This is a genomic window from Coprobacter fastidiosus (genome assembly GCF_030296935.1).
In the GTDB taxonomy this organism is placed as follows: domain Bacteria; phylum Bacteroidota; class Bacteroidia; order Bacteroidales; family Coprobacteraceae; genus Coprobacter; species Coprobacter fastidiosus.
Genome location: NZ_AP028032.1, coordinates 2,941,243 through 2,998,913, shown reverse-complemented (window position 1 = coordinate 2,998,913; position 57,671 = coordinate 2,941,243). Strand labels below are relative to the sequence as shown.

Annotated in this window: 49 protein-coding genes, 3 tRNA genes and 3 rRNA genes (2 of these 55 only partly in view); 18 read left to right on the top strand and 37 right to left on the bottom strand. The window is 37.6% G+C overall.

Going from position 1 to position 57,671, the window contains the following annotated elements; all coding sequences use genetic code 11:
• The 3 genes in view from QUE35_RS11860 to QUE35_RS11850 are tightly spaced (at most 12 nt apart) and all read left to right on the top strand, a layout consistent with a single transcriptional unit that may run on beyond the window.
• Positions 1-1,482, top strand: partial view of a SusC/RagA family TonB-linked outer membrane protein gene (locus tag QUE35_RS11860; RefSeq protein ID WP_022600561.1) — the 3' end only. The gene continues 1,836 nt to the left of window position 1, outside the view; the window shows 1,482 of its 3,318 coding nt (coding positions 1,837-3,318); its start codon lies off the left edge, out of view; the stop codon is at positions 1,480-1,482.
• A 12-nt stretch (positions 1,483-1,494) separates the two neighbouring features.
• A complete protein-coding gene (locus QUE35_RS11855; RefSeq protein ID WP_022600560.1) occupies positions 1,495-3,444 on the top strand; it encodes a SusD/RagB family nutrient-binding outer membrane lipoprotein in 1,950 nt (649 codons plus the stop codon).
• Between the two features lie 11 nt (positions 3,445-3,455).
• Positions 3,456-4,742 (top strand): glycoside hydrolase family 99-like domain-containing protein, encoded by a 1,287-nt coding sequence (locus QUE35_RS11850; protein ID WP_022600559.1) that lies wholly within the window; start codon positions 3,456-3,458, stop codon positions 4,740-4,742.
• Positions 4,743-5,200: 458 nt separating this feature from the next.
• Here QUE35_RS11850 and QUE35_RS11845 read toward each other — a convergent pair whose 3' ends face one another.
• Positions 5,201-5,878, bottom strand: a complete 678-nt coding sequence (locus QUE35_RS11845) for a porin family protein (protein ID WP_009317883.1) — start codon at positions 5,876-5,878, stop codon at positions 5,201-5,203.
• A gap of 547 nt (positions 5,879-6,425) precedes the next feature.
• Here QUE35_RS11845 and QUE35_RS11840 point away from each other — a divergent pair.
• From QUE35_RS11840 to QUE35_RS11830, 3 genes are all read left to right on the top strand, one after another.
• Positions 6,426-6,499: transfer RNA gene (locus QUE35_RS11840), tRNA-Met, on the top strand.
• Between the two features lie 129 nt (positions 6,500-6,628).
• Positions 6,629-7,288 carry a lipocalin-like domain-containing protein gene (locus QUE35_RS11835; RefSeq protein WP_022600558.1) on the top strand — a complete coding sequence of 220 codons (660 nt, stop codon included), beginning with the start codon at positions 6,629-6,631 and terminating at the stop codon, positions 7,286-7,288.
• 400 nt (positions 7,289-7,688) lie between these two features.
• Positions 7,689-9,011, top strand: coding sequence for a DEAD/DEAH box helicase (locus QUE35_RS11830; protein ID WP_022600557.1), 1,323 nt, complete (start codon positions 7,689-7,691; stop codon positions 9,009-9,011).
• 28 nt (positions 9,012-9,039) lie between these two features.
• On the opposite strand, the gene QUE35_RS11825 is transcribed toward QUE35_RS11830, so the two are convergent.
• The 3 genes from QUE35_RS11825 to QUE35_RS11815 all read right to left on the bottom strand — a co-directional run bounded on the left by QUE35_RS11825 (position 9,040) and on the right by QUE35_RS11815 (position 11,285).
• The gene (locus tag QUE35_RS11825; RefSeq protein WP_009317897.1) at positions 9,040-9,993 is read right to left on the bottom strand and encodes a PCMD domain-containing protein; all 954 of its coding nucleotides are present in this window, start codon (positions 9,991-9,993) and stop codon (positions 9,040-9,042) included.
• A gap of 114 nt (positions 9,994-10,107) precedes the next feature.
• Positions 10,108-10,965, bottom strand: coding sequence for a twin-arginine translocase subunit TatC (gene tatC / locus QUE35_RS11820; protein WP_022389679.1), 858 nt, complete (start codon positions 10,963-10,965; stop codon positions 10,108-10,110).
• Between the two features lie 116 nt (positions 10,966-11,081).
• Positions 11,082-11,285: a Sec-independent protein translocase subunit TatA/TatB gene (locus QUE35_RS11815; RefSeq protein WP_009317901.1), complete on the bottom strand. Its 204-nt coding sequence runs from the start codon at positions 11,283-11,285 to the stop codon at positions 11,082-11,084.
• A 135-nt stretch (positions 11,286-11,420) separates the two neighbouring features.
• Here QUE35_RS11815 and fabD point away from each other — a divergent pair, with 135 nt between their 5' ends.
• Positions 11,421-12,302 carry an ACP S-malonyltransferase gene (fabD, locus tag QUE35_RS11810; RefSeq protein ID WP_009317903.1) on the top strand — a complete coding sequence of 294 codons (882 nt, stop codon included), beginning with the start codon at positions 11,421-11,423 and terminating at the stop codon, positions 12,300-12,302.
• Positions 12,303-12,396: 94 nt separating this feature from the next.
• The gene (locus QUE35_RS11805; protein WP_009317905.1) at positions 12,397-12,885 is read left to right on the top strand and encodes a hypothetical protein; all 489 of its coding nucleotides are present in this window, start codon (positions 12,397-12,399) and stop codon (positions 12,883-12,885) included.
• Between the two features lie 430 nt (positions 12,886-13,315).
• Here QUE35_RS11805 and rrf read toward each other — a convergent pair.
• From rrf to QUE35_RS11775, 6 genes are all read right to left on the bottom strand, one after another.
• A 5S ribosomal RNA gene (rrf, locus tag QUE35_RS11800) occupies positions 13,316-13,426 on the bottom strand.
• Between the two features lie 88 nt (positions 13,427-13,514).
• Positions 13,515-16,390: ribosomal RNA gene (locus tag QUE35_RS11795) — 23S ribosomal RNA — on the bottom strand.
• A 123-nt stretch (positions 16,391-16,513) separates the two neighbouring features.
• Positions 16,514-16,587: transfer RNA gene (locus QUE35_RS11790), tRNA-Ala, on the bottom strand.
• A gap of 16 nt (positions 16,588-16,603) precedes the next feature.
• A tRNA-Ile gene (locus tag QUE35_RS11785) sits at positions 16,604-16,677 on the bottom strand.
• Between the two features lie 116 nt (positions 16,678-16,793).
• Positions 16,794-18,322 (bottom strand): 16S ribosomal RNA (locus tag QUE35_RS11780).
• Together the 16S, 23S and 5S rRNA genes with 2 tRNA genes alongside form the textbook arrangement of a ribosomal RNA operon.
• 349 nt (positions 18,323-18,671) lie before the next feature.
• Positions 18,672-19,019 carry a DUF3127 domain-containing protein gene (locus tag QUE35_RS11775; RefSeq protein WP_009319639.1) on the bottom strand — a complete coding sequence of 116 codons (348 nt, stop codon included), beginning with the start codon at positions 19,017-19,019 and terminating at the stop codon, positions 18,672-18,674.
• 223 nt (positions 19,020-19,242) lie between these two features.
• On the opposite strand from QUE35_RS11775, the gene rsfS reads away from it, so the two are divergent.
• The 4 genes from rsfS to QUE35_RS11755 all read left to right on the top strand — a co-directional run bounded on the left by rsfS (position 19,243) and on the right by QUE35_RS11755 (position 23,191).
• Entirely contained in the window at positions 19,243-19,602 is a 360-nt protein-coding gene (rsfS, locus tag QUE35_RS11770) for a ribosome silencing factor (RefSeq protein WP_009319640.1), read from the top strand.
• 46 nt (positions 19,603-19,648) lie between these two features.
• A complete protein-coding gene (ftsH, locus tag QUE35_RS11765; RefSeq protein ID WP_022389926.1) occupies positions 19,649-21,706 on the top strand; it encodes an ATP-dependent zinc metalloprotease FtsH in 2,058 nt (685 codons plus the stop codon).
• 103 nt (positions 21,707-21,809) lie between these two features.
• Positions 21,810-22,274, top strand: coding sequence for a MaoC family dehydratase (locus tag QUE35_RS11760; RefSeq protein ID WP_009319642.1), 465 nt, complete (start codon positions 21,810-21,812; stop codon positions 22,272-22,274).
• Between the two features lie 71 nt (positions 22,275-22,345).
• Complete coding sequence (locus QUE35_RS11755) at positions 22,346-23,191, top strand: phosphatidate cytidylyltransferase (protein ID WP_009319643.1); 846 nt, start codon at positions 22,346-22,348, stop codon at positions 23,189-23,191.
• A gap of 50 nt (positions 23,192-23,241) precedes the next feature.
• Here QUE35_RS11755 and QUE35_RS11750 read toward each other — a convergent pair whose 3' ends face one another.
• From QUE35_RS11750 to QUE35_RS11650, 21 genes are all read right to left on the bottom strand, one after another.
• Positions 23,242-23,559, bottom strand: coding sequence for a DUF5056 domain-containing protein (locus QUE35_RS11750; protein WP_009319644.1), 318 nt, complete (start codon positions 23,557-23,559; stop codon positions 23,242-23,244).
• Positions 23,549-24,097, bottom strand: coding sequence for an RNA polymerase sigma factor (locus tag QUE35_RS11745; protein ID WP_009319645.1), 549 nt, complete (start codon positions 24,095-24,097; stop codon positions 23,549-23,551). The genes QUE35_RS11750 and QUE35_RS11745 overlap by 11 nt, the downstream gene beginning before the upstream one ends.
• Positions 24,084-24,692: a DUF6249 domain-containing protein gene (locus QUE35_RS11740; protein ID WP_022600725.1), complete on the bottom strand. Its 609-nt coding sequence runs from the start codon at positions 24,690-24,692 to the stop codon at positions 24,084-24,086. Before QUE35_RS11740 ends, QUE35_RS11745 begins: the two co-directional genes overlap by 14 nt.
• A gap of 464 nt (positions 24,693-25,156) precedes the next feature.
• The gene (gene ettA, locus QUE35_RS11735) at positions 25,157-26,842 is read right to left on the bottom strand and encodes an energy-dependent translational throttle protein EttA (RefSeq protein WP_022600726.1); all 1,686 of its coding nucleotides are present in this window, start codon (positions 26,840-26,842) and stop codon (positions 25,157-25,159) included.
• A gap of 320 nt (positions 26,843-27,162) precedes the next feature.
• A complete protein-coding gene (locus QUE35_RS11730; RefSeq protein WP_009319651.1) occupies positions 27,163-27,489 on the bottom strand; it encodes an acyl-CoA carboxylase biotin carboxyl carrier protein subunit in 327 nt (108 codons plus the stop codon).
• A gap of 20 nt (positions 27,490-27,509) precedes the next feature.
• Positions 27,510-29,057, bottom strand: coding sequence for an acyl-CoA carboxylase subunit beta (locus tag QUE35_RS11725; RefSeq protein ID WP_009319652.1), 1,548 nt, complete (start codon positions 29,055-29,057; stop codon positions 27,510-27,512).
• Positions 29,058-29,096: 39 nt separating this feature from the next.
• On the bottom strand, positions 29,097-29,654 hold the full coding sequence (gene def / locus QUE35_RS11720) for a peptide deformylase (protein WP_009319653.1): 558 nt from the start codon (positions 29,652-29,654) through the stop codon (positions 29,097-29,099).
• A 62-nt stretch (positions 29,655-29,716) separates the two neighbouring features.
• Complete coding sequence (gene ruvX / locus QUE35_RS11715; RefSeq protein ID WP_122304180.1) at positions 29,717-30,136, bottom strand: Holliday junction resolvase RuvX; 420 nt, start codon at positions 30,134-30,136, stop codon at positions 29,717-29,719.
• 169 nt (positions 30,137-30,305) lie between these two features.
• A complete protein-coding gene (locus QUE35_RS11710) occupies positions 30,306-31,559 on the bottom strand; it encodes an efflux RND transporter periplasmic adaptor subunit (RefSeq protein WP_009319655.1) in 1,254 nt (417 codons plus the stop codon).
• A gap of 11 nt (positions 31,560-31,570) precedes the next feature.
• The gene (locus QUE35_RS11705; protein WP_009319656.1) at positions 31,571-33,037 is read right to left on the bottom strand and encodes a TolC family protein; all 1,467 of its coding nucleotides are present in this window, start codon (positions 33,035-33,037) and stop codon (positions 31,571-31,573) included.
• An 18-nt stretch (positions 33,038-33,055) separates the two neighbouring features.
• Positions 33,056-34,222, bottom strand: coding sequence for an ABC transporter permease (locus QUE35_RS11700; protein ID WP_022600730.1), 1,167 nt, complete (start codon positions 34,220-34,222; stop codon positions 33,056-33,058).
• On the bottom strand, positions 34,222-35,454 hold the full coding sequence (locus QUE35_RS11695) for an ABC transporter permease (RefSeq protein WP_022390117.1): 1,233 nt from the start codon (positions 35,452-35,454) through the stop codon (positions 34,222-34,224). The genes QUE35_RS11700 and QUE35_RS11695 overlap by 1 nt, the downstream gene beginning before the upstream one ends.
• Positions 35,455-35,468: 14 nt before the next feature.
• The gene (locus QUE35_RS11690; protein ID WP_022390118.1) at positions 35,469-36,128 is read right to left on the bottom strand and encodes an ABC transporter ATP-binding protein; all 660 of its coding nucleotides are present in this window, start codon (positions 36,126-36,128) and stop codon (positions 35,469-35,471) included.
• Between the two features lie 32 nt (positions 36,129-36,160).
• Positions 36,161-36,499, bottom strand: coding sequence for a hypothetical protein (locus QUE35_RS11685; protein ID WP_286260878.1), 339 nt, complete (start codon positions 36,497-36,499; stop codon positions 36,161-36,163).
• A gap of 21 nt (positions 36,500-36,520) precedes the next feature.
• Positions 36,521-37,942, bottom strand: coding sequence for an O-antigen ligase family protein (locus tag QUE35_RS11680; protein WP_286260877.1), 1,422 nt, complete (start codon positions 37,940-37,942; stop codon positions 36,521-36,523).
• 415 nt (positions 37,943-38,357) lie between these two features.
• Positions 38,358-39,578: a zinc metalloprotease gene (locus QUE35_RS11675; RefSeq protein ID WP_022600732.1), complete on the bottom strand. Its 1,221-nt coding sequence runs from the start codon at positions 39,576-39,578 to the stop codon at positions 38,358-38,360.
• Positions 39,579-39,645: 67 nt separating this feature from the next.
• Positions 39,646-39,906 (bottom strand): hypothetical protein, encoded by a 261-nt coding sequence (locus QUE35_RS11670; RefSeq protein ID WP_022600733.1) that lies wholly within the window; start codon positions 39,904-39,906, stop codon positions 39,646-39,648.
• A 29-nt stretch (positions 39,907-39,935) separates the two neighbouring features.
• Positions 39,936-40,922: a radical SAM protein gene (locus QUE35_RS11665; protein WP_286260876.1), complete on the bottom strand. Its 987-nt coding sequence runs from the start codon at positions 40,920-40,922 to the stop codon at positions 39,936-39,938.
• Between the two features lie 12 nt (positions 40,923-40,934).
• Positions 40,935-41,354, bottom strand: a complete 420-nt coding sequence (locus QUE35_RS11660; protein WP_286260875.1) for a hypothetical protein — start codon at positions 41,352-41,354, stop codon at positions 40,935-40,937.
• 31 nt (positions 41,355-41,385) lie between these two features.
• Complete coding sequence (locus QUE35_RS11655; RefSeq protein WP_022600735.1) at positions 41,386-43,335, bottom strand: discoidin domain-containing protein; 1,950 nt, start codon at positions 43,333-43,335, stop codon at positions 41,386-41,388.
• Between the two features lie 257 nt (positions 43,336-43,592).
• Entirely contained in the window at positions 43,593-44,408 is an 816-nt protein-coding gene (locus QUE35_RS11650; RefSeq protein WP_022600736.1) for a head GIN domain-containing protein, read from the bottom strand.
• 870 nt (positions 44,409-45,278) lie between these two features.
• On the opposite strand from QUE35_RS11650, the gene QUE35_RS11645 reads away from it, so the two are divergent.
• Positions 45,279-45,752 carry a Dps family protein gene (locus QUE35_RS11645; protein ID WP_022390120.1) on the top strand — a complete coding sequence of 158 codons (474 nt, stop codon included), beginning with the start codon at positions 45,279-45,281 and terminating at the stop codon, positions 45,750-45,752.
• A gap of 456 nt (positions 45,753-46,208) precedes the next feature.
• A complete protein-coding gene (locus QUE35_RS11640) occupies positions 46,209-48,515 on the top strand; it encodes a glycoside hydrolase family 2 protein (RefSeq protein ID WP_022600738.1) in 2,307 nt (768 codons plus the stop codon).
• Positions 48,516-48,582: 67 nt separating this feature from the next.
• Here QUE35_RS11640 and QUE35_RS11635 read toward each other — a convergent pair whose 3' ends face one another.
• From QUE35_RS11635 to QUE35_RS11620, 5 genes are all read right to left on the bottom strand, one after another.
• The gene (locus tag QUE35_RS11635) at positions 48,583-49,797 is read right to left on the bottom strand and encodes a sodium ion-translocating decarboxylase subunit beta (RefSeq protein WP_009319670.1); all 1,215 of its coding nucleotides are present in this window, start codon (positions 49,795-49,797) and stop codon (positions 48,583-48,585) included.
• Between the two features lie 6 nt (positions 49,798-49,803).
• Positions 49,804-50,256 (bottom strand): hypothetical protein, encoded by a 453-nt coding sequence (locus QUE35_RS11630; RefSeq protein WP_031258397.1) that lies wholly within the window; start codon positions 50,254-50,256, stop codon positions 49,804-49,806.
• 354 nt (positions 50,257-50,610) lie between these two features.
• Entirely contained in the window at positions 50,611-51,027 is a 417-nt protein-coding gene (locus QUE35_RS13765) for a DUF8440 family protein (protein ID WP_506419449.1), read from the bottom strand.
• 174 nt (positions 51,028-51,201) lie between these two features.
• Entirely contained in the window at positions 51,202-51,561 is a 360-nt protein-coding gene (gene trxA, locus QUE35_RS11625) for a thioredoxin (RefSeq protein ID WP_022600745.1), read from the bottom strand.
• 20 nt (positions 51,562-51,581) lie between these two features.
• Complete coding sequence (locus tag QUE35_RS11620) at positions 51,582-52,286, bottom strand: peroxiredoxin (protein ID WP_031258399.1); 705 nt, start codon at positions 52,284-52,286, stop codon at positions 51,582-51,584.
• A gap of 115 nt (positions 52,287-52,401) precedes the next feature.
• Here QUE35_RS11620 and QUE35_RS11615 point away from each other — a divergent pair, with 115 nt between their 5' ends.
• The gene (locus tag QUE35_RS11615; protein WP_009319675.1) at positions 52,402-53,325 is read left to right on the top strand and encodes a hydrogen peroxide-inducible genes activator; all 924 of its coding nucleotides are present in this window, start codon (positions 52,402-52,404) and stop codon (positions 53,323-53,325) included.
• On the opposite strand, the gene QUE35_RS11610 is transcribed toward QUE35_RS11615, so the two are convergent.
• Positions 53,320-53,925 carry a recombinase family protein gene (locus tag QUE35_RS11610; RefSeq protein WP_229088685.1) on the bottom strand — a complete coding sequence of 202 codons (606 nt, stop codon included), beginning with the start codon at positions 53,923-53,925 and terminating at the stop codon, positions 53,320-53,322. The two genes, QUE35_RS11615 and QUE35_RS11610, sit on opposite strands and share 6 nt — an antisense overlap.
• A gap of 821 nt (positions 53,926-54,746) precedes the next feature.
• On the opposite strand from QUE35_RS11610, the gene QUE35_RS11605 reads away from it, so the two are divergent.
• From QUE35_RS11605 to QUE35_RS11595, 3 genes are all read left to right on the top strand, one after another.
• Positions 54,747-55,133 carry an START-like domain-containing protein gene (locus QUE35_RS11605; RefSeq protein WP_009319680.1) on the top strand — a complete coding sequence of 129 codons (387 nt, stop codon included), beginning with the start codon at positions 54,747-54,749 and terminating at the stop codon, positions 55,131-55,133.
• A 198-nt stretch (positions 55,134-55,331) separates the two neighbouring features.
• Entirely contained in the window at positions 55,332-57,242 is a 1,911-nt protein-coding gene (locus QUE35_RS11600) for an LptF/LptG family permease (protein ID WP_031258403.1), read from the top strand.
• Between the two features lie 71 nt (positions 57,243-57,313).
• Positions 57,314-57,671 carry the 5' end (the start) of a bifunctional 3,4-dihydroxy-2-butanone-4-phosphate synthase/GTP cyclohydrolase II gene (locus QUE35_RS11595; RefSeq protein WP_122329731.1) on the top strand. 860 nt of this gene lie beyond the right edge of the window, so 358 of the gene's 1,218 nt are visible here — the first part of the coding sequence; its start codon is at positions 57,314-57,316; its stop codon lies off the right edge, out of view.

Sequence of the window (57,671 nt, the reverse complement as noted above, 5' to 3'; positions counted from 1 at the left end):
AAAACAAAAGAATCGGTATTCGCTACTGCCAGCTTCGGATATGGAGACTTTATCTATTTGGACGTAACCGGACGCAACGACTGGTCCTCCGCTTTAGGTCGCGGCAATTGGTCTTATTTTTATCCCTCCGGAAGTATCAGCTTTGTATTCAGTGAATTACTAAAAAACACAGCTATCAACAAAGTGTTATCATTCGGTAAAATCCGAGGTTCTATTGCAAAAGTGGGTAATGATACCGGATTCGACATGTTATATAGCAGTTACAGCTATAAAGGTTCTTATCTGGACATGTCTTGGTTCGAACGCGATAATCTGGAAAAAAATCCGAATATAAAGCCGGAAACGACTCGTTCATGGGAAGTCGGAGCTGACCTCCGTTTCTTCAAAAATCGTTTGAATATAGATGTTACTTATTATGATAAATCTACTTTCGACCAAATCGTACGGGCAGATGTTACTGCAGCACGTGGAGCTAATCAACTGATGTTCAATGCCGGAGAAATACGGAACTGGGGAACAGAACTCACAGTGACCGGAACACCGGTAAGAACAAAAGATTTCGAATGGACAACATCTCTTAACTGGTCGAAAAATAATTCGGAAGTCGTATCGCTCATCGACGGAGTAAGCCGTTATATGTTGACCTCATGGAACGGACTGAACGGCGTACAGGTATATGCCGAAGTCGGTAAACCTTACGGACAAATGTATGGTACCGATCCGGTAAGAAATGAGCAAGGCCAGTTCCTTGTAAATGCAGAAGGCCGTTATGCTCAAGAGGTCGATCACTATTTCGGCTCGGTATCTCCCGACTGGATCGGAGGATGGAGTAATAAATTCAGATGGAGAGACTTAGACTTCGGATTCCACTTCGACTTCAAAAAAGGCGGTAAAGTTTGGTCTTATTCGGGATATGAAGGATCTCGTAACGGACTCACGGTACAATCTTTGGACGGTCGTGAAGAATATCTTTACAGTAATCTGATTGTCGGAGAAAATACAGAAGAACGCCGGGGCTTTTTGCAACCGCAATACACAAACAAGGCCAATACCGACTACGCAGCCAACTATGTCCCATATATAGATGCATCACGTCCCAAAGGCGTATATGCTCCCAATCGGGTGTACAATGAAAGTGTAGCATTCTGGGCCGGCCAACCGTGCAATATAGCCTACGAACCGCAAAACTACTGGCAAGGAGAATCTTCCAGACAACTAAGCAGATATGTATATGACGCTTCTTACATCAAATTGCGTGAAGTAAGTATCGGATATAATCTGCCGAAAAAATTCTTGAGAAAAACCCCGTTCAAATCGGCACGTATAGCAGCAGTCGGGCGTAACCTGGCAATCATACTCCAAAATACGCCGAGAGGACTCGACCCGGAAGCTACAAGTACGACAAGCAACGGACAAGGTCTTGAAATGGGTTTTGCCCTGCCTTCGGCAAATTATGGTTTTGACCTGAAAGTATCATTCTAAACAAACACATTTATGAAAAAAACAATAATATCTATCTGTACAGCCATCGCATTGGGCACTGCGGTTTCCTGCACCGATAACTTCGAAGATATAAATATCAATCCCAATAAAATATACGAAGCGAATATGGAAAGTATCTTTCCGGGATCGGTATATAAGACAATCAATGCCATGGCAGAGCTCAATTATAACCAAATGTGCTGGTGGGCACGTTATTCCGGACATTTCGGAGGCTCTGTCGATATGAATGAAAGTACATCGGATTCTTTTTACAAAAAATTTTATGTCGAAATCATCCGTGATCTTGAATTGAGCGAACGTCAATATGACGGCATTCCGGGCTATGAAAACCGAGTCGCTATAGTCAGGACATGGAAAGCTTACATTTACTCGATCGTCGTATCTATGTACGGAGGCATGCCCTTGTCGGATGCCATGATTTTCGATCCGAACAAATTCCTCGTAAAACATGATACAGAAGAAGATATGTACCGGCAAATTCTGGATATGCTGAAAAAAGCATCCGAAAGTTTTAATCCCGATGCAAGTTCTGATGTTCTGAAAAAAGATCCGATATTCAGATCCGGCTCTGGAACAACCAGTGACATCATCAAATGGCGTAAGTTTGCCAATACTCTTCGTCTGGAAGTAGCTATGCGTGCAACCAATATTGCACCCGATCTGGCAGAACAACACGCTCGGGAATGTATGGAACATGAAGACTGGATTATTGCTTCTTTAGACGATATGGTTGCTCCGGCATGGGGTAGTGACGTTTCGAATGACGTGTCTTACTACTACAACCGTTTTTTGAAAAAAATACCGACAGAAGGATTCCGTGAAAGCGACTACCCTCGTATAAACGAATATTTTTTCATTTATTTGAGATCATATAACGATCCTCGGTTAGAAGCATTCGTAGATCCGACAGAAACACTGAATCAATATACCGTAAGCGATACAATAAGCCGTCCCAATCCATACGAACCGGGATTTAGGGATTCTATCGCCGTAACTTATCGTATTCCACACCTGCCGAGTCCCGAACGGAGCGGAATTTTACCTCGCGGGTGGGAAGTTGCAATCGATCCGAACTCACCGAACGGTACGACAAAATATGAATCGCCTTATACCGGAATATTGGCAACTCAATGGTCCTTGATAAACTACGATTTTATCAAACCGGATGCAAAGCACATTATTATGAACTGGGCAGATGCCTGTTTTCTGAAAGCAGAAGCTGCTTTACGGTACGGAATAGGATCTAAATCGGCAGAAGGTTATTATTACGAAGGAATAGAAGCCTCTTTTGCTCAATACGGATTAACAAGTGCGGTAAAAGAATATAAAGAACAAAACGGTATCAAATGGAACACGAACGGAAAAGGATTGACCGACTTCCGCTGTCTCTATCATGCAGATATTAACGGAGAAGGAGATTTTGATAATCACTTGGAACAAATTATCAAACAACGTTATATAGCCGATTATTTCAACGGATACTCGGCTTGGTGTCTCGAACGTCGTACCCGAGTATTGAAATTTCCTCCGTTTTTCTGTAACAGCACGACAGAAGGAAGTAACGGAACATACGACTTTATCCCTGAAAGATATGTGTATCCTTTGTCCGAAATAACAAATAACACTGCCGCCTATTGGAATGCCGTTTCAGACCTATTGACACAAAGTCCGTATCCGATAAACAACATACGCAAAGGAGACAACCTTCAAACTCATTTGAAAATGTCTTTGGTTAATCCTTTACTGGAAAATGCTGATGCCAACTATATGAACCGGACTATTGCCTACAGTAGCCGGCATTTACAAAAATGGTACGGCAATACAGAAGAAGAATTTATCAAAAACGTCCAAAAAATATATCCAGATGTAACCAGTAGCAAATTATTGCGCAAATATATCGGTTACAAAGCGACAGTTATCAGTACTTACGAACCTAAATAATAGACTTTGTTATGAGAACTTACATAAATCATACTTTAAAATTGGTAATGGGATTAGGGTTAATAGCCGGATTGTCCGGTTGTGACAAAGACCGAGGACCTTCGGTCGAAGATCATTTCCTGAACTATGAGATCCCGAATGTCGAACTAACGGCAGATTGCCCGGTAGGTGCATTTTATTATCAAAAGGGGAACTTGGATGACGGTAAATTAGCCCGTTTAGCCCAACCTTGGGATCAATCGAAAGGGCAACTCGGTGCAAACGTGAGACCGATATTGACAGAACAAATGAATTTCGATGTCAAAAATCCCGAATCGGTAGAACTATACCAACAACAAGTAGATTGGGCGATACAAGGTAGAATCGACTTCTTTATATTGCCGGCTATACAAATCGACCTTAAAACATTTCTGAATAGCGGAAATGTGACAATGACCGATGTTCTCGGAGGTAAAAAAGGCGCAGAATATACCGATGACGATACAGGAGAGACAATCACCGGAAATCCGGTACAATTACAGCGTGAAAACGGAAGATTGAGATATGCAATTTCCATCAACCCCAATAATATTACCAATGGATTGAGTAATAGCAAACTGATCGAAGATATGCCGGATGAAACAATCAGTACGGGAGAAAAAATGTCACGGACAGACATTATGTGTAAAGCTTTTGAACAAATAGCCGTAAATTATTTTGGAGATGACAACTACTATCATATAAACGGGAGACCTCTGGTAGTCATCTTTAATCCGCACAAAATTTATACGAAAGATTCGAAAGCTCTTTATGATAAATTGCGTACAGCAGTTCGTGAAGCTTGTGGAAAAGAAATATTTATAGTAGCACAGCAAGATGCTTGGGCGCCTACCGGACGCTTCGAGGTTTTCCATTGTACCGGCAAAGTCGATGCGATTACCACAAAGAGCATGTATGATCAGGGAAACTTTAACCGTGCTTACATGTATCCTCAAATGATCGATCAGAATTGGAAATATAACCAAGAGTTTGCTGCGTCACATTTCCAGATCGATTTTATACCGACGATCAGCCCGTCCCGTAATGCTTACATAAATATGGGTAACCAATATAACCAACCGATAGTAGATAAAAATCCCGACACCTTCCGAACGATGTGTAACGTTGCAAAAAGACATTTGGGCGGTACTCGGATCGTATTCCTCGAATCTTTCAATGATTGGGCGTACTATTCAGCAATAGAACCTACCGATCCGGAATACGGAAATGGTTATGGAATGACCTATCTCGATATATTAAGAGAACAATTTAAACTCTGATCCTAAATTAAATATCATCATTTCGAATAGTTTATTGTATTTCTTAAAATGAAAAAAACAGGAAGGTAAAATGAAATTACTTTCCTGTTTTTTTATTAATTAAAATCTTTTTCTTTTAGAGTCGGTCGCTCGAAGCATATTCGAAAGTTTCTTTCGAGAACGTTTTTCTGCCTTTACGAAAAGGATAGCGGGCTACCTGACAGATGAAATCGGGAAAATAGATTGAAAAAAACGCAAAAATGACCTGATAATATTCTCTGCATCGGAAAATGCAGATAGATTTCTATATCGCAAGATATCTTCTATAAAAATAAAATATTCTCTCAAATCCTGGCCATAACCGACAGCTCACAAAGAGAGATAAAATTCTGTATATAAAAAAGCGTGCTACCAAAGCCGAATATAAACTTTTGGTAGCACACTTTTTTAATTATTTAATTCACACAAAATCGCAATTCTCAGAATAAATATGCAACGGAAATCTGCCATTTCTTATTTTTCGTGTCAAAAGTGTCTCCATCAAAAAGAGTCCCTATCGCATTCGCCACATTTCCGTCTTTTATGTCTTCACGAGCAGAACTTGTCAAAGGAAGATTATAATTAAACCCTACTTGTAAATGTTTCACAAGAATAATACCTGCTCCGAAATTCAAACCGACATTTGCAGCTTTTCTCTTAATACTGGCTTTATCTCCTTGAACCGTACTCACTGCAATATCGGCCAAATCAGAACCAATATTATCGCTTTTCAGATTAAATGAAAAATCCGGACCTGCAGCAAGATAAATCCCGATAAGTTTAAGCAGACTATGCGACCATTTCAAATTTACCGGAATATCCAACTCATGTTGTTTATTGGTAACTCCGATGTTTGTTGTTTCATTGATAAATTTCATTTTAGTTTGAGAATAAAGCAAAGAGCCATCTACTCCTAAACCAAAAACAGGAAATTTAAATTCAATCATCGGCCCGACAAAGAAACCTGAAAGATTATCGACTTTCACGTCTTTTAACCCCTTAAAGCTTGCATCTGAGAGATTCGCTCCAATTTTCAATCCCCAATTCAATTGGGCTTGAGCTTGTGATACCATACAAAAACATACTATCACAAAAAACATTTTAATAAGATTCTTCATTGCTCAATCTTTTTTATCGATTATTATGTTTACAAAGATATAATTTTAATTAAGAACCTGTTGAAATTTTCCAATAAAGCAATCTTATCAAACATTTTCTAAGTTTTCGTTCAAGGTGTTTTTCCATTTTCATTCGCCAGATAACCCACTATCCTCCTTATAAAAATAGACAAACACCTTCAAAAGGAATTTTCAAAACAGACTCTCCCATCAAATAAGCTCCCTGCAATATCAATAAAACAATTTAAAAGAACAATCCGATTTCAACAGAAAACAGCTTTTCTATTTATTTAACAAGAATAACCATGTCAGGAATCTCAATGGCAAGCACAAATCCTTTCCATATAAGCTCCCGATTTTCCTCTTTTTATAGACATACAACTACTTACTACTAAAGACTTCCCTATCCGCTTTTTTTCAACTTTTATTATTATACTTATTATCAAACACTTGTATAAAATACAAAAAATAGGAACTTGAAAATAAAGAAAAACTATTGCGAATTCAAAAAAAACATCTTATCTTTGCACCGCAATCAAAAAAAGATGGCGAGATAGCTCAGTTGGTTAGAGCGCATGATTCATAATCATGAGGTCCCGGGATCATGCCCCGGTCTCGCTACGAAAAGCAATGAAAAAATTTTCATTGCTTTTTTTATTTTCGTCTGATATCTCTCTATCTATTCATTGACAATATAAAATATTGTACTTATCTTTACAAAAGATAAAATTCTACTAAAGCTAAAAAACGATGAAACATCTTTTAAATTTCATGGTTGTTTTAAGTACAATTATTTTAACAGCGTGTAATAATACCAATATCGAAGGATCTTGGGTAGAACTTGTTCCCGGAATGCCTGACATAAAACAGGTTTTTACTCTTAGAGCAAACGGGAATGCATCTTCTATCAATATGAAATCATTACTATATGAGAAATGGGAACATAAGAATAACCTATTAATTCTTTCTGGAAAGAGCATCGGTAACCATCAGACATTATCTTTTACCGATACTTTAACTATCGAAAAACTAACCCAAGATAGTCTGATTCTCAAAAAAGGAAAACTTATTTTAAGATATGCCAAAACAGAAGAAGCAGATACTGAAAAAATCATTCCGGCTTCAATAATCACCCCAGCTAAAAAAACGTTTCCCGTAAAAGGGCAATTAATTATTGGGCATGAAGTACGCTCCTTTACGGCAGAAGGAGATTCTTGCTCTTATTGGATTATTGACCAAACAAAAGAACTCATACAAAAATACGACGAAATAACAAAAGGCACTAAAAACGGGACTCCGGTATATGTAGAATTAGACGTAATAGATATGGGTAAAACTGATGAAGGTTTTGCCGCTGACTACGAAGGGGTTTATTCCGTAACTAAAATAAAAAAAATCACCAATTATTAATTGGATCAATACCGATATTACAAACACGGAAAGGAAAAAAACGATCTCTTTTTTTATTAACTTTACTAAAAACAATAATAACAAATAAACCGAATATCTTCTCCCAATCTCATTTGATAACTATTCTAGTCCAAACGTCCATGTTCTCCATAGTCTGTAGAACATAAATCATTGTTAGGAAATTTTCCATAAAAATCGAAATCTCAGAATTTTCGACATACAGATATTACTTTCAATCCGATACAGAAATAAATTGGGAAAGAAATACTACCTTTCACGAACAAGAGCATTTATAAGTCCATATATACAAATCCTTTATCGGGAAATTTAAACAGTTTTTTTTAATTCAATCACAACATTTTTTCAATCCGAACCGGTATAATTTATCTATCTTTACAGCATGACTTCAAAAAATATATTATTCGAGCGCTTGAACAACAAGTTGGGAATAACGACACTCAACGAAATGCAATTGGCAACTCTAAGATATAGTGAAAAAGAAAAAGATATTATTCTTATTTCACCTACCGGATCAGGCAAAACAATAGCTTTTCTTCTACCCGTTTTACAAGGATTAGATCCGCTATGTAAAGAAATACAAGCGTTAATCCTTGTCCCCTCACGGGAATTAGCAATGCAAATAAATTCGATAAGCCATTCCATTTCATCCGGATATAAAATAAATTGCTGTTATGGTGGACAACCGATAAAATCTGAAATAAAATCACTACAACAAAATCCGGCTATACTTATAGGTACTCCGGGAAGAATCTTAGATCATATCGATCACGGCAGAATAAACGTGAGTTCAGTAAAAGTACTTGTCTTAGACGAATTCGATAAATGTCTTGAATTAGGATTTCAAGAACAGATGGAAGCAATTATCAAACACATCTCCGGTATTTGTAAACGCATCCTCACATCCGCAACAGAAGGGGAAATCCCTGAGTTTACAGGATTAAAAACTCCTGAAAAGATATATTTCGAGAAAAAAGAGTCTGATAAAAGATTAAGCCTGTATTCGGTCATATCTCCCGAACCGGATAAATTAAAAAGTCTCGAAACGTTACTTCGAAACTTGTCTCCCGGTCCGGTACTTATATTCTGCAATCACAGGGAAAGTACCGAAAGGATCGGTAGTTTTTTATCAGAGCAACATATCTTTAACGAAGTTTTTCACGGCGGAATGGAACAAACCCGAAGAGAAAAAGCCCTATGTCGATTCAAAAACGGCAGTTCAAACATATTCATATCGACAGATCTGGCTTCGCGAGGACTGGATATTCCGGAAATAAAGCACGTTATACATTATCATCTACCGATTAACGAAGAAACGTTTATACACCGAAATGGTAGAACTGCCCGTATGTTTGCCGAAGGAAATGCTTACTTACTAATAAACTCCGCTGAGAATATCCCAGAATATATTCAGAAAAAACAACCAGAAAGATTTAATCTATCCGTTAATATAAACCGATTGGAATTACCACCCATGAATACCCTTTATATCGGAAAAGGGAAAAAAGAAAAATTAAATAAAGTCGACATTGTCGGTTTCTTAATACAGAAAGGAGAATTATATAAAGAAGATATAGGCATGATCGATATAAAAGATCATTATTCTTACGTCGCCATCAATAGAAAAAAAATAAACCGTACTCTTAGACTAATTCGAAAAGAAAAAATAAAAAATATGAAGTCAAAATATGAGATAGCCCGATAGACTTTACCGGGCTATCCGTATTACCGTTTTAATAAACAAATGCTACATTATCAACCCAAAATTTACTTCCTACCGAACCGATATATGCCCCTTGATCATTTGCAGAGAAACGCAGCATGACATGTGTGACTTCTTCATCAGCCTTTCCCCAGCCCAATTCTTGAATAGGAACAATTTTCCCTTTACTATTCCGAGTATAACGGGGATCATCCGAAGGTACCAATCCCATATAACTCTGATAGTCGCTTCTCTTAGTAATATCTCCATACCATACCGGGATCTGGTAATTATTTACCCAATCCTGTGTATTCCCTGATAATTTTCGATAAGCCGTACCTACACGACGAGCATAAATATTTCCATCTTCATCTTCCCACTGATGCAATAGATAAAGGCAAACTTCAGCCTTATCTCGTCCCGGGACATTCACCGCCTTACCAAATCCCGTAGCTTTTACCATCTGAGGCTCCATATGTAATTTATAGTCAAATTGTAAAGCTTTAGGTTTCTTTGTAAAAGGAATCCCCTGATCAAGTTTACTCTGAGGATTACTCGTATTTTTTATAGGTTCATCCATTCCTCCTAAGAAAATAGAGCCGGGAGCCACGACCACAATATTCACCAATCCGATTACTTTACAAGTTTCTTTCCGTATTTCAAGACGAGCACAATACCCGTTTCCTCGCTTTTCGGGAAACACGCTCGTACTGGTTTTGACAATTCCGGCAGGACTAGCCATGACACTCGATGTAGCCCAAGGAGATTGTGCATGACGCCGATAAGGCTTATTCCCTTCAATCGTCATTGTCGGAGCTATTTCATAAATATAACGAGTATGTCCACCTAATAATGCAGACTCTTTAAGTACTCTCGTTGTCCAATGATCCATATCTCCAAAAGGAATCATCTCAACCTTCTGAGCGTTACAAATCCACCCGGCAAAAATGAAATATATTCCGATCAATAAAAATACTTTTTTCATAATTCACTTTTAATCCATATCATTTAAAAACGCAAATATATCAAGAATTAAAATAACGAATTCAACATTCATATATTTTAGATTTATCTTAATAAGAATAGAACACATTTACCGTTATTTAGACCAATCGTTCGATTCGATTTCATCTGAAATCGCTGTTCCATCCATTTTAGAAACATCCTTTTTTACAAAGAAAGCGCTGACCTCATACAACATATAAATAGGAAGAAATACGACCATTAATGTAAACGGATCTCCCGAAGGGGTAATAACAGCAGCAAGCACCAATAGACCTACAACTGCATAACGACGATATTTAGAAAAAAAAGATCGCGTCAGTAATCCTATTCCTGAAAGCATCCAACACAATAACGGCAATTCAAAAACAATCCCCATAATAAAAATCATCATCAGAAAATTATTCATATAAGAGTCGAGAGAAATTTGATTGGGGACTATCTCACTAACCTGATAACCTGCTAAGAAACGTAATGTCAGCGGAAAAACAAGCAAATATCCGACTGCAACACCGATAAAGAACATCAAATTGCCTATAATAAAAGCAAACCTCGCATTCTTTTTTTCTCGTTCATACAGCCCCGGACTGACAAAACTCCACAACTGATATATAATATACGGAAAGGCAAATACAATCGCAAGCCAAAATGAAGTACTCATATGGATAAAAAACTGCGAAGCCAACTGTATATTGATTAGATTTACATGAAAATCATCTCCGCAAAAATCAGGTAATACCGACAGATATTCGCTTATAGAAGAAAGATATGTACTCAGATTACATATAGAGCGATACAAAACAAAATCAGAAAAACAAGGAGCCAAAATAATAGAATCAAAAATATCGGTCATAAAAACAAAAAAAACAACGGCCAATACAACGACTGCTCCGAGCGATCGAAATATAACGCCGCGCAATGCCTCTAAATGATCCCAAAAGCTCATTTCTTCCATAAATAACTAAAAAAGCAAATTATAAATCAGATAAGCAAAAATAAAACGGATACAAAAAAGCGAGTAAAATATTAACTCTATGCCTGCTCTCAGAAAAAGAAAAATCTTCACATAAACTATTTTTTATCAGAATTAGAGTCTGCCGCATCTGAATTAATCTGATCTTCAACATCTTTCAAACCGTCTTTAAAATTACGGACACCTTTCCCCAAACCTTTCATCAATTCCGGTATTTTCTTACCACCAAATAATAATAAAACGACTAAAGCAATAAGAACAATCTCTCCTGCACCCAAATTTAAAAACAAAAGCGTATTCATATTTATATCATTTTTTAATTTCAGCTAAAGACAAATGTATGAAATATATTTATTATATAACAGAATAGGATTAAAAAATGATTACCTTTGCATCTGTTTTTTAGATTAATAACCATCAGAAAATAAAAAATAGAAATGAAAGCATTTGTATTTCCTGGACAAGGCGCCCAATTCGTAGGAATGGGTAAAGAGTTGTATGAAACTAACTCCGAAGCTAAAGCCTTGTTTGAAAAAGCTAATGAAATTTTAGGATTCAGAATTACCGACTTGATGTTTAACGGAACTGACGAAGATCTTCGTCAAACCAAAGTTACACAGCCGGCAATTTTTTTACACTCGGTAATTCTTGCAAAAACGATGGGTAACAAATTCTGTCCCGATATGGTGGCAGGACATTCTCTTGGAGAATTTTCAGCGTTAGTATCTGCCGGAGCTTTATCTTTCGAAGACGGTGTACGTCTTGTTTCCGCTCGTGCTCAGGCTATGCAAAAAGCATGTGAAAAAACGCCTTCTACCATGGCTGCAGTATTAGCTTTGCCTGACGAAAAAGTAGAAGAAATATGTGCCTCCGTAACAGAAGGAGTCGTTGTTCCAGCTAATTACAATTGTCCTGGGCAAATCGTTATCTCAGGTGATGAGGCCGGTATCGACGCTGCATGCGAGAAAATGCTTGCTGCCGGAGCAAAACGTGCTTTAAAATTGAAAGTCGGAGGAGCTTTCCACTCTCCGATTATGGAGCCTGCTCGTGCAGAATTAGCTGAAGCTATCCATAAAACACAATTCTTTGCACCCAAATGTCCGGTTTATCAAAATGTAAATGCAAAAGCAGAAACCAATCCTGAAACAATAAAAGAAAACCTGATTGCACAATTAACAGCACCTGTACGCTGGACGCAAACAGTAATTAATATGATTGCCGACGGAGCAACAGATTTTACCGAAGTCGGACCTGGTAGCGTATTACAAGGTTTGGTAAAGAAAATAAATAAAGAAGTAACGACTCAAGGCATACAATAAAAATTACGTCATTACATCATAAAACCTCTTTTATTATCCAAGTGATAAAAAAGAGGTTTATTTTATATTTCAATATCATAAAAACTTTCTCAAAATGAAAAAAACAATACTTTTAATAATAGCTTTAATTACAGGTATTTATTCTGCAAACGCTCAATACAAAAAAGGCGATATAGAACTGGGAGGTGAAATATCCTACAAAGTAACCGACGGATTTCATCAATTTGCCATATCTCCAGAGGCAGAATTCTTTCTAAATGAGCATTGGGCTATCAATACCGGTATAAGTTTATTTGGGAATAATCATAAAACACGTTTCGGAATTTCTGCAGGAGTAAACTATTATCTACCGATAACTCAAAAATTATATTTTGCTCCCCGAGGAGGTTTCGATGTTGAATTTACTGAATCAAACTGGGCGATTTGTATAAAACCGAATTTAGTATATGAACTGACAGAGCATATAGCCATGAGCTTAGGAATCGGTTACATCGGCGTTGGTCAATTTGACGACAATAACAATACCTCATTCAGGATCGGAATATGTGATAATTTAGCATGGGGAATTGCTTATAAATTCTAAAAAGTAACAAGTCCCAAAGAGTAGCATAAAAAGACAAAAAAATGCTTTTCATGCTACTTTTTTTACACCACAAAATTTATTTACACAATCATAAAAATAATAAACAAAAAGATAATCTGTCAAATTCTATCATTTACTCTTTAATAAACTCATTAATAGAGAGACAATAATAATAATTAATCGTTTTTGTTTATTTAGCCTGAACAGCCGTTTGCTTTACAAACGGCTCTTTTTTATTTTACAGGACAATAGGGAAAGCATACCGTCATTTCTCACTGCCGAAGGGCCTGCTCTCCGGAGTGCATATCATTCATCAACATCAAACTTATATTCATTTTATCTTCGTATCCTCGGTCCGGGCAAGAAGCATCGGGAGGGGGGGATAAAAAAAGGGGAGACGATCTTTTCTCGTCTCCCCCTTCCTATCTAAAATCGGCGGCTACCTACTCTCCCACTTTTACGCAGTACCATCGGCGTGGTCAGGCTTAACTTCTCTGTTCGGTATGGGTAGAGGTGGATCCCTGACGCTATAACCACCTGAATTTCCTTTGACATGTCGATTCGTCCGTAAATCTTTTCACTAAACTGCATCCCGTATAACGCCATCGTACATAATATACCGCTCTCGCAGCGGAAAGTCTCGGGTGATTAGTATTGCTCGACTTTGACGTTACCGCCTTTACATCTGCAACCTATCTACGTCGTCGTCTGCAACGACCCTTCAGGGAAATCTCATCTTGAAGTTGGCTTCGTACTTAGATGCTTTCAGCACTTATCCTTTCCAGACTTAGATACTCAGCTATGCCCCTGGCGGAACAACTGATAAACCAGCGGTCTGTCCAACACGGTCCTCTCGTACTAGTGTCAGGTCTCCTCAAATTTCCTGCGCCCACAACAGATAGGGACCGAACTGTCTCACGACGTTCTGAACCCAGCTCGCGTGCCACTTTAATGGGCGAACAGCCCAACCCTTGGGACCTTCTCCAGCCCCAGGATGTGACGAGCCGACATCGAGGTGCCAAACCGCTCCGTCGATATGAGCTCTTGGGAGCGATCAGCCTGTTATCCCCGGAGTACCTTTTATCCTTTGAGCGATGGCCCTTCCATGCGGAACCACCGGATCACTATGCTCTAGTTTCCTACCTGATCGACTTGTCGGTCTCTCAGTCAAGCACCCTTATGCCATTACACTCTCCGGCCGGTTACCAATCGGCCTGAGGGTACCTTTAGAAGCCTCCGTTACGCTTTTGGAGGCGACCACCCCAGTCAAACTACCCACCAAACAGTGTCCCCATATCCTACGGGTTAGAACTCAAATAACCAAAGGTCCGTATTTCAAGGGTGACTCCATGAATACTGGCGTATCCACTTCTTTGTCTCCGGACTATCCTACACATCAGTTACCCAAATTCAATGTTAAGTTGCAGTAAAGGTTCACGGGGTCTTTCCGTCCCGTTGCGGGTAATCGGCATCTTCACCGATACTACAATTTCACCGAGTTCACGGTTGAGACAGTGTCCAGATCATTACACCATTCGTGCAGGTCGGAACTTACCCGACAAGGAATTTCGCTACCTTAGGACCGTTATAGTTACGGCCGCCGTTTACTGGGGCTTCAATTCAACGCTTCTCTTGCGATGACATCTCCTCTTAACCTTCCAGCACCGGGCAGGTGTCAGGCTGTATACTTCATCTTTCAATTTCGCACAGCCCTGTGTTTTTGTTAAACAGTTGCCTGGACCTATTCTCTGCGCCCTCCCACCAGGGAGGGACCCTTTGTCCCGAAGTTACAGGGTCAATTTGCCTAGTTCCTTAACCGTGAGTCGCTCGAGCGCCTTAGTATTTTCTACTCAACCACGTGTGTCCGTTTCGGGTACGGGTATGATACGCATATGTTTAGGGGATTTTCTCGGGAGCCTGATTACCTCTACTATCTGGTTGCCCGGGGGCGCCCAGTACTATCCGGTTCGACTGCCACGGCGGATTTGCCTACCATGTCATTATCTACTCCGTTCAACCTGCTATTCCGTCAGCAGGCGAGAGTGTCACTTCTCCGTCTCCTCGTCACTCCGTATCATAGTAACGGAATATTAACCGTTTCTGCCATCGGCTGCGCCGTTCGGCTGCGCCTTAGGGCCCGACTTACCCTGATCCGATTAGCGTTGATCAGGAACCCTTGGTCTTTCGGCGAGAGGGGTTCTCGCCCTCTTTATCGTTACTTATACCTACATTTGCTTTTCCATTACCTCCAGCATTCCTCAAGGAAAACCTTCTGCGGCTCATGGAATGCTCCCCTACCAATTGTTGCCAATTCCACAGCTTCGGTAAACGGCTTATGCCCGATTATTATCCACGCAGAACTCCTCGACTAGTGAGCTGTTACGCACTCTTTAAATGAATGGCTGCTTCCAAGCCAACATCCTAGCTGTCTTTGCAATTCTACTTCGTTAATTCAACTTAGCCGTTATTTCGGGACCTTAGCCGGTGGTCTGGGTTATTTCCCTCTCGGACATGGACCTTAGCACCCATGCCCTCACTCCTCTGATTCATATTTAAGCATTCGGAGTTTATCAAGACTTGATAGGCGGTGAAGCCCTCGCATCTTATCAGTCGCTCTACCTCTTAAATATATTCAGAAGGCTGCACCTAAATGCATTTCGGGGAGTACGAGCTATCTCCAAGTTTGATTAGCCTTTCACCCCTACCCACAAGTCATCCGAAAACTTTTCAACGTTTACCGGTGCGGTCCTCCAGTTAGTGTTACCTAACCTTCAACCTGCTCATGGGTAGATCACTTGGTTTCGCGTCTACTCCTGCCAACTTATACCGCCCTATTAAGACTCGCTTTCGCTTCGGCTCCTCGACTGAATCGATTAACCTGGCTGGCAAAAGTAACTCGTAGGTTCATTATGCAAAAGGCACGCCGTCACCCCACGTAGGGGCTCCGACCGCTTGTAGGCGTATGGTTTCAGGGTCTTTTTCACTCCTCTGTTCGAGGTTCTTTTCACCTTTCCTTCACAGTACTGGTTCGCTATCGGTCTCTCGGGAGTATTTAGCCTTACGGGATGGTCCCCGCTGATTCATACAGGATTTCTCGTGTCCCGCACTACTCAGGATACTGCTGTCGCTGTCGCTGGTTTCGCCTACCGGGTTATCACCGTCTTTGACCGGCCTTTCCAGACCGTTCGGCTACCTGCTTCTTTGTCTTATGCAGTCCTTCTACCCCGACTCTGCCGAAACAGAGTCGGTTTGGGCTCTTCCGCTTTCGCTCGCCACTACTGACGGAATCATTGTTATTTTCTTTTCCTGTGGGTAATGAGATGTTTCAGTTCCCCACGTTTGCTTCCCGTTATTCGGGATGACAGGTTATCCTGCCGGGTTGCCCCATTCGGAAATCTGCGGGTCACAGGATATTTGCTCCTCGCCGCAGCTTTTCGCAGCTTATCACGTCCTTCTTCGCCTCCGAGAGCCTAGGCATCCGCCATACGCCCTTCTTTACTTTCTTCGCCGTGCTCGTGAAATCTTTTCTGACGATCTCACGTGCGGTATCGTATATACCGGCGTTATACTCGTTCGTTTTTTTTATTCGATTTACTTTCGTTTCAACATGTCAATGATCTCTTCTTCGTGGAGAATAACGGATTCGAACCGTTGACCCCCTGCTTGCAAAGCAGGTGCTCTAGCCAGCTGAGCTAATCCCCCCTAACCTTCTGTCAGGTAGTCCCAGGCAGATTTGAACTGCCGACCTCTACATTATCAGTGTAGCGCTCTAACCTACTGAGCTATAGGACTGGCAAATCGCCTGCCGGAACGGTGGCTGTCTCTTATTTATTGTATCTCTTTCAATAGACCTTCGTAGTACGAGAACATAATCTCCTCTTTTAGCCCTTTTTTGCAGGTCGCTCCAGAAAGGAGGTGTTCCAGCCGCACCTTCCGGTACGGCTACCTTGTTACGACTTAGCCCCAGTCACCAGTATTACCCTAGGACGCTCCTTGCGGTTGCATACTTCAGGTACTCCCGGCTCCCATGGCTTGACGGGCGGTGTGTACAAGGCCCGGGAACGTATTCACCGCGCCATGGCTGATGCGCGATTACTAGCGAATCCAGCTTCACGGAGTCGAGTTGCAGACTCCGATCCGAACTGAGACAGGTTTTTGGGATTGGCTACGTATTGCTACGTCGCGACTCTTTGTACCTGCCATTGTAACACGTGTGTCGCCCCGGACGTAAGGGCCGTGCTGATTTGACGTCATCCCCACCTTCCTCACAGCTTGCGCTGGCAGTCCCGGTAGAGTCCTCAGCTTGACCTGTTAGTAACTACCGGTAAGGGTTGCGCTCGTTATGGCACTTAAGCCGACACCTCACGGCACGAGCTGACGACAACCATGCAGCACCTCGACAGCGACCATTGCTGGCTAATCCTTTTCGGGATTATTCCCCTGTCGTTTGAGCCCGGGTAAGGTTCCTCGCGTATCATCGAATTAAACCACATGTTCCTCCGCTTGTGCGGGCCCCCGTCAATTCCTTTGAGTTTCACCGTTGCCGGCGTACTCCCCAGGTGGAATACTTAACGCTTTCGCTGTACCGCTTACATTATATCGCAAACAGTTAGTATTCATCGTTTACGGCGTGGACTACCAGGGTATCTAATCCTGTTCGATACCCACGCTTTCGTGCTTCAGCGTCAGTTATAGCCCAGTATGCTGCCTTCGCAATCGGGGTTCTGCGTGATATCTATGCATTTCACCGCTACACCACGCATTCCGCATACCTCTTTTATACTCTAGAAAAACAGTTTCATCGGCAATTCTCCAGTTGAGCTGAAGCATTTCACCGCTGACTTATTCTTCCGCCTACGCACCCTTTAAACCCAATAAATCCGGATAACGCTCGCATCTTCCGTATTACCGCGGCTGCTGGCACGGAATTAGCCGATGCTTATTCTCCCGGTACATGCACAGCGCTACACGTAGCGCCCGTTATTCCCAGGTAAAAGGAGTTTACAACCCGTAGGGCCGTCTTCCTCCACGCGACTTGGCTGGTTCAGGCTTCCGCCCATTGACCAATATTCCTCACTGCTGCCTCCCGTAGGAGTCTGGTCCGTGTCTCAGTACCAGTGTGGGGGACCTTCCTCTCAGAACCCCTATCCATCGTTGCCTTGGTGGGCCGTGACCCCGCCAACTAGCTAATGGAACGCATGTTCATCTGTAACCGAGTCTCTTTAACATAAAATTCATGCGAATAATATGTGCTATGAGGTATTAGTCCGGATTTCTCCGGGTTATCCCTCTGTTACAGGTAGATTACATACGCGTTACTCACCCGTGCGCCGGTCGCCATCGGTATCAGCAAGCTGATACCATGTTGCCCCTCGACTTGCATGTGTTAGGCCTGTCGCTAGCGTTCATCCTGAGCCAGGATCAAACTCTTCGTTGTATGATTTCTTTTTACTTCTTTTTCACAACCTGCTGGCTCGTGACGGAGACTTTTACTCGTCTCGTACTACTTTTTTTGTCTATTGTAATTTCTTCAAGGATCGCTTGCTTTTCTCATTCAGAAACGGACTGCAAATCTAAGGGTTTCATTCTTATTCTCCAAAAAAAATCCCTCTTTTTTCTATTACTGCCCCTCTCTCCCGAAAAGCGTGTGCAAAAGTAAGAACTTTAACTCTTACCTCCAAATTTTTTTTGGCCTTTTTTTATATACCTACAATAAATATTTCTATAACTGCCTGTAAATAACTCAATTATATACAAAAACTTTTTTTTTAAATAAACACCTTCTTTTAAAACGGTAGATCATCTTCTGTCGGTTCTGGCTCAAACGGAGGAGGAGGAATCGCACCTTCCATCGGTGCGGATACGGCAACTTTATCGATTTTCCAAGCACTGACATTTGTGTACCATCGTCCGTTATACTCCCGACTTTCAATATCACAACTAACTACAACTTCTTCACCGACCGCCATCGGAAACTGATCTACCCGATCTCCAAAAAGCTGAAAACAAACTTTTCGAGGATATTGGTCTCCAGTCTCCAGTATATATTCCTGTTTTTTCCATTCTCTACCACTTGCCTGACTTACTCCGCTTTGCAAAGGCAAAATCTGAACGATGTGTCCTCTTATCTCCATATTATTGTACTAAATTTATATCATAAGGCAACAAAGATAATCATTTAGCCGTTAATATAAACGAAGAAATATAAGAATAAATCAAAACCTTATATAGTAAAAATGATAATTTGCCCCCCTTTTTTACAAAAAATAAATATAAATCACAAGTATAAAGCAGGAAGTTAGGGAATTCGATTTATATTTGCACCTTATTAAATTAGTTAGCAATATTAAAGATTAAATGGAAGACCAAAAAATTTTATTACAAAAAATAGTAGAAGGAATTCAAGAAAAAAAAGGAAAGAAAATCATAACAGCAGATCTTTCTGCCATAGATTCAGCTTCGGCAGAATATTTTATCATTTGCGAAGGTGGATCAACAATGCAGGTTTCTGCTATTGCAGACAACATTCGTGAATATACTCAACAAGAAACAGGAATTAAACCGTTCGGATATGATGGATATCAAAATTCACAATGGATCGTTTTGGATTACGGAAATATTTATGTTCACGTTTTTCTTCCTGAATATCGGGAATATTATAAATTAGAACAATTATGGAGTGATGCCAAATTGACAGCACTGCCTGATGTGGAATAGTTATTGTTGTTTTTATAAAACAATATTCATTACTTATTATTACTGTATGGAGAATAAATCAAAACCTCAAGGTCCTAACAATAAAAAGCCTAAAATGATCCGATTCAATTTATATTGGATGTATTCATTAATTGCTTTTGTATTGATAGGCCTTTATTATATGAATGACGGTTCGAACTCAAAAGAAGTAACTTGGTCTGAGTTTGAAAAAATTGCCCGTGATAACGGAATAAAGCAAATTGTCGTTTACACGAATAAAGACTATTTAGAAGCCTATATCAAAGATAGTACAGCACAAAATGTTTTTAAGACTACAGCCGATAAGATAGGTAAAAATCCTAAAATATATACGAATATTCCATCGGCAGATGCTTTTGACAAAAATGTAGAGACATGGCGAAAAGAAAATGGTTTCAATGCTGCTGTCAAGTATGACAAAAGCAGTGATTTTTCGGATATGTTTTTCTCATTTTTGCCGATTATCTTATTATTTGCATTTTGGTTTTTCATGATGCGAAGAATGTCCGGTCAAAGCGGAGGAAGCGGAGGAGTATTCAATGTTGGGAAAGCGAAAGCACAACTTTTCGACAAAGAAGGTCCGGTGCAGGTATCTTTTAAAGATGTGGCAGGATTGTCTGAAGCTAAGCAAGAGGTCGAAGAAATTGTTGAATTTTTAAAGAATCCGGGACGTTATACTGATCTTGGAGGTAAAATTCCTAAAGGGGCTTTACTCGTAGGACCTCCGGGAACAGGAAAAACTTTACTTGCCAAAGCGGTAGCGGGAGAAGCTAATGTGCCGTTCTTTTCTCTCTCAGGATCAGATTTCGTCGAAATGTTCGTCGGAGTCGGTGCTTCTCGTGTAAGAGATTTGTTCCGTCAAGCCAAGGAGAAAGCTCCTTGTATTGTTTTCATTGACGAAATTGATGCTGTCGGGCGTGCTCGAGGGAAAAATCCGAATATGGGTTCGAATGACGAGAGAGAAAATACATTGAACCAGTTATTGACAGAAATGGACGGTTTCGGTTCTAATAGCGGAGTTATTATCTTGGCTGCAACAAACCGTGCTGATATTCTGGATAAAGCATTGTTGCGTGCCGGAAGATTTGACCGCCAAATATATGTGGAATTACCCGACCTAAACGATAGGAAAGAAATCTTCCGGGTTCATTTACGGAATGTGAAAATAGATGATTCGGTTGATGTCGATTTATTAGCTCGACAAACTCCCGGATTTTCCGGTGCAGATATTGCCAATGTCTGCAACGAAGCAGCTCTCATCGCCGCACGTAAAGGGAAAAACTCCGTTCAGAAACAAGATTTTATGGACGCTGTAGATCGTATTGTCGGAGGGCTTGAAAAACGGACAAAAATAACAACGGCAGAAGAAAAAAGGTCTATTGCAATCCACGAGGCCGGACACGCATCTCTAAGCTGGTTTTTACAATATGCCAACCCGCTGGTCAAAGTAACAATCGTACCTCGAGGTAAAGCTTTAGGTGCAGCATGGTATCTACCGGAAGAACGTCAGATCACGACAAAAGAACAGATGCTGGATGAGATGTGTGCAACATTAGGCGGACGAGCCGCGGAAGAGCTCTTTATCGGACGTATTTCTACCGGTGCTGCAAATGATTTGGAACGGGTGACCAAACAAGCCTATGCTATTGTCGCATATTTTGGAATGAGTGCAGAATTACCGAATCTTTCTTATTATGATTCTACCGGACAAGAGTATGGCTTTACCAAACCTTACAGTGAAGAAACCGCCCGTATGATAGACAAGGAAGTAAGTCGTATTGTGAATGAACAATATGAACGCGCTAAATCTATATTGTCAGAGAAAGCAGAAGGACACCAGCAACTTACACAGGTTTTACTTGAACGTGAAGTTATCTACACAGAAGATGTAGAAAGAATTTTCGGAAAGCGACAATGGACTTCTCGTTCGGATGAAATTTTAAATGAAAACGAAGCTAAGAAATCTCAATCAGAGCCTGACAAACCAAATAGTGAACAGACGGACGATGAGCTTTTGACGAAGAAAGAGCAAATGCCGCCTATAAATGAAACAAAAAACAATGCTGAAATTCCTGAAAAAGCATAATCAGTAGTAACTATTATAAGAGTTGCTGTATTTATTACAGCAACTCTATTTCTTTATATAAACACATAGAACGACAAAATAGACAAAATAAACAAAACATACTATGAACAAATTAGTAATCAACAATTTCGAAGAATTCGAACAATATGTAGGTAAAGAATTGGGAGTATCGGATTATATGCAAATCACCCAAGAACAAATCAACAAATTTGCAGATGCGACTTTCGATCATCAGTGGATACATGTAGATGTAGAAAAAGCTAAAGCGGAAAGTCCTTATAAATCAACTATTTCACATGGATATTTAAACTTATCGATACTGCCTTACCTTTGGAATCAAATTATAGAGGTAAACAATGTAAAGATGCTTGTAAATTACGGTATTGAGAAACTACGTTTCAATCAAGCTGTATTAGTCGGAAACGAGGTGCGATTAAGAGCAAAACTACTGTCTTTAGTCAATTTGAGAGGGATAGCAAAAGCTGAAATAAAAGTGTCTTTGGAAATTAAAGATTGTAAAAAAACGGCATTAGATGCAACAGTAATTTTTCTATATCATTTTATGTAATCTTATATTGAAAAGTACTTTATATTACCTAAAACCTTAATTACGAATTTATTTATTAAAACTTATTTGTTTTGAAAAATCTAATTATCAGAGCTATTACAGGTATATTGTTTATCGGTATTATTATCGGTGCTATATTATACAGCAAATATACACTATTGGCATTGTTGCTTGTTATCACAACATTGACACTTACCGAGTTTTACAGGTTAATAGAGGGAAGCAATTCACCAAAGATCACTTTATTTGTCAATATATTGGGAGGAAACTATTTAACCCTATCACTTTATTTATATGCAAGCGATATATTGCCTGCTTTTTCTAAAGGAATTGTTTTTATTCCCTATTTGATCTACTTTCTTTGTTGTTTTATCATTCAACTATATATGAAAGATAAAGACCCGATAACTCGATGGTCTCATTCTTTTATGGGACAAGTTTACATTGCTCTTCCTATAGGATTATTGAGCTTTCTGGCTTTTGAACCTTCCTCAACTTTTTTATTTTATAATCCATGGCTGCTTTTATCATTTTTTGCTTTTATATGGATCAATGATACAGGAGCTTTTCTTGTCGGATCGGCAATCGGAAAAAAACGATTATTCGAACGCATTTCACCTAAAAAATCATGGGAAGGTTTTTGGGGCGGCATTGCATTCAATTTAGTATTAGCATACATCTTATCGACACAATTCAACGTTCTAAGTCAACTTGAATGGTATGGATTAGCCATAACCGTTTCGATATTCGCAACATTAGGAGATTTATGTGAATCTCTTTTAAAAAGGACTTTACAAATTAAAGATTCCGGCTCTATCTTACCGGGACACGGAGGAATGCTCGATCGGTTTGACAGTGTATTATTGGCAGCACCGGCAGCAGTAATCTATCTCTTTTTATGTCATCAATTCTATTAATTAAAAAGATAAACAAAAAAACGCAGGATAAATTTCCTGCGTTTTTTTGTTTATCGTATGCGAAATAGCTTAATAAGCTGATTCGCCAAAATTAACAGGACAGAAATAAAGGCCAAAAACGTAAACAAGTTCATCACAGAAAAAAGCTCTTTATAGTCACTGATTGCGGTGATCGATTTTCCGAACATAAAACAAAGTGACAGTCCGAATATTGCAGAAATAAACCACACCGTCATCTCAATAATTCGTATTTTCCGTCTGGTTTCTCCGGGTAATCGATTCATCACTCTACGAGAAAACCACACCTCTCTGCGTAAAGGTTGTGCATGCTCCTTAAAGAATGCTTTCAACTTATCATCATTCTCCATATTTATAATCCTCTTTATCTAAATATACATTCAATCTCTGACGAGCCCGAGAGAGATGAGATTTGACTGTTCCCGAAGGCATATTCATAATTTCCGAAACTTTATTCAAAGACAGATCTTCCAAATAAAACAGTTGTATTATAGCTCTTTCTTCCGGTTTAAGAATCTGCATCGCTCTGTATATATCTATATTACGAGTCAGTGTTTCAGAAGGAAGTTCATAATCCTGAACCGAAACATCCGGACTATACTCTTCCGAACATTTCCGACTCCGCATAAAATCATAAAAAACATTATAGGCTATTCTAAAAATCCATGTAGAGAACGATGACAGACCTTTAAATGAGCGCAAACTGGTATATGCCTTAATAAATGTCTCTTGCGCCAAATCATCACTCAACATAGCATCTCCTAAAGTTTGATTTAAAAAAAAGCGCTTTATCTGAGGATGATATTTATCAACCAAACGAGTATATGCCCTTCTGTCATCGTTCAAAAGACACTTCGCAATCAATAAAATATCTTCATTCTTGCTCATTTATATTCTGCTCTTCTTTAGACAGCTCTTCAATCCGGGATTTTTCTTCTATTCTATAAACCAATAATTGCCCCAAACCTATCAATATTGGTATTACAGAAAAAGCCCAAACATATTTATTCTCTGCAACAAGTCCGAAAAACAGGATACCGATACCTAAAGCTATTAGCGTAAGTGCTGTACTCAAGCGTTTCTTACTATATAACGGCTTTTTTGAGGAAGATTCTTCAAAAAAACTGTCAGGCAATTCTCTTCCGCATTCTATTGCTTTTTCGACAACGGCATATCGCTCTTTTTGCAATTTTAATTTATATCTCAATGCAAAAAATAAGATCAAAAATAAAACGATGGCCGGAACTCCGAATACAAAAACAATTGCAACTATCGGAAGAAGCACATCTTCCTTATCATCACTTACCGCCCGCATCATAAGCTCATGATTTTGTTTCATCTTCAATAATGCCAATTCAGTTTTTTCCTGACTGTTTATCGAATCGGGGACAGCAGGATTATTTTCTGCGACACATATTCCATTCGATAAAATCGAAATAAAAACCACCACAAATAACAAAATAGCCTTTTTCATCATCTTCATTTTTTAAGTTTATAAATCTATAAAAATTCTCCGGAAAACTTATTGATTAGACGTAACAAGAGATGCGTATGGTTGCAAGAAAACAAAAAAATTAAAGATTCCACGAAATTTTCAGGAGTTATTTTAACCTCCCAAATAAAACAGTTAACTATCATTTAGTATTAGAATCGCCTTATACACGTAGAGCATGAGCATACGGTCAAACAACTAAATATTGAGAAATTTAATTTTTTATTTAGAGCTTATCTAAATTCTCCAATAAAAAGAAAAAACTCTCAAAACTGACCCGGACAAAATTCTGACAGGCTCTCAGATTTTCCGGAAGTACATTTTTATTTTTATCTGTTTACACAAAAACAGTTTACTTTAGCATTCCTAATTATAGGAATAAAGCTAAAGTAAACTGACATATATCTGTGTAATCGATAATTTATATTTATAGAACTATATCTATAAAATCTATCTTATTCCATAAGCTTACGATAACGCACCCGACGAGGTTCTATATCCCCCAAACGTTTTTTCTTATTTTCTTCATATTCAGAATAAGAACCCTCAAAGTAAAACACCTGAGAATCTCCTTCAAAAGCCAAAATATGTGTACAAATACGGTCTAAGAACCAACGATCATGAGAAATAACCACTGCGCATCCGGCAAAATTCACAAGACCTTCTTCTAACGCCCGCAAAGTATTAACATCTATATCATTAGTAGGTTCGTCTAATAAAAGGACATTTCCTTCTTCTTTCAGAGCCATAGCTAAATGTAAGCGATTCCGTTCTCCACCAGAAAGAACTCCGCACAGTTTTTCTTGATCTGCTCCGGTAAAATTAAATCTTGAAAGATAAGCTCTGGCATTTACATCCTTATTTCCCATACGAATCAGATCTTGTCCTCCCGAAATAACCTGATATACGCTCTTCTGGGGATCTATATCTTTGTGAGTCTGATCTACATAAGCGATTTTTACCGTTTCTCCGACATCAAACTCGCCTTTATCGACACTCTCCTGTCCCATTATCAACTTAAAAAGAGTCGTTTTACCAGCCCCATTCGGACCTATCACTCCGACAATACCATTCGGAGGCAATACAAAATTAAGATCATCGAAAAGCAGTTTATCCCCATAGGCTTTTGCAACCCCCTTCGCCTCAATCACTTTATTTCCCAAACGAGGTCCGTTCGGAATGAAAATCTCCAGTTTTTCTTCCCTCTCTTTTTGATCCTCATTCAATAGTTTATCATACGAATTCAAACGAGCCTTTCCTTTCGCATGCCGTGCAGAAGGAGCCATGCGAACCCATTCCAACTCCCGTTCAAGAGTCTTGCGGCGCTTACTCGCTTGTTTCTCTTCTTGTTCCATTCGTTTTGTTTTTTGCTCAAGCCATGAAGAATAGTTTCCTTTCCAAGGAATACCTTCGCCTCTGTCAAGCTCCAATATCCATCCGGCTACATGATCAAGGAAATAACGGTCGTGCGTAATAGCAATAACCGTTCCGGCATATTGCTGCAAATGCTGTTCAAGCCAATCTATCGATTCGGCATCCAAATGGTTGGTAGGTTCGTCCAGCAAAAGAATATCCGGCTGTTGCAACAACAAACGGCATAAAGCGACACGCCGCCGTTCTCCTCCTGAAAGATACTTTACCAACTGATCTTCCGGAGGACACCGCAAAGCATCCATAGCTCGTTCGAGCTTATTATCAAGGTTCCAAGCGTCCGTAGCATCGATTTTGTCCTGTAGTTCAGCTTGACGATTCATCAAAGCATCCATCTTATCCGGATCTTCTAAAATCTCAGGATCGCCAAATTTTAAATTTACAGCTTCATACTCAGCCAATAAGTCCAAAATCGGTTGTACTCCTTCCTGCACAATTTCCTTGACCGTTTTTTCAGGATCGAGTTTCGGTTCTTGTTCCAAGTAACCGACAGTATAACCGGGAGAAAAAACGACATCTCCCTGATAAGATTTTTCAATACCGGCTATTATCTTCAACAACGTAGATTTACCAGAACCGTTAAGACCTATAATCCCGATCTTCGCTCCATAAAAAAACGATAAATAGATATTCTTCAAAACTTGTTTCTGCGGTGGAAAAGTTTTACTGACTCCCACCATCGAAAAAATAATTTTTTTGTCGTCTGCCATTATATTATATATTTATAATTCGTCTTTTAATAGCCTGTCTAAATTTTCCAACAAAAAAATATTATCAGGTCATTTCTGTGTTTTCTTCCGGTCTGTTTTCCCGTTTTCCCTCGTCAGATAGCTTATCCTCCTCGTAAAAACAGAAAAATATCCTCGAAAGAAACTCTCAAACCTGACCTGAGCAAAATTGAGACAGGCTCTAAGAAATACAAATATAACGAATAAATCATGTTTTCCAAAGAAGCCGAGTACGTCTCAAAATAGAGAAAGCGTCACGGAAGTATCCGCAACGCTTTCTTTTCTATACTTGGTAACAATACCTATTCGGTTTTTATTGTCAACATCAAGGCCCCCTTCACCAAATGTTCTCCGGGAGTAGCATTTAATTCTGTTACAACTCCTGCAACCGGAGACAATATGCGATTTTGCATTTTCATCGACTCTTGAACGAGTAACAAATCTCCGACTTTCACCGACTGTCCTACTTCTACCGCATACGAAACGATCGTTCCCGGAAGAATGGAGCGGATCTCGCCAGGCACAGGTTTCACCCATAACGGACGATTGATAAACTTCTTTGTCAATGTCGTTTTATATTTACGGGCTGTAACTGCAAAATCTACTAATTTCACTTTTTCATTTTCCATCTTCAATCTCGATTTATGGATTAGAACGGAGGAATTCCATGTTTCTTCGACGGGCGGGATTCTTCTTTACTTCTTGCCAAAACCAAAGCATGCTTCAAGCTGACACGAGTTTCTCTCGGTTCGATTACAGCATCGATATATCCCTTAGCCGCAGCAACATACGGATTAGCAAATTTCTCGATATATTCTTTTACTTTTTCCTGACGCATTGCGTTCTGGTCTTCAGCCTCCATAATTTCTTTTCTGAAAATAATATTGGCTGCACCTTCCGGTCCCATCACTGCAATTTCTGCACTCGGCCAAGCAAATACGAAGTCTGCTCCTAAATGCCGCGAGTTCATTGCAATATATCCGCCTCCGTACGCTTTACGCAGGATAATAGTGATTTTAGGTACTGTCGCTTCGGAATATGCGTAGAGAACTTTCGCGCCGTGACGAATAACGCCGGCATGCTCCTGATCTACTCCAGGCAAATAACCCGGCATATCCTCGAATGTAACAATAGGAATATTAAAGGCATCGCAATAGCGGATAAAACGGGCAGCCTTATCAGAGCTGTCACAGTCGAGCACTCCGGCCATTACCATAGGCTGATTAGCTACGAACCCGATTGTATCGCCATGAATACGACCAAATCCGATTACGATATTTGCTGCCCAAAGCTGTTGTATTTCAAAGAAATCAGAATCATCTACGACACATTTTATAATATCACGTACGTCGTACGGTTGTTTCGGATCGGCCGGAATGATATCATTGATCGATTTGTCAAAAATCGGTTCTTTAGGTTCCCATGCACGGGCACGTTGCTTATTGTTCCAAGGAATAAACGTCACCAATTTCTTGATTTGTTCAAAACACTCTTGTTCACTTTGGGCATAGAAATGAGCATTACCTGTAATTTCAGCGTGAACGCGAGCTCCTCCTAAATCTTCCATAGAAATCTCTTCGCCTAAAACGGTCTTGATGACATTCGGTCCTGTAATGAACATTTTCGAAATGTTTTCAACAACGAAAACAAAATCGGTCAATGCCGGAGAATATACCGCACCACCGGCACAGGGACCTAAGATTACCGAAATTTGAGGAATTACCCCTGAAGCAATCGTATTGCGATAGAAAATTTCTCCATATCCGGCCAATGCACCTACACCTTCCTGAATACGTGCACCACCGGAATCATTAATCCCGATAATAGGCACTTTCATCTTTAGTGCATGATCCATTATCTTGGTTATCTTACGAGCGTGCATCAAACCGAGAGATCCACCTGCTACGGTAAAATCTTGAGCATAGATACATACAGGAGCGCCAAAGATAGTTCCTGTTCCGGTAATTACTCCGTCTCCGGGTAAAACCTTTTTTTCCATGCCGAAGCCTCTGGCTTCATGCTCTACAAAGAGATCATACTCCTGAAATGAATTTTCATCCAGCAAAGCCAGAATACGATTGCGGGCAGTCAACTTACCCATCGCCTCCTGCTTTTCAATGGCGGCTTCTCCTCCACCCATCTGCACCAGCGCTTTTTTTTCGCGCAATGCTAAAATGTCTTTCTGTAATGAAGTCATAAATTTAGATTCTTAAAATTAAGTGTGTCAATATAAGTATTATTTCTTTACTGCTTTTACCCTATAACCGCAATTTACTTTACCCTTCAGAATACTGTTCAGCTTCGATTTTATAAGCTGTTTGCGAATAGGGGAAAGATGATCGATAAACATTTTTCCTTCAAGATGATCATATTCGTGTTGAATGACACGAGCGACATAACCTTCAAATACTTCGGTATGCTCTACAAAATCCTGATCCCGATACGTTATCTTTATTTTTTCCTGACGAGTCACAGGCTCATGAATTCCGGGCAAACTCAAACATCCCTCTTCCCGGGTTATCTTATCACCGGATACTTCTTCTATATGGGCATTTATCATTGCCTTCCGGTAATCTTTATATTCAGGAAATGTCTCTGAAAGAGCATCCAGATTGATTACAAGCACCCGAATATCCAAACCTATCTGAGGAGCAGCCAGTCCGACCCCGTCCGATTTATCCATCGTTTCGAACATATCTTCAATCAACTTCTTCAAATCAGGATAATCGGCAGTTATGTCCGTTGCGACTTTCCTCAGCACAGGCTGTCCATATAAATAAATTGGTAACAACATATATATATTTTTATCATAATCACCGGTACTCCCGGCATATAAATCTTTATTCCGATCAACAATCAAGCATGCAGCACGCTTTCCATATATCCCTGTAATATGATTACTGCGCTGATCTCATCCACCAGTTCTTTATTCCGACGATCTTTCTTCTTCAACCCACCTTCCAACATAGACCGGTGCGCTAAAGTAGAAGTAAACCGTTCATCAAAATATTCTATCGGAATATCAGGGAACAACTTCTTGAACTGTGCTACAAACGGCTCGATATATCGCATATTTTCCGAAGGTTGATTATTCATCTGTTTCGGCAATCCTATGATTACTTTCTCCACAGCTTCCTTTTGAAAATAATTTTTCAGAAAACCGACCAATTCATGCGTAGGAACGGTTGTCAATCCATTCGCTATTATTTTCAAAGGATCGGTCACCGCAATTCCTGTACGTTTTTTTCCGTAATCTATCGATAAAATACGAGCCATAATGTTGGCAAAGATAATCAAAATGAAACAGAAAAATAAGCTGTTCGTCTTTTTTATACATAAGACAAACAGCTACAACTAAAAATATACCCTATTAATAAAGGATTCGGGAATGTTATGGTAAAAAAACAGAAATTAAAAATATATTCTTATCTATCAGCATCATATCTTATTTCCTTATCCTCAAATTCTCTTTATCTCTATATTTATTCATATCCGATACCACCACCTTATCACCGATATTCAAACCGTCTAATACTTCTACATAATCATAACTTCCCTCTCCCAACTTAACTGTTCTCTTCACAATATGATCTCCATCCATCACCCAAAGATTATAGTCTCCCGGACCATTATAAAAAGAACGTCTTTCTATACGAAGAGCATCATCTCTTACCGCATTAATAACAAAGACGTCAACTTTCAAGCCGGAACGCAGACGATCATGGTCATTATCATCTAAAAATATAAGAAATTGTATCATTCCATCTTTTACCGATGGGACGACATTCCCCACTGTTCCAGAGAGTTCTTCTTTTCCGATTTTTACAATTGCTTTATTTCCCGGTAAAACCTTATCAGCATATCCATCCGTAATTTCGGCTTCTACCTTAAAGCTACCGAGATCGGCAACAATTGCCAATTGTGAACCTGCAGGCACAGTTGCTCCAACCTGATCATTTACCCATATCAATGTCGCATCTTGAGGAGAACGCACTTGTGCCTCTTTCATCATCTTAGTCCGCAACGAAATATTTTTCAAGGCTATATTGTAATCCAATTCCTGTACTCGAATATCCGCAGCAGAAGTCCGTTTCTGATTATTATATTTCAATTTTAATTGGTCCAGATTCATTTTCTGAACTTTATATTCCAATTCAGCTTGTTTTATTTTATCAGATGTACTTGCTCCTATACTATCTAAATATTTCTCATTTTGCAATAGCACTTTCATTCTCTCCAATCTCATTTCATCTATATCAATACTCATCTTCATCTCCGACAACTGGCTTTCCGCCACGATCTTCATCTGTTCTAATTTAAACCGTTTCATCTCCAGCTCATCCCGCTGATTCTCCATACCTACATTGGCTTCCGCTAAATCAAGTTTTAAAATAGAATCATTTTTGGATAGTTTCTCTCCGGATTTTTTATATACTTCCAATATTTTCGAAGAAATCGGCGAGGTTATTATCTCTTCCGACAGAGGAGCTACTTTTCCCGTTGCAGAAACAGAAATTCCGATTTCACCTTTTGTCACCGTTCCAAAATCAATATCTTCTAAAGGAATTCCGGCACTGAATACTTTTACCAAAACAATAAAAAAACAAACTAAAGCACATGCTACAAACGCAAATTTAATAATCAATATCTTTTTTCTACGACGTTTCACCTCCGGTGAAATTTCTTTATCCATGCCCATGTTTATATTTTTTAATTTTTTATCATTTCATATATAATATCCTCATCTCGAACAAAATCATAAAGGGATAGCTGTCGAATATTGTAATAATATAACCAAGAGGTATATAACTGAGAAATATATTCTCTACGGGCATTATCCCGTTCTACTTGAGCCGAATTTATATCCAAGACATTAATATTTCCCATAACAAAGATATTGTATGCTGTTTTATACCGACATTGTGCAACAGAATCTGCAAGAACAGCAATATCTAACAATCGTGTCTGATCTTGAAATTGATTGACAGATAACGTTACATCTCGTTCAAAATTCATCTGGCTTTGCTCAATTTGCGCCTTTATGAGCTCTTGCTGCGACTTCGCCAACCGCACTCGTCCCCGACCTTTTCCCCAATCTAAAATAGGAATACGTATTCCTAAACTCACAACCTGACGATTCTGTAAATTCTGATATGTTCCGGATAAACTATTATCACTTCCCGTAAATCCTACCGAAGCATAAATATCCGCTTTAAATCCACGATCTACTCGAGCTTGGGCAATTTGCTGTTTTGCCTCTAACAACTGCCTTTCGATCGAATAATTTAAAGGATTATTTTTTAATGCAATATCTAAAACCTCACGTGGTGAAATCTTTACAACAGGACATTTTTGCGGAACATCAATTTTCAACACGACAGAATCATCATATCGCAAATAATTTCGAAAAGCATACATCTTATTATCATACTCTTGTTCCGCTTTTATCAAATTTGACGAAGCATTCAATCTTCCTAATTCCAGTTGCAGCAAATCATTATCCGATATTATTCCGATCTTTTTCTTACCCTGAGCTATTTTCAACAATTCCTCAGCATTTTTCAGATTCTGTTCTGCGATATTTTTATTTACCGATGCTAATAAAAATTCGAAATAATGCTTGACTGTCTGCATATTTACAGCCTCCATACTTACACAATATTGTTGTAATGCCTCTTTATACTTCTTGGGCTCTATACGCATCGACCATCTTAATGGCCGAGCTGTAATCAAAGGCTGAGAAAGGGTCAATCCTAAAGGGACGCTCAAATAACTTGTATTACGATCTCCGTCCAACTGGTCAATACGTTGCAATTGTGACTGTAAAGAAATAGAACCTCCCGTATAAGGAATATTTTGAGTAATAGAAAGATTCAAATTTTCACTGAGCAGACGGTTTGTAACGAACGAATATGTACCATCTTCTTTCTGATAAGAAGACAATGACTTATCCAAGCTGGGCAAAGTGCCATCTAAAACCATACTGGGTAACAAATCCGCCTTATAATTACGGTACGACCAATAAGCAATCTGCAAAGTATTTCTTGCCACGATTGCATCAATAGAAAAAATACGAGCTATATTTAAAGCCTGATCCATAGAGAGAGACAAAGTATCTTTCTGCCCCCACAAACAGGTAGGGAACAGAAAGACTATACATATCATCCATAGTTTCATATAACCTATATTTACTCATTATTCATAATGCAATACCTCTGCCGGATTTACACGAGAAATTCGGTATGCCGGATACCATGCACTAAATAATGAAAACAAACACATCAGCAATATTGTGGTCACAACTGCAGCAATATTTTCTACGGTAAAATCATAAATAAAAAATGCCAACAGTACTGAAGGAATAGAAGCCATTACCGAAATCAACAAACTTTCTCCAAGCACCATTTTCATAAGATCTCTACGTGTTGCTCCTAAAGCCAACTGCAAAGCATACTCTTTCAACCTTTTTTTCGACTGTAACCAAAATAATCCGAATGTTCCAATAAACGCAAAAATAAACAAGAAAAAAGCCGGCACGGCTTGTGCTGCAACTGAAAGCATCGTCCCAACCATTGAAAAAGCCTTCCACTCTTCCATCGGAGAAACAAACAACTCGACATCATTATTCAAGCCAGCCCGTTTGAACTCTTTATCGCAAGCATTATAAAAGTCGGCTTCATGCCCTTTTTTTACTTTAGCGACACATTCCATAAAGGGCAAATGCTCGAAAGGGAAAAGTATCGCCTCTGACGAAGGTTCGAATACTGCATGCTTCACCCCTGCAACAACTCCGATTACCGTAAGTTCCCGATTTCTATATACAAACTTCTTGCCGACGGCATCTACCCACCCGACAGCATCTACCAATTGCCGGGAAACAACAACAGGAAGAGAGCCATCAGCCAATTTGGTCTCTCCGGTAAACCACTCTCCTTCTTCCAAACGAATATCAAATACATCAAGAGCATATTTATCGACAGTCTTTATAGCTGCCATGATTTTTTTATCGTTAATCCGGACCGTATCTCCACTATAGTTATCGCCGTCTCTCATATATGGGGCCAATCCGCTACCCACAGTCACACTTTCTATTGCAGGATTGGTTCTCAACCGTTCAACGACAAGAGATGTTATGCGTCCGGATTCCCGTAAAGAAGCCCGCGAATTAAAATTAACCGGCATACAAGAAAACACAAATGTATTATCTGTGTTTAACAGCCCCGGATCATTATATTTTTTCAATGCCGAAAACAGAGATCCGAGACACAGCATCAACACCAATACGATAAAAAATTGTTCTACCAAAATTTCCCAAACCTTATTCCGACGATTCCAGATCATCTTTAGCAAAAACTTTCTCATTATTCGTTTCCTCCTTTCAATACCTCTGCAATATTTTTTCGTGTAATTAAATAGGCCGGCAGCCCACCTGATAATAAAGAGAACAAAATAGCCAAGGGCAATACCTGACACCAAATAACCGACATATCAAGAGAAGCGATCAACAACATTTTTTCATTAAGAGATCCGCCCAGGACAAGACTCTGTACCCCATAGGACATCGGTAAAACCAAAAGAACACCTAAAATAGCCCCGATCAATACCAAAAAGAAATTTTCACCCATAATCTGGAAAAAAACCGAAATGCGAGTAGCCCCAATCGCCCGGGAAATCGCAATCTCCGAAGCCCGGCTCTCCATATTGGAAAAATTCAATGTCACGATATTCAAAGCAGGAATAATCAACAACAAGAAAATAGCAGCTCCGGCACCGTACAACATGATATTTGTCCCGTATTCTCTTATCCGTTCCTCCTTTTTGGTATAAATCTTCTCCGGCAATATGTCTACTGTCATACCCCTATTTTCTACTGTAGCCCGCACATTGTTACATACCAATTCTTTCATCTGGGTAACATCCATATCTTCCGGGAATAGAATATTCACATTATAACAAAAATGAGCAGAAGGGATAAATTTATTATATCGGTACGGAATCCAAACACTGGCAAGTGTAGGTGCAGAAAACATCGAATAATCGGCAACGACACCGATTACTTCATATTCAATACCTTGAATCTTAATTTTCTCGCCAACCGCTTTACCTCCCGGAAAACCGACTCTTGCCAAACTTTCTTTAATTACAGCGACTTTTTTCCCCTCTCGAGCATCCTCACGATCAAACGATGTCCCATCGATAAAACGGTATTGATACATTTTAAAATAATCGCCCCCGATAAATGACACATCTACAGCCTTCAACTGATCATTCATATAAACAATAGAAGACTCATCATTATCATACGAAACCATTTCATAACCTTTCAATGCCGCAAAAAACTGCTCCATTTCCATGGGATAAATTCCTCCGATATATTGTCCCTGCATATTGTAAAGCTGAGAACCGCTTACCGTCACAATTCGATCGCCATATAACATCGGCTCTGCATCGGTAGTAATAAGTTTGACAACATGCAATATAATAGCAATGAAAACAAATGCCAACGTCGTACCCAAAATATAGAATATCGCATAAGCCTTATTCCGCTTTATATTATATAAAGCTGTCTTTATGTAACTCAACACAATTTTCATGATATTCCCTTTCTCTAAACGAGTTTTCCATCCAACAATCGTACTATTCGTCCTGTTTTGGAAGCAATATGCTCATCATGAGTAACCATTACCACCGTAACCCCAAGCTCGTTCAACTCCAACAAAATATCCATAATCTCTTCTCCCATACGGCTATCCAAATTTCCGGTAGGCTCATCGGCAAGAATTATCTCCGGATGTCCGACAATCGCTCTTGCAATCGCAACACGCTGGCATTGCCCCCCTGACAACTGGGACGGAAAATGCTTCATCCGATGCGACAGCCCCACCATATTCAAGACTTCTTTTACCCGCTCTTTCCTTTCGACAGCGGCAACCCGGCCATATAATAACGGCAACTCAACATTATCCATAACATTCAGAGAGGGGACCAAATGGAAATTCTGAAAAACAAATCCAAGACTCTTGTTCCGAAACCGGGCAGCCTCCCGATCACTCATCCTCGATACATCCGTATCATGTATCAGTATAGTTCCGGCAGTCGGTTGATCCAGCAAACCGATCAAATTCAACAATGTACTTTTTCCGCAACCCGAAGGCCCCATTATAGAGACAAACTCTGACGAATTAATCTTTAAACAAATATCATCCAATGCGCGTGTCTCAATGTCTTTCGTTTGAAAGACCTTACTTACCGATTTTAATTCTATCATAAAGCAATATTTTATTTATTATTGTTTTCATTTCAAAATATATTCCCATCAACAGGTAAAAAAACCGAAAAAGGACAACTTCGACTATCATACCATTTTCGGAATTTTACCTCATACCGATCTGACAGAAACTTATATTCATATTCGTTCTTTTGATAAATATGTTCTATCTCCGTGCTTCTTCCTCCCAAAAGAGAAAAACGGCGCATATAAAAATCTCCTTGATGCTCATGTCCTCTACAATATTCAATTTCGGCCAAATAGTACCATGGATATACAAGATTCGGAAGTATCTTTATACTTTTATCTAAATATTCCTTTGCCGAGACCGTGTCACCTATACATAAAAAAATTTTCCCGTATTTAGCCAAATAAATCGGATCTTCCGAATCTCAATCTGCGCCTTTTATCAAAAAATCAATAACATTTTTTTTCACATAACTATTATCCAAAGCACATTGCTTCCACAAATCTGTCTCTAAAATTTTAGGCGACAATTTTATTGCATGTGTTAAGTGAGACACCGCACGTTCCATTTCCCCGCTTTTATACTCAAGGTTAAAAGCTCCAATACAAAACAGTGCATTATCCGGACACTTTTCCAATAATCTTCTCGATATATTTTGAGCAGAATCCCTCCGTCCAATACATTCTAACAAAACAGACATGTTATAATGTAACATGACATCTTTAGGATTTATAGAAATAGCTTCCCGTAAATATTGTATAGAACTCTCTAAATATTTTTTATCCTTAGAATCGTTATATTGCAGCCAATTTACAGTACTCCGATTAATAAGATATGGCAAATTTTCATGAGTTTTACTTATATAAAAAGATGCAGAATCGAGACGAGATAAATTAATATTTTCCAGACACTTATAATTAAAGTATTCATTTCTATTATGACGAACAATAAAAACAGTAACAAACGAACATAATATAACAAGAGACAAAACCGCTATACTTCGTAATTTAGGACCTGCAGAAATTACCATATATCGGCATGAAATATACCGATTCTGCCAAATAGCCAATAAAGTAATCAATAAAACCCGAATACCCTCACACTCAAGGAAAGAAGAAAAAGTCATTTCCTTTATTCCAACGGCCAATATTGTCAATGCAATAAAATACGACCCTCCATTTTTTTTCTCCTTTATAAAGTACCAAAAAAAATAACCCATAAATAACCCGAATATCAAAAATCCGGTTATACCTTTCTCTACCCCCAGCTGCACCAATATATTCGGCGCAAAATTAGTAAATGCTACATTCTCTTTCTCAAAGAGTAAAGAATCCACTACCAAAGAATAATTACCGGAACCAAATCCAATAACAGGTTTCTCTTTAAAGACAGTCCATGCAGCATATAAAGAAGCGATGCGACCGGAAACACTACGTTGCTGAGAAACAGTCTCTCCCCAATGCATCGATTTAAGCACATCTTCATAATACGGAATTAAAGCAAAAGCTATAATTGACAATGTCAAAATGAAAAGTCCAATTTTTTTTCTCAAAGACATCTTACAGCAAAAGAACAAAATAGTACTACCCAATAAAAAAACGGATAATGCCAAATTAGCCCCGCGCGAAAAAGAAAATAAAATATTTATTATGACAAGAATCAATGCAACGTATAAAAAAATCAGCCACGCCCTGCTATCACGACAATACCATCCGCATAATCCCAATATGCCTAAATAAACAATAGAGAAAGTATTCCACACATTATTTAAATATCCTAACGGTCGATAAAGGAATTTGAAACCAGAAACATTATTATCCCAACCCACATTTGATAAATTTTCCACAAAAAGAGAAAAAGAATAGAGGGCAATTATGGAAACTAAACAAATAAAAACAGAATACCATTTTATCAAACTCTTTATTCTATCTTCTGTATTTAAATAAAATCGAAGGACAAAATAATAGCAGACCCCAATAAATGACGAAGCCAAATATGGATAACCAGCAATAGGATTAGGCGATAACAATAAGGAAAACACTTCATATAACCCAAATAGAAAGATGCAAATATCCAAGCCGGAAATTTTAAAATCACTATGCGTATAAATAAGTAATATCGACAAAAAAACGACAGCAAACCATCCTGAGAAAAAATATGTATCTTCAGGTTTAAAAATCAATAATATCCCCAAGAAAAAAATCAATAGGATACAAAAAAATTGTCCAATATGTCTTACATTAATTTCTATCATAAACTAATTACCTCTGATTCTTTTCTATATATTTCCTTTTTAAATTGTTCAACAAAGGCTTTAATAAGTTATAAAAGAAAAACAAGATTAATCCTAAAATCAATAATTGGGAGAAAAAACTTTTTAATAATACATAGTCAGGCATCTTACCTACAATAAGTGAATTAATTACACGTTGAAACAAATATGGAAAGTCTGAAACAAACGCTACTAAAAAATGGGGTATTATAAAGAAAAAATAATATCCAAAAAATACATTCACCACAATCGTATAAACAATTGCTATTGTTTTTTCCACAGGTTTTATCGTCAATAAAAACGGATAACTCCCCGCATTCTTCTTCCTTATCTTTTTTATCCAATAAGACAACAGTTCATTGGTTCTTTTCCGCAAATTAGGTATGCCCAACAAATCACTCATCATCCAATAACCGTCGAATTTAAAGAACGGATTCATAGTCAATAGGAAATTCAAATTAATGACGAACACAAAATATATAAAGAAGTCATTTGGAATAATAAATGAAAGTAAGATAAGTGGCAATAGAAAAATCAGTTGAAAATATACACCAGCAAAATTGACGACAACTCTCTGCTTTCGGGGAAGTGCCCAGATTTTAGTAACATCTGTAAAAAAAACCGGAAATGTCAAATATAATCCCAACCCGATTCCTCCATGTTCCACTTTAAAATATTTACAAGCCGAAGCATGCCCCAACTCGTGAAAAAAAGAAGATATAATATAAAGAGCGATTAGCCCAACTATATCCATAAACTCAATATCAAATATTTTTGTTACAATATCTTGCTTAATAAAAAAAAGTACTTCCGATATTATAATTACAAATAACAACGGATATAATACAGATCGTTGAAATAAGCATTTCAATTTATCTGAACAAACAGCGACTTGTCTTGCCGTTAAGATATTTAATCTCAATAAAAAAGATTTTGTAGTTTTAGAACTATTTTCTTTAAAAATAGGAGCAATATAAATATCTGCCAAATGCATAACTTCTTCCGGAGAATACGACCTTCCTCGACTTTTAGAAAATAACTCTGTTGCATTCTCCAAAGACCCTCCTTGTTGAAAAGCCTTAATAAGATCTGCAACGGCAGCTGTTATTTCCCAAAATCGTTCTCCGAAAGCGACTAAATACCTATACTCCCTACTTGAGGTTTCAAATGTCAAAATACTCAGGTTCTTTATGTCTCCAACATTATCCATTAAACACCTATTTAAGAACATCTTGCACTAATAATGCACAAGACGTTCTTCAAATTTTAAGAATTACTTAGAGAAACTCTGGACAATCAAGATTTGCTCCATCACAAGGGCAAGTGTCACCTCCATGCTCACAGGTATATGTACCTTTTTTACACGTACAGCTAAAATCAATGAAACATAAAGGATCTACTAAATTTCCAAACAATAGAGGGTCTGTTTCCAATCGTTTTTCTAACTCTTCCAATGAGAATTCATTGTACAAAGAATCATTTAAAGAGACCAAATCTTCGGATTGCTTCTCTTTTTTCTCTTCTTGATTTTTCATCATCTAAAATTTATTTAATAAGTTATTAATTATTAGTGCATTTCTGCCCTATACTTTTTATATGCCTGAATAACATATTTCTCAAAAATCAATGAATAACTATCACAAAAATTAGATTCAAAACTTCCGCCATTAGCAAGGACTTTACCCATGCAACCTCCACCACAAAACAAAGCATATTTACAATGAGCACAATCTGCCACAGTCCCAATATTACGATTATGCCATAAACTCCGTTCTTTTTCATTCCATACTATATCATCTAAATAAGAGCCTAAACAACGCTCTCTCTTTCCTACGGTATCCCAACAAGAATAAATTTCCCCATAGGGATCTAATATATAAGAATTGGTTTGAGAAGGACAAAATATCGTATGGAACTGTATTTTTGAGGAATTTTTTAATGCCCGATAAATTTTCGTAAAGACACCATAATCCTGTCCCCAAATATCAGAATCATTCTGCTCCTGCTTTAAAAGAAATTCTTCACGGCTTAAGTATTCAAATTTTTTATTCAATTCAGAAGTTTGAGTATTTTTTTTCACTTTATCAACATCAGATTTTTCACCACACAACAATGCAGAATAAAAAGAAAATGTTTTATAATTATAAAAACCTAATTCATAAAAATAATTTTTCAGATTTCGCATACTTGAAATATTTCTCCCGTCCGTATTTGCCCGGACAGAAATAGAAACACCTGTCTTTAACGCTTTACTAATATTTGCAATAATTTTATCAAATGACTTTCCGTCTTTATAATGTATGCGACGTTTATCATGGTATTCCTTTTCTCCATCTATCGTAATTTGTAGAAATTTAATCGATTCCGGACCTAACAAATCAAGAAAATATTCTAAATCATATCCATTAGTTACTGCATCAAAATTATAACCTAAACTCTTTCCTTTTATAACAATATATTCTATAATCTCCCTATTTGAAGCCATCAAAGGTTCACCACCGTATAATGTAATCGTTTTAGCACGTAAATTCTTATTAGGTTCGATTTCTTCCATCGCTTGGTAAGCTCAATCAACCGTGTCTTTATTAAAAATTTTTTTAGACCATTGATGACCTTTTCCAGAAATATTCCCTTCATAACAATAAGGACACCTGAAATTACAATCATAAGCAATCATCAAGGTAAAAACCTTACTTTTAGTTTTCTCATATCTATTAAAAAGAGAAGTAAAGTTTTTTAAATACTCGTATTCTTCTTGTTCAGATTTATCCGTAAAATATCCTCGAGCAATAAGTCTATCAAAAACATCTTTAGACAATGGAATATTATCATAGGAATATCTTTTCTCTGGTTGAAGGCAGTTCATTATCTTTTCAGACGCAATATCCATAGCTCCTGTATATCCATGAATCAATAAAGTCTTACCCGGTTCATCCTTTATTACAACAGGAATGGTATAAACTGAAGGTCTGTATAACTTATTCATAACAATAAATATTTAATATAACATGATAATTCTACCACCAAAAAGTACTTTTTCCATCAAATGTAAAAATTCTTTCCTCTTGACCTTGTGTATGATTATGCAACCATAATACAGCATTTCGAGGGACATCAGCAAATTCGACATAATGTGTTTTAGCCTTTTTCCGTCCTAAACTCTTCCATCCTTTTATAGAATAGTAAAACAACTCATACTCATCTCCAATAGCCACATTATTTCCATCATTTCTCGGTAAATAGACAATTTTCTTTACTGCTACAGGTTTCGGAAATTCAAGTCCTACCCAAGCAGAATCAGGCTTAGAAGAATCAAAAAAAGTCAACGGATCATTATCAAAAGCCGATTCTTTCGATCGTTTCGGATCATTTCCCCACGTACCATCCGTCCCTATTATTTTCCCCGACGGATTCAGCAATTCTCCATTTTCCCCCCAAAATTGTAATTCTGCAATATTCCCATATCCTGCAATAGGAGAGACATGTCTCCAATAGCGGTACTTTGTAAGAACAGAATCCAAAGGAATCGTAACATATAATCCATATGGGTTTTCCTCAATTCGATGTAATACTATCGCATTCTTAAACTCGGGATTATCAGCAGCTTGAAACTCCCCACCAATCATATGAGATGCAACACCAACCATCCTAAATTCAGCAGGGTATTTGCGATATATACGTAAATTATAAACATTTAACGTATCAGGTTCATAATAATGTATTCTACCTCGAGAATCAAGTAAAAAAGGATAATTAGCTGGTTGCATTTCCCTATCAACATAATAAGAAGGCAAATAAACAATATCCCGTCCTACTGAATTAAATGTTGCATCACCAAATCTTATCTTTGCAAAACATACAGGAATCCATTTTTTATTATTAAAAAGACTCAAATACATAAATTGACGATTTTCTTTAGGCAAAACTTTAATATCCACATCAATATTAGAAGTCTCAAGATATTGCGAAGTTACATCTTTATAAAAAGGGCTTTTTAAATTCGAAGGAATAGGCTCTCCTTTACAAACCGAAGCTAAAGACTCTTTATTACGGGCAAAAGTTGTCCTATATACTTTTGCCATTTTTGCATCCGGTTTATGAATAACATCCGGATTAACATCTACACCGCCAAAAGACAATTCCCGACCATTATTACATAATACGACATTCCACGAATGCCCCATATCCCGATAAGCCCACTGCGGTGTAAAATCTTTTACGACAGGTACACCTTTTGCTCGCATTGCAAAAGTCGCTCGGGCTCCATAACTATCACAATCACCAATAAACATCCGAGCTAAGATTGAATACTTCTCTATAGGAAAAGCAGGTGGCAAAAGATATACACCAGCCTCTTCTCTTAATCGATTATTTATTTCACAACAAGCATGAAAAGCAGAATGTCTCCATCCTTCATGATACCCATGAGCCCATATATCGTTATATTTATTTTTTAAAGAATCACGCCAAAATTCGATAGGTTCATTACCAACTCTATATGGTAATATATATTCGCAAAATTGGTCAAATGATAAATGTTCTGCATATCCCCCTTTTGGCCACACTTCAAATGCCCGCTCTATATTATTAATAAGAAAATTTGCCGTTATGTGCTCCACATCCTCAAGTCGGATCGTATTTTCCGATAACTTATAATATTCAGCAATACTATCTATTTTTTGTTTTAGAGATTCTTTATCTGTTACAAATGAAAGCAGTGAGTCTACCGAATCATAATAAAGATCAATATATCTACCACCTAAAGAATAATGTCCCGGCATATTCTCTATCAAAAACAATGCAGCCCGATATTTAAGACTATCTCTTGGATCATGGCTATAATAGTTCAAAACAGCCTTCAATTCATCGGCATTATCTCCTGCCATAGACAAAGCCCTATTAAGATCAGATTCTTTACATCCAATAAAACAGAACAATATCAATAAAGTAATAAAGAATTTTTTCATGGGATAAATAATATTCCGATTTGTTTTTCAAAATTAATACTATACAGAAATTAATAATAATACAAATTCACCAAAAAATAATAATTTTGTGCTATATATTAAAATTAATACAATAATTACATAAAATCAAGCAAATAAAACTGACAAATTTTCAATTTTATACTCAAATATTTAAATACCACTTCCTAAATCGTTAGAAAGTGGTAATCTTAGGTTTATTAAAAAGAATACATCAATATTTTCAAAAAACAATAATTCTATTGGATTGCTTTGACATAAGATTTCCCGGAAGCACTAACATCTAATGTAGAAGGTGTTCCCCAATAATTGAGTTTAGAAACACCGGACATATCGGCTTTCAATACTTGAGATACCCTCACCTTACAATCGGAAACACCCGACATTCTACAATTTAGATTCTCAGTTTCTAATTTCCCTAAAAAACCTTTACTTACGCCTAACATTTCAAGAGACAAATCGACTGTTTTTCCATCTATTTTGGCTTCGGAAACTCCACTCAAACTCAAGGAAAGCTTTTTCGCTTCTAAAGACGTAATATCGACTTTAGAAACTCCACTGATATTCAGATCGATATCATGAGCAAAAAGTTTTTCGAAATTAGACCTCGATACACCTGAGGCATTCAATTCAAATTTATCCCGATCGATGATTTCTCCGATAGAGGCCTGGCATAAGCTACCGATATCCATTTTCTGCAACGACACAGGTATCTGTATCCATACTTTTACATCATCGGTAAACTCATAATTTTTCTCTGTATCAATCTTTAAGGTTTTATTTTTCATCTCAATATTAAGTAATGATACCAAGTTTTCATGTCCTGAAACCTTCACATTATAGGTTTCTCCTTTCAAAACTTTTACTTTTATCGGAGCAAATAAAGACAGTTTGTCAAAACCGGAATGAGTCATCTCTTTCTCCACAATCTGCCCTCTCCCCGAAACCTTTTCATAATTAGATTTTTCCACAATTTTATCTTTTCCTCCTTTACAAATTATTATACATGATTGGCAGACCAAAAGCAGAAGGAAAAAGAATCCCAATTTTTTCATTTGTATTTCATTTAAAAGTTAATAATAATGTTATGATAAAGATAAACTATCGGAGACTATTTTAATAAAATTTTTGGGTCAAAAAATAACAATTTTACAGCAATAATGCGTTTTTAATAAACATAACCCAATAAATTTCTCAGAAATCCGAGAACTTGTCTAAATTTTCCAATTAAAAAAGTCTTAACTTTCTTTCCAGCCTGTCGTCTTTTGTCAGATAGCTCTCGACCATTCGAAAACGTCTTTGAAAAAACACTCAAAACTGACCAGACAAAACATACGACTGGCTCTAAAAAAATAAGAGAACATATTTTTATATATTCATAAATCATAAATAATTGTTTATAAAGAGCCTTTTTTATCCATGAGATACAAAACAATGTTAAACAACATATTTTTTGTAAATAAAACATGTTGCACAACACAAAAATGCATTATATTTGCATCGTGTTTTTCATGGTATTAGATTTAAGGTTAACGAAGATTGGTTGTCGAGATGACAACCTTTTCGTTTTTAATAGCCTCCCTCTCTCCAAAATATCCGAACAACCAAAATTTTACTGATTCTCAAACAAAGAAAAACCACCACCTTTTATCAAAACATAAATACTCAAAAAACATTTATACAAAATCCGGTAGGCTTCAAAGATCAGAGGTAGGCTTTCACAAGCTCTTACTGTAACCCTATTCCGGCTCAATAATCCTCACCACAACACTCTTTACCCAAAACAACACAGAATTCCAATTATCTTCTAATCCAGAATATATTCATATCATCTATATAAGCATAGATAATATCAGTTTGATTTATATATTATAACATATTACATTTGCATCAAACAATTAAATAAACCTCTAAAATAAAATGATATGAAAACTTTAGATTATATTCAATTAGACAAACAAAAAGTAGAAAATGTAATAAACGGATTGCAACAGTTACTGGCAGATTTTCAAGTTTATTATACAAACCTAAGAGGTCTTCACTGGAACATCAAAGGTCATTCTTTTTTTGTTTTACATAGCAAATTTGAAGATATGTATAATAGTGCCGCTGAAACAATTGATGAGATTGCAGAAAGAATATTGATGCTCGGCGGAACTCCTCAACATCAATTCAGCAATTATCTACAAACTGCAAACATTAAAGAATCTGGTTATATAGATAATGCTGATAAAGCACTCAACAATATTGGAGAAACGCTTAAAGTCCTCATTGCTGAAGAACGGGAATTGCTATCATTAGCATCCGAAACAAAAGATGAAGTGACAGTTGCCATGATAAGCGACTTACTCAAAGGCCAAGAGAAGATGATATGGATGTTAAGTGCTTACGCTTCGTAAAAGCCCATCTATTTTTTTAGATAAACAAATCTGCAGAAAAAACGGATGTTTTTTCTGCAGATTTGTTTTAAAAGAAGAATATAGATTAATCAGTGTAAACAAAATTAATAAAACCCAAAATAGAAAATTCGAATAACTCGATTCTATTAAATAATGTTTATACGCAACATTTTATGCTCAAAAAGTATGTTTAATAACAGATTATACATTATATTTGCACTGTGTTTTTCATGGTATTAGATTTAAGGTTAATGAAGATTGGTTGTCGTGAGACAACCTTTTTTTGTTTATATACTTCACCATATTCATTCAATATTTACCGCCAAATAATCAATTCATGATCTCATTCTCTTGAGAGCCCATATCTTCTTATTTCAAAATTCTTTCCTCAAAATATGTACAAGTACTTTAAATATTGTATATTTGTAAAATACATTTATAACAAAATTCATAAGGATGACTAAAGAGAAAATTAAAGCAGTAAGAATGCTGGCTATATGTTGCGTTCTTACGTTTCTTTGTCCAGAACTACATGCCCAGTTCAAAACCAAAGAAGCACCGATTATGACAAAATGGGCAAAAGATGTTCATATCGAAAAACCTCATCCGGAGTATCCTCGTCCACAAATGACTCGTAATGAATGGATGAACCTCAACGGAGTATGGGAATTTCAACGTTCTGCCGATTTAAACGAAAAGCCCCCTTTCGGTAAAAAACTCACAGAAAATATTTTAGTACCTTTCCCCGTCGAAAGCGCCCTTTCCGGAATCATGGAACAACTGGACAAATTCTGGTACAGACGTACATTTGAAATTCCATCCAAATGGAAAGGGAAAAAAATTCTGATTCATTTCGGTGCAGTCGATTATGAGGCAGAAGTATTTATCAACAGAAAGAAAATAGGGCTGCACAAAGGGGGATATCTACCTTTCAGTTTCGATATAACAGATGCCGTAACGAACGGAAAGAATGAACTCATAGTCCGTGTCTATGACCCGACGGATAAAGGGGGACAACCACGAGGGAAACAAGACAGTATTCAAAAAGGGATCATGTACACACCGACAAGCGGAATATGGCAAACCGTATGGCTTGAACCGGTCTCAGAAACTCATATCGAAGATATCAAAATCGTCCCCGATATAGATAAAAAAGAGGTCGAAGTTACCGTCTTGTCAAATACAAAAAATGCCAAAGTGCTTGTCGAACTCAAGTCTGGAAAATTTCAAGGGAAAACCAATAGTCCTATAAAGATCAAAATTCCGAATCCGAAACTTTGGTCTCCTCAAAATCCCTATCTATATGATATCAATGTATCGATATTAGGAAATGACGGCAAACCGACAGATAAGGTCAATAGCTATTTCGGTATGCGAAAAATCTCCGTAGGAGAAATAAACGGGGTAAAGCGTCTATTCGTAAATAATGAGCCTGTTTTTATGAATGGTCCTCTCGATCAAGGATTCTGGCCCGACGGTATTTATACCGCACCCACAGACGAAGCCCTTCGCTTCGACATAGAAGAAACGATTAAAATGGGATTCAATTTCACCCGCAAACACATCAAAGTAGAACCCGCCCGCTGGTACTACTGGTGCGACAAACTCGGACTGATGGTATGGCAAGATGCCCCCTCCTGCAATTCATATAGAGGCAGTCACAAAGATGAGCCCACTCCGGAAATCGACAAAAAGGCTTTTGAAACCGAACTTACAGGAATGATAGACTTCCTCAAAAATTCTCCATCTGTTATTATGTGGGTAATATTTAACGAAGGACAAGGACAATTCGATACCGAACGTCTTGTACAAGTCGTCAAAAAACAAGACCCTACCCGATTGGTCAATGATGCAAGCGGAGGAAAATGGTCTTTTTCAGGAGATATATTGGATACACACAGTTACCCTGCCCCTTCTTACCCCAAACCTAAAGTCGAGGATCAAGAAAAGGCTAAAGGGAAAGTACTCGTTTGCGGTGAATTCGGCGGTATAGGAATGAAAGTCCCGGAGCACATGTGGTTCGAAGGTAAAGGTAGCGGATATGCTAACGTAGATACATCGGAAGATCTTCTTTTCAAATACGCCGAACTTTATAACATGATTGTCAAAATGCGAGAAAAAAACGGTCTCGCTGCCGTAGTTTATACAGAACTTACCGATATAATGACCGAAATCAACGGATTATTCACGTATGACAGAATTGCTAAAGTCGATGCTTCTAAAATCGCGAAAATAAATACATTCCGGTTTAAAATGCCGAATTTTAAAGAAATAGTCCCGACATCGGAAAAAGAAGCCCAAATCTGGAAATATAAATACGGTCCGAGAAAAGGAGCTTGGAACAAAGAAAATTTCGATGATTCAGATTGGAAAGAAGGCCCGGGAGCATTCGGAAACGCCGCCGGAAAAAAGGGGAATACACCTTGGCCTGTCGCAGACGGCAAAATAAAAGATAATAAGGGCAGAACCATTACGGGAATTTGCATACGTCGCAAATTTATCATGCCCAAACTTTCTCAAGACGAAATATCCCGTCTTATGCTCAGAGTTATGCATGATGAAAATTTCGATGTATTTATCAACGGTATTCTTGCTTGTAATGCCGGAAGAGCAAACTCCGACTATGAATATTTTCCGATCAAGCCTGAGGCTTTAAAAGCTTTGAGAATCGGTAAAGAGAATCTTATTACCGTATATTGTAAAGATACCGGAGGCGGACGTTTTATCGATGTAGGTATATCTTTACGGGATAAGATGGAATAATAACTGATAACAAAAAACAGGATACGCTAATTATAGAATATCCTGTTTTTTATAGTGACAAACAAGACTACAAATAAGGAATTATAGTTATATAAATACCCGTAATGATAGCCGATGTTATCACTCCCGAAATATTTGCACCCAATGCATCTCCTAAAACAAAAGAATCGGGATTTTCTTTACTGACGATTTTCTGTGCGACTTTCGCTGTAGTAGGGACACAGCTCACAGCTGCAATACCTATCACCGGATTATAATTACCTCTCTTTATAAAGTACATTATATATCCGCCCAAAATGCCACCGATACCAGACAACAACAAAGCCGCAATACCCAAAACCAGCAATTTTAATATTTTAGGATCAAGCAATAATTTCGCATCACATAAAACGCCCAACAATAAACCGAGCATGAAGGTAGAGCCATACAATAAAGGTCCGCTGACAAAATCATAGATATGCTTCATTCCCGACTCACGTACAGCAACTCCTAAAAACAATGAAAAGAAAAGAGGCGAAGCTACCGGGAACAAGAAACATAAGACAGCGCATAATATCGCAGCAAATGCAAGTTTTACTTTAGCATCATAATTTTTAGGGGCTTTTTTAGTCGTCATTTTAATAGCACGCAAACGCTTGGGGACCATTAATTTCACAAGATAAGGATACCCGCCATAAGTCAATCCCAAATACAAATAAGCGACTACCGTTATAGGGACAAAAAGATGCTTCGCCAACATCAAAGAGGTAAACAGAACCATAGGTCCGTCTGCACCGCCGACCATTGCAACAGAAGCACTTTCTTTAAAAGACAGCCCGAAAGCGGATGCTATAGGCAATGTCAAAAATGTTCCAAGTTCTGCACACAAAGCCAAAAATAAACTAGTAAACGGTTTCTGAAGTAGAAAACTGACATCCAACAAAGTTCCTATGCCCATGAAAACAAAACAAGCAATCAGCCCGTTACTGAACGTAAGAGTATATACCGGCTGCAGAAAATCTATTTGCATCATATTCATCAAATCATCCGTATCCGAAAGCATCGGATCAAGAAACAAATTACCCAAAACTCCGTCAGGCATAAATAAAGTACCGCAATTAATTGCAATCATCCCCAATCCCATCGGTATCATCACCATAGGCTCGAGAATACCTTTCCAACCCAAATAGACAAGTAAAAAACCGAGAAATATCAAAAATAATCGTGCTGCAGCCAGTATCCATCCTCCTGCAGCCATTGTCCCAAATCCTTGGAACAAAGTAAAAAAATCAATATTTTCCATAAATATTTATCTGTTATCTTCCCTAGAAGTATCATTTCTTTTATTCAAACCACCTTCTTGTTCTTCCTTATATTGTTCATGTTTTTTAAAGTACATCAACTGCGTATCTTCAGGATAATAATAATCCAACAAATCCATTTTAGAAGCACCATGACTGACACCATGATAATATCCAGCTTTACGCACATCTGCGGTATCTTCATTTATTCCCCGACTAAATTCTCCCCGTCTATCCCCGTAAAACTTATAATTTTTCATGGCTTCCTGCTCTACAAGTCGCGCAACTTTCTGATGCAACTTTCGCAATCTTTTCAAACGAATTATCACATCTTGATGAGAACTATAAAAATCCATAGAATCGGCCCAAATAGCAATAAACTTTATTACTCCTGCAACAAAAAAGCCTATTACAAAAGTAAGTACCACCATTTCCAATGTAGACAATAACAAATGTATCATAGCATATTAATAATTTAAAGTAAGGATGTGACTATTCAATAATATTATAGAGATAAAAATTCATCTCAAGGATAATCTTCACGCACAGCAAATCCTTAAGTTAATCCACAAACGCATAATCTACTGCAATCAAGAAGATCACCTCCAAAAAAGAGATTGAGAACTTGCCTAAACTTTATACGGAACTCTTTTAAGGAATATTTCCAAGGACATTTTTTTATTTCTATAACACACATAAGTTGCCTAACGTACAGAAACAAGAAACGGACCGAAAGAAAACACAAAGAAGAGTTGACAGATTTTCTTTATTGAAGAATCTAAGCAAGTTCATATATAGGAAAGAATAAGAAACAGCTAAATCAATATTTGCCTTAATGTATATACAAAAAAACGATACGAAGACTTAAACAAAATAAAATTAGAAAAGTCTGTTATCGCTTTTTTATTATTAAACCCGGCATTTCTTATAAGTAAGCGAAAATTCTTAGTAGAAATAAATTTAATAATAGTGGGGTTTTCTATTTTTCTGGAATAAGAGTACACAGGAAAAAATACTCCGCATATACCGGTATCGAATAATACAAAATGACTTTCAATATCAGCACTTCTATTTGAGTAAGATAGAGAATCCTTGATAAAAGACATATTCCCGACTGCACCTTGGCACAAAACAGACTCATCGGACACAAATCTGACCAAATGTTCCTCCGTATTGTTATCTGACAACGATAAAAGAGCAATACAGAACAATATGCTTATCAGGTATTTCATCATAATTACTACAAACTTAATAATAATATTTACAAGATCAGCATTATCACATTTTTTTATTTCAACAATAATACGATTTCACAGAATCATACTACAAACAATAAAAAAATCGGTCGCATTTTGCCATTTGCAATGCGACCGGTTTCTAAAAACATAAACCATAGATAAGACAACCTATTTCAACAGTATTTCTTCTATCTTCTTTTTCAGTTCATGTTTCGGAATTACTCCCGAAGTCATATAGGGGTCACCCTTTAAAGGTGAGAACAATAAAGTCGGGACAGTTCGAATACCAAAAATTTCGGATAACTTTTCTTCTTTATCTACATCTATCTTATAAATATAGATCCGATCCTTATATTCCTCAGCCAATTCTTCAAGAATAGGACTCAAAGCCTTGCACGGACCGCACCATGTTGCAAAAAAATCTATTAACGCAGGTTTATCACCTTTATATTTCCATTGCGAGGAAATAGTTTCAATATTCACTACCTTTTCTGAGAATTCTTTCTCACTCAGATGAATTACCGACATAATTATACCTTTCTTTTAATTTATTTACCTAACTTACTTTCAACACTCTCTTTCGAAAGTTTTTTTGTACAGAAAAACCAATCATAACAATGAAGGTTTTTATCATGGCTCTCCATCCGTTCTTTCGCGACACCACACGATCCCGCAGTAGGAACAATAACATCATCTCCCGGACGCCAGTCTGCAGGAAGAGCGACGCCAAAATTATCCGCTGTCTGTAAACCGACAAGAACTCTCTTTATTTCATCGAAATTACGTCCTAACGACAACGGGTAATACATAATCGTACGAATAGTCCCTTGAGGATCGATAAAAAATACTGCACGGACAGCAGAAGTAGAGCTTTCACCGGGCTGAATCATTCCATAAAGTTTAGCCACATTCATCGTTATATCTTCGATAAGCGGGAACTTAATTTCAATATTTTTCATTCCCTTATAATCGATTTTATCCTTGATAGTACGAAGCCACGCAATATGGCTATACAAACCGTCAACAGAAAGTCCGACCAGTTGGCAATTCAAATCCTCAAATTCTTTTGACATTTTACCGAATGTCATAAATTCCGAAGTACAAACCGGCGTAAAATCTGCCGGATGACTAAACAATATAATCCATTTTCCGGCATAATCCGATGGGAAGTTAATTTTACCCTGAGTAGTTACAGCTTCAAAAGAAGGAGCCTTTTCACCGATTCTCGGCATTACGTTCACTTGATTTTCCATAATTATATCTATTTTTTTAATGAATATTTCTTTTATGTATGACAAAGATATCATACGGATACACATAAATCAAACAGATATTATCTATCTTTGTATTTATAAAATCTATTAAAATATGACAATACAACAGATGGAGTATATTGTGGCGGTAAACAGGTATCGCCATTTTGTAAAGGCTTCTGAAGAATGCGGAGTTACACAACCCACATTAAGTACGATGATACAAAAACTCGAGGACGAGTTGAACGTGAAAATATTCGACCGAAACAAACATCCGATAGAACCGACCAAAACCGGAGAAAGAATTATCCGCCAAGCAGAAGTCGCATTACACGAAATTCACAGAATAGAGGAAATGGTTCACAACGAAACAAAAACTCTTTCTGGGAACATCAGAATCGGAATTATACCCACAATTGCACCGTATTTAGTTCCTCAGTTCATATCTATATTTAAAAAAGACTATCCAGATGTCGCCCTCTCCATCTCAGAAATGAAAACCGACAATATCATTTACAATCTCAAAAATTCATTGTTGGATATGGCGATCGTCTCGACTCCTATCGACCAGAACGGTCTTTTGGAGATACCCATATACTATGAAAAGTTCGTTGCATACTTCTCTCCCGATGAACCTCGCAAAAATACCGGCCTAAGTGCAACAGACATGCCGATGGAACATCTGTGGGTACTCCAGGAAGGGCATTGTTTCAGGAAACAAATATTTAACTTTTGCGGCAAATCGTCAACACACAATACGACTTATGAAGCCGGAAGTATAGAAACTTTAATCAGAATAGTTGATAGCAATGGAGGCTATACTGTTATTCCCGAGCTTCATTTACCGTTGCTATCAGAAACTCAAAAAGCAAATATCAAAGACATTACATCGCCTCCTGCCATTCGAGAAATATCGATAATTATCCGCAACGACTATATCAAAGAACGAATCATCAATGCCGTAGCCGATACGATCAAAAAAATCATCCCGGAGCACATGCTCGATGAGCATTTAAAAAAATTCTCGATCAAACTATAATAAACCACCATTTTTTTTGAAAGCATAAAAAGTATCCCGACATATATTAAAATGCCGACATATATTAGAAATAGAGACTCCCTGCTGAAGCATCTCCCGTATCTGTTTTTTATGTTCCAACAAAGATCTCTGTTTATAATTATCACCTTTTTTTCTTCCCAGTTGCATTCCTGCTGCTTTCCGAACAGCAAGAGCCTCACGCGTGCGCTGAGAAATAAGTTTATGCTCGATCTGAGCTGCCAATCCAAAAGCAAACGCCATTACCTGACTACTGATACTATCGTCAAACTCAAAACCATCTTTCGTACTATACAATAAAACCCCGGTATCCAGAAAATAGCCCAATATAGACATCACTTCATGAAGAGTTCTACTTAATCGAGAAATTTCAGTAATGATAATAATATCACCCTTTTTCACCTTTCTCTTCAGTTTTCCTAAAGCCCTGAATTTCTCATTCTTTTTACCACTAACCACCTCTTTTATCCATACATCTATAACCAAGCCTTTGCGAGATGCAAATTTCTCGATTTCTTTCATCTGATTTTCTAAATGTTGCTTGCCAGTACTTACTCGCAGATATGCAAATACCATACTCATAATTAATTTGAGATTATAATAAAAACAACGCAACATATTTATAGTTCTATTTATAAACTCCAACATCCATGAGAAACAAAATCAACAAAAAAATGTCGGTTAAGACGTTCATCTTAACCGACATTTCACGCATAAAGATAGAATTTTATCATAAAACAAGAAAATATTTCTTTAAAATAATTATTATCAGTAAGTTGCAAGAATTATATAATTTACCAATCAAAAATATAATTACTTAAATAACAAGATATTATGAATACAAATTTAACGAACGATTAAATCGACACTTATAATTTTACACAAATAAAATTAAACCAAATATTTAAAATAAGTCAAACTATCATGAAGTAAAAAAAGATGTTCAGACTATGGATATAAAAAAATGGCTATTCAGAACAAATGAAGACGGATATATTAATCGAGAAAATGAGAAACTCGAAAATATACTGATGATCATTTTCTTTGCCGTTATACTGATAATCTTCATTATTTTAATAATCTATTCTTTTTCTCAACAATTTCAAGAAACAGACATAATACTTCCCATATGAAAACAATAATCTCCGGCAACTATAACACACACCTAAGCTGATATCACGATGGGAATCGGGATATTTAAACATAGACTTTTAATTTTTTACTTTAAGCCGGAGATTATTTAATGCCAATCAAATCTTATTACATAATGCACTTTTTAAAGTATAATAATTAGATAGAAAAGATCGGCATTTTCAAAAAAACAGAATAAAAAAAACAGAAATTCATGTCAGATAAAAATTTATTTATATATTAGCACCAAAACACTCATAAATCTAATGCACATGAATAAGGAAAAGTACATCATCGAGTACAGTCTGAACAATGTATCCCCTTCTGTCCTATGGACATATGTAGGTACTGTCAACGGACTAGCAGATTGGTTTGCAGATACCGTTACTGCAGACGGAAAAGAATATACGTTCTTTTGGAATAAAATGCCTCAAACAGCTCATCAGATCGGATATCGTTCCGGAGTATTTATTCGATTTCGTTGGGATGAAGAAGATGTCGATACGAAATCATATTTTGAATTCCGCATCAATGTAATAGAATTGACAGGAGATGTTATTCTCGAAATTACCGATTATGCCTATCCTGATGAAAAACGGGATAGTATCGATTTGTGGAACAGACAAATATCTTCTCTCAGACAACGGCTGGGAGCATAAAAAGATTTAATTATACAGAATATCTGTGTCACGTGCTCTCCAGATATTCTGTATAATATACGTAGCTTAATTAAAAGTATCTTTCTGCATTTTATTCATAAGTGCTTTTTCAAAGTATTTACAATAAATGGTTTTTATGAATGCTTAATATCCTAAATTCGTTTTTTTGCACTACTTTTGCGACACAAAGTTAAAAGTATGTTTCGTATCAAAAGATTATATCTCTTTATCTTACAAACATTCTTGCCCTTGTTTCTAATGACATTCTTCATTTGCTTGTTTATTATTCTTATGCAATTTTTATGGAGATATGTCGATGAACTGGTCGGGAAAGGAATAGAGATGCCTGTACTTGCCGAGTTATTCTTTTATGCAGCAGTGTCTATGGTACCGATGTCACTCCCGTTAGCATTACTGCTGGCATCTTTAATGACTTTCGGAAATTTAGGTGAACGACTCGAATTGTTGGCAATAAAAGCTGCCGGAGTATCGCTTCTACATGTCATGCGTCCTTTAGTCATAGTAGTTGCCTTGATAGCTATTGGAGCTTTCTTTTTTCAAAATGACATACTTCCGAAAGCTCAGGTAAAAATGTACACTCTACTCTACTCGATACGGCAAAAGTCTCCTGAGTTGGACATTCCTGAAGGTGTTTTTTACGATCAGATCAACGGCTATAACCTTTATGTCAAAGAAAAAGACAGAAAAACCGGGATGATGAGAGATATGATGATTTATGATTTATCAGGTGGTTTCGATAACGCAATGGTCATTCTGGCCGATTCAGGAAAACTCAAATTGACCGAAGATAAACAATACTTATTCCTTACCCTATACAGCGGCGAATCTTTTGAAAATCTGAAAAGTCAAAGAACAGCTGTAAATAGTGTTCCTTATCGGCGTGAAACTTTTTCGACAAAAGAAATCCTAATACCATTTGATGCCGGATTTAACCGTATGGATGACGGAGTAATGCAAAATCAATACATCGGTAAAGACATGCACGAATTGCGAACTTCTATCGACTCCATGACTTTAAGAACAGACAGTATCGGCAACAGTTTTGGAAAAGAGCTCATAAACTCCGGATATTTTACATTGTATAACAATGAACGACGAGATAGCACCTACAAAGAACGATCAGCACCCCCAACTATTAATATAGACAGCATATACGCATCGGCATCTCTACAACAAAGAGAATCAATGCTGAACCGAGCTGTTTCAAGAGCCGAAACCGTACGCCAAGACTACGAATACAAAAGTATACTTTCTGATGGAGACCAACGAATCATACGTCGTCACGAAATGGAAATGCACAAAAAATTCACTCTTTCTTTTGCATGCCTGATTTTTTTCTTTATCGGAGCTCCTTTAGGTGCAATCATCCGGAAAGGCGGGTTGGGAACTCCGGTTGTTGTATCGGTATTATTATTTATATTTTACTACATCATAGACAACTCCGGATATAAAATGGCGAGAGATGGCCGTTGGGAAGTATGGGAGGGCATGTGGCTAAGTTCTGCAGTATTATTACCATTAGGCATTTTCCTCACCTATAAAGCCGTCAACGATGCAGATGTTTTCAATAAAGACCTTTATATAAACTTCATTTATAAACTGATCGGTAAAAAAGAAACCCGCCATATTACTATGAAAGAAGTAATAATAGATGAAGTCGATATAAATGAAGCAGAAAAACGAATAGAACAAATAGGCATTCTCTGTGACCGAATGCAAAAAAATACTGGTAAGAAACGACAATCTTACTATCAGTACTGGACGCAAGGTTATGATAAGCATTTACTCCGTTCTCTAAAAACAGAAGTTGACAATTGGGTAGAATATGCTCAAAATACTCGATCTCAAATATTAATAAGTAAACTGATAAATTATCCGGTTCTTCGCATGCTGCTACTATACCAGCCATGTCGAATACGATGGATAGGAATTGTCATGACTGTTTTATTTCCTATATCCATACCTATATATCTGGTCGGTTGCTGGGAACAACACCGATTAAGGCAAGAATTACAAACTATACAAAAAACAAATCAAGAAGTTCTTGCTATTATCCGAGAAACAGAGCAAAAATCCGAAATTCAATAATTTAAGAATTTCCTTTTTTCGAATTTACCCATTCCGGTGTCTGTTCATCCGGAATATTAAATACAAAGATTATGAATGAAATAAAACTAAACACGATAGAAGAAGCGATAGAAGATTTTCGGGAGGGAAAATTTATTATCGTTGTCGATGATGAAGACCGGGAAAATGAAGGAGATTTCATCATTGCAGCAGAAAAAATAACTCCGGAAAAAGTTAATTTCATGCTCACACATGGACGTGGGGTATTATGTGCCCCGATAACAGAAGAGCGGTGTGAAGAGTTAGATCTGAACATGCAGGTTACAAACAATACATCGATACACGAAACCCCTTTTACCATAACGGTCGATAAATTAGGAGGCGGATGCACAACAGGTGTTTCTATGTTCGACCGAGCTGAAACAATCCGGGCATTAGCCGATCCGAAAA

Coding starts and splice junctions, on each gene's coding strand:
- QUE35_RS11775 (WP_009319639.1), bottom strand. CDS start 19,019: ATGGAGATAAGAGGACACATCGTTCAGATTTTGCCTTTGCAAAGCGGA.
- QUE35_RS11645 (WP_022390120.1), top strand. CDS start 45,279: ATGAAAACTTTAGATTATATTCAATTAGACAAACAAAAAGTAGAAAAT.
- tatC (WP_022389679.1), bottom strand. CDS start 10,965: ATGGAAGAAATGAGCTTTTGGGATCATTTAGAGGCATTGCGCGGCGTT.
- QUE35_RS11710 (WP_009319655.1), bottom strand. CDS start 31,559: ATGGGCATGGATAAAGAAATTTCACCGGAGGTGAAACGTCGTAGAAAA.
- fabD (WP_009317903.1), top strand. CDS start 11,421: ATGAAAGCATTTGTATTTCCTGGACAAGGCGCCCAATTCGTAGGAATG.
- QUE35_RS11615 (WP_009319675.1), top strand. CDS start 52,402: ATGACAATACAACAGATGGAGTATATTGTGGCGGTAAACAGGTATCGC.
- def (WP_009319653.1), bottom strand. CDS start 29,654: ATGTTGTTACCAATTTATTTATATGGACAGCCTGTGCTGAGGAAAGTC.
- QUE35_RS11670 (WP_022600733.1), bottom strand. CDS start 39,906: ATGATGAAAAATCAAGAAGAGAAAAAAGAGAAGCAATCCGAAGATTTG.
- QUE35_RS11650 (WP_022600736.1), bottom strand. CDS start 44,408: ATGAAAAAATTGGGATTCTTTTTCCTTCTGCTTTTGGTCTGCCAATCA.
- ettA (WP_022600726.1), bottom strand. CDS start 26,842: ATGGCAGACGACAAAAAAATTATTTTTTCGATGGTGGGAGTCAGTAAA.
- QUE35_RS11725 (WP_009319652.1), bottom strand. CDS start 29,057: ATGACTTCATTACAGAAAGACATTTTAGCATTGCGCGAAAAAAAAGCG.
- ruvX (WP_122304180.1), bottom strand. CDS start 30,136: ATGGCTCGTATTTTATCGATAGATTACGGAAAAAAACGTACAGGAATT.
- QUE35_RS11805 (WP_009317905.1), top strand. CDS start 12,397: ATGAAAAAAACAATACTTTTAATAATAGCTTTAATTACAGGTATTTAT.
- QUE35_RS11855 (WP_022600560.1), top strand. CDS start 1,495: ATGAAAAAAACAATAATATCTATCTGTACAGCCATCGCATTGGGCACT.
- QUE35_RS11610 (WP_229088685.1), bottom strand. CDS start 53,925: ATGAGTATGGTATTTGCATATCTGCGAGTAAGTACTGGCAAGCAACAT.
- QUE35_RS11660 (WP_286260875.1), bottom strand. CDS start 41,354: ATGAATAAGTTATACAGACCTTCAGTTTATACCATTCCTGTTGTAATA.
- QUE35_RS11835 (WP_022600558.1), top strand. CDS start 6,629: ATGAAACATCTTTTAAATTTCATGGTTGTTTTAAGTACAATTATTTTA.
- QUE35_RS11640 (WP_022600738.1), top strand. CDS start 46,209: ATGACTAAAGAGAAAATTAAAGCAGTAAGAATGCTGGCTATATGTTGC.
- QUE35_RS11695 (WP_022390117.1), bottom strand. CDS start 35,454: ATGAAAATTGTGTTGAGTTACATAAAGACAGCTTTATATAATATAAAG.
- QUE35_RS11760 (WP_009319642.1), top strand. CDS start 21,810: ATGAACAAATTAGTAATCAACAATTTCGAAGAATTCGAACAATATGTA.
- QUE35_RS11850 (WP_022600559.1), top strand. CDS start 3,456: ATGAGAACTTACATAAATCATACTTTAAAATTGGTAATGGGATTAGGG.
- QUE35_RS11750 (WP_009319644.1), bottom strand. CDS start 23,559: ATGGAGAATGATGATAAGTTGAAAGCATTCTTTAAGGAGCATGCACAA.
- QUE35_RS11845 (WP_009317883.1), bottom strand. CDS start 5,878: ATGAAGAATCTTATTAAAATGTTTTTTGTGATAGTATGTTTTTGTATG.
- trxA (WP_022600745.1), bottom strand. CDS start 51,561: ATGTCGGTAATTCATCTGAGTGAGAAAGAATTCTCAGAAAAGGTAGTG.
- QUE35_RS11825 (WP_009317897.1), bottom strand. CDS start 9,993: ATGAAAAAAGTATTTTTATTGATCGGAATATATTTCATTTTTGCCGGG.
- QUE35_RS11665 (WP_286260876.1), bottom strand. CDS start 40,922: ATGGAAGAAATCGAACCTAATAAGAATTTACGTGCTAAAACGATTACA.
- QUE35_RS11830 (WP_022600557.1), top strand. CDS start 7,689: ATGACTTCAAAAAATATATTATTCGAGCGCTTGAACAACAAGTTGGGA.
- QUE35_RS11740 (WP_022600725.1), bottom strand. CDS start 24,692: ATGAAGATGATGAAAAAGGCTATTTTGTTATTTGTGGTGGTTTTTATT.
- QUE35_RS11630 (WP_031258397.1), bottom strand. CDS start 50,256: ATGATACATTTGTTATTGTCTACATTGGAAATGGTGGTACTTACTTTT.
- QUE35_RS11815 (WP_009317901.1), bottom strand. CDS start 11,285: ATGAATACGCTTTTGTTTTTAAATTTGGGTGCAGGAGAGATTGTTCTT.
- QUE35_RS11655 (WP_022600735.1), bottom strand. CDS start 43,335: ATGAAAAAATTCTTTATTACTTTATTGATATTGTTCTGTTTTATTGGA.
- QUE35_RS11600 (WP_031258403.1), top strand. CDS start 55,332: ATGTTTCGTATCAAAAGATTATATCTCTTTATCTTACAAACATTCTTG.
- QUE35_RS11620 (WP_031258399.1), bottom strand. CDS start 52,286: ATGGAAAATCAAGTGAACGTAATGCCGAGAATCGGTGAAAAGGCTCCT.
- QUE35_RS11745 (WP_009319645.1), bottom strand. CDS start 24,097: ATGAGCAAGAATGAAGATATTTTATTGATTGCGAAGTGTCTTTTGAAC.
- QUE35_RS11635 (WP_009319670.1), bottom strand. CDS start 49,797: ATGGAAAATATTGATTTTTTTACTTTGTTCCAAGGATTTGGGACAATG.
- QUE35_RS11700 (WP_022600730.1), bottom strand. CDS start 34,222: ATGAGAAAGTTTTTGCTAAAGATGATCTGGAATCGTCGGAATAAGGTT.
- QUE35_RS11730 (WP_009319651.1), bottom strand. CDS start 27,489: ATGGAAAATGAAAAAGTGAAATTAGTAGATTTTGCAGTTACAGCCCGT.
- QUE35_RS11690 (WP_022390118.1), bottom strand. CDS start 36,128: ATGATAGAATTAAAATCGGTAAGTAAGGTCTTTCAAACGAAAGACATT.
- QUE35_RS11605 (WP_009319680.1), top strand. CDS start 54,747: ATGAATAAGGAAAAGTACATCATCGAGTACAGTCTGAACAATGTATCC.
- QUE35_RS11675 (WP_022600732.1), bottom strand. CDS start 39,578: ATGGATAATGTTGGAGACATAAAGAACCTGAGTATTTTGACATTTGAA.
- ftsH (WP_022389926.1), top strand. CDS start 19,649: ATGGAGAATAAATCAAAACCTCAAGGTCCTAACAATAAAAAGCCTAAA.
- rsfS (WP_009319640.1), top strand. CDS start 19,243: ATGGAAGACCAAAAAATTTTATTACAAAAAATAGTAGAAGGAATTCAA.
- QUE35_RS11705 (WP_009319656.1), bottom strand. CDS start 33,037: ATGAAACTATGGATGATATGTATAGTCTTTCTGTTCCCTACCTGTTTG.
- QUE35_RS13765 (WP_506419449.1), bottom strand. CDS start 51,027: ATGAAATACCTGATAAGCATATTGTTCTGTATTGCTCTTTTATCGTTG.